This is a genomic window from Streptomyces sp. NPDC059452, from assembly GCF_042750035.1.
Taxonomy (GTDB): Bacteria; Actinomycetota; Actinomycetes; order Streptomycetales; family Streptomycetaceae; genus Streptomyces.
The window spans coordinates 358,653-412,265 of sequence record NZ_JBHYVE010000001.1 but is presented as its reverse complement, the minus strand read 5'-3'; the positions used below and the strand labels follow the sequence as shown (position 1 = coordinate 412,265).

51 protein-coding genes and 3 tRNA genes (1 of these 54 cut by a window edge) are annotated in these 53,613 nt (G+C 70.4%); 31 read left to right on the top strand and 23 right to left on the bottom strand.

The genetic code is table 11. The annotated features are described in order from the left end of the window. The first annotated feature begins 561 nt into the window (after positions 1-561). A complete protein-coding gene (locus tag ACFW9Z_RS01885; protein ID WP_384632777.1) occupies positions 562-1,599 on the top strand; it encodes an ArsR/SmtB family transcription factor in 1,038 nt (345 codons plus the stop codon). 155 nt (positions 1,600-1,754) lie between these two features. Continuing rightward, positions 1,755-2,165 carry a VOC family protein gene (locus ACFW9Z_RS01880; protein ID WP_084745845.1) on the top strand — a complete coding sequence of 137 codons (411 nt, stop codon included), beginning with the start codon at positions 1,755-1,757 and terminating at the stop codon, positions 2,163-2,165. Positions 2,166-2,256: 91 nt separating this feature from the next. On the opposite strand, the gene ACFW9Z_RS01875 is transcribed toward ACFW9Z_RS01880, so the two are convergent. The 4 genes from ACFW9Z_RS01875 to ACFW9Z_RS01860 form a co-directional block, all read right to left on the bottom strand. Further along, positions 2,257-3,423, bottom strand: a complete 1,167-nt coding sequence (locus ACFW9Z_RS01875) for an alkaline phosphatase PhoX (RefSeq protein WP_384632774.1) — start codon at positions 3,421-3,423, stop codon at positions 2,257-2,259. Positions 3,424-3,557: 134 nt separating this feature from the next. Continuing rightward, entirely contained in the window at positions 3,558-3,914 is a 357-nt protein-coding gene (gene nirD, locus ACFW9Z_RS01870) for a nitrite reductase small subunit NirD (RefSeq protein ID WP_384632771.1), read from the bottom strand. After that, positions 3,914-6,484, bottom strand: a complete 2,571-nt coding sequence (gene nirB, locus ACFW9Z_RS01865; protein WP_384632768.1) for a nitrite reductase large subunit NirB — start codon at positions 6,482-6,484, stop codon at positions 3,914-3,916. Before nirB ends, nirD begins: the two co-directional genes overlap by 1 nt. A 1-nt stretch (position 6,485) precedes the next feature. Beyond that, on the bottom strand, positions 6,486-7,832 hold the full coding sequence (locus ACFW9Z_RS01860; protein WP_384632765.1) for an NAD(P)/FAD-dependent oxidoreductase: 1,347 nt from the start codon (positions 7,830-7,832) through the stop codon (positions 6,486-6,488). 129 nt (positions 7,833-7,961) lie between these two features. On the opposite strand from ACFW9Z_RS01860, the gene ACFW9Z_RS01855 reads away from it, so the two are divergent. Further along, positions 7,962-8,753, top strand: a complete 792-nt coding sequence (locus ACFW9Z_RS01855; RefSeq protein ID WP_384632762.1) for a TSUP family transporter — start codon at positions 7,962-7,964, stop codon at positions 8,751-8,753. 15 nt (positions 8,754-8,768) lie between these two features. On the opposite strand, the gene ACFW9Z_RS01850 is transcribed toward ACFW9Z_RS01855, so the two are convergent. The 5 genes from ACFW9Z_RS01850 to ACFW9Z_RS01830 form a co-directional block, all read right to left on the bottom strand. Continuing rightward, positions 8,769-9,401, bottom strand: coding sequence for a class F sortase (locus tag ACFW9Z_RS01850; protein WP_384632759.1), 633 nt, complete (start codon positions 9,399-9,401; stop codon positions 8,769-8,771). 99 nt (positions 9,402-9,500) lie between these two features. Further along, on the bottom strand, positions 9,501-10,043 hold the full coding sequence (locus ACFW9Z_RS01845; protein WP_384632756.1) for a hypothetical protein: 543 nt from the start codon (positions 10,041-10,043) through the stop codon (positions 9,501-9,503). A 365-nt stretch (positions 10,044-10,408) separates the two neighbouring features. Then, positions 10,409-10,873, bottom strand: a complete 465-nt coding sequence (locus ACFW9Z_RS01840) for a DUF5990 family protein (protein ID WP_384632753.1) — start codon at positions 10,871-10,873, stop codon at positions 10,409-10,411. Positions 10,874-11,050: 177 nt separating this feature from the next. Further along, positions 11,051-11,875 (bottom strand): aminotransferase class IV, encoded by an 825-nt coding sequence (locus ACFW9Z_RS01835; protein WP_384632750.1) that lies wholly within the window; start codon positions 11,873-11,875, stop codon positions 11,051-11,053. A gap of 105 nt (positions 11,876-11,980) precedes the next feature. Beyond that, positions 11,981-12,802, bottom strand: a complete 822-nt coding sequence (locus ACFW9Z_RS01830) for an AraC family transcriptional regulator (protein WP_384632748.1) — start codon at positions 12,800-12,802, stop codon at positions 11,981-11,983. Between the two features lie 102 nt (positions 12,803-12,904). Between ACFW9Z_RS01830 and ACFW9Z_RS01825 the strand changes: the two genes are divergently transcribed. The 4 genes from ACFW9Z_RS01825 to ACFW9Z_RS01810 all read left to right on the top strand — a co-directional run bounded on the left by ACFW9Z_RS01825 (position 12,905) and on the right by ACFW9Z_RS01810 (position 14,826). Beyond that, positions 12,905-13,294 carry a cupin domain-containing protein gene (locus ACFW9Z_RS01825; RefSeq protein WP_384632746.1) on the top strand — a complete coding sequence of 130 codons (390 nt, stop codon included), beginning with the start codon at positions 12,905-12,907 and terminating at the stop codon, positions 13,292-13,294. Positions 13,295-13,328: 34 nt separating this feature from the next. After that, positions 13,329-13,937: an NADPH-dependent FMN reductase gene (locus tag ACFW9Z_RS01820; RefSeq protein WP_384632743.1), complete on the top strand. Its 609-nt coding sequence runs from the start codon at positions 13,329-13,331 to the stop codon at positions 13,935-13,937. Between the two features lie 62 nt (positions 13,938-13,999). After that, positions 14,000-14,344: a divalent-cation tolerance protein CutA gene (gene cutA, locus ACFW9Z_RS01815; RefSeq protein WP_384632741.1), complete on the top strand. Its 345-nt coding sequence runs from the start codon at positions 14,000-14,002 to the stop codon at positions 14,342-14,344. Further along, positions 14,341-14,826 carry a gamma-glutamylcyclotransferase family protein gene (locus ACFW9Z_RS01810; RefSeq protein ID WP_384632738.1) on the top strand — a complete coding sequence of 162 codons (486 nt, stop codon included), beginning with the start codon at positions 14,341-14,343 and terminating at the stop codon, positions 14,824-14,826. The genes cutA and ACFW9Z_RS01810 overlap by 4 nt, the downstream gene beginning before the upstream one ends. Here ACFW9Z_RS01810 and ACFW9Z_RS01805 read toward each other — a convergent pair. Both ACFW9Z_RS01805 and ACFW9Z_RS01800 read right to left on the bottom strand, forming a co-directional pair. Beyond that, entirely contained in the window at positions 14,789-16,867 is a 2,079-nt protein-coding gene (locus ACFW9Z_RS01805; RefSeq protein WP_384632735.1) for a molybdopterin oxidoreductase family protein, read from the bottom strand. The genes ACFW9Z_RS01810 and ACFW9Z_RS01805 overlap by 38 nt on opposite strands. Positions 16,868-17,107: 240 nt before the next feature. Continuing rightward, complete coding sequence (locus tag ACFW9Z_RS01800; RefSeq protein ID WP_384633360.1) at positions 17,108-17,872, bottom strand: vancomycin high temperature exclusion protein; 765 nt, start codon at positions 17,870-17,872, stop codon at positions 17,108-17,110. A gap of 221 nt (positions 17,873-18,093) precedes the next feature. Here ACFW9Z_RS01800 and ACFW9Z_RS01795 point away from each other — a divergent pair, with 221 nt between their 5' ends. From ACFW9Z_RS01795 to ACFW9Z_RS01775, 5 genes are all read left to right on the top strand, one after another. Next, the gene (locus ACFW9Z_RS01795) at positions 18,094-18,918 is read left to right on the top strand and encodes a sirohydrochlorin chelatase (protein WP_384632732.1); all 825 of its coding nucleotides are present in this window, start codon (positions 18,094-18,096) and stop codon (positions 18,916-18,918) included. Between the two features lie 53 nt (positions 18,919-18,971). Beyond that, entirely contained in the window at positions 18,972-20,342 is a 1,371-nt protein-coding gene (locus tag ACFW9Z_RS01790; RefSeq protein ID WP_384632729.1) for a deoxyguanosinetriphosphate triphosphohydrolase, read from the top strand. A gap of 125 nt (positions 20,343-20,467) precedes the next feature. Then, positions 20,468-21,727 carry an NAD(P)/FAD-dependent oxidoreductase gene (locus ACFW9Z_RS01785; RefSeq protein ID WP_384632726.1) on the top strand — a complete coding sequence of 420 codons (1,260 nt, stop codon included), beginning with the start codon at positions 20,468-20,470 and terminating at the stop codon, positions 21,725-21,727. Positions 21,728-21,832: 105 nt separating this feature from the next. Continuing rightward, complete coding sequence (dnaG, locus tag ACFW9Z_RS01780; RefSeq protein WP_384632724.1) at positions 21,833-23,782, top strand: DNA primase; 1,950 nt, start codon at positions 21,833-21,835, stop codon at positions 23,780-23,782. A 161-nt stretch (positions 23,783-23,943) separates the two neighbouring features. Next, positions 23,944-25,095: an RNA polymerase sigma factor gene (locus ACFW9Z_RS01775; protein WP_384632721.1), complete on the top strand. Its 1,152-nt coding sequence runs from the start codon at positions 23,944-23,946 to the stop codon at positions 25,093-25,095. Between the two features lie 15 nt (positions 25,096-25,110). On the opposite strand, the gene ACFW9Z_RS01770 is transcribed toward ACFW9Z_RS01775, so the two are convergent. The 4 genes from ACFW9Z_RS01770 to ACFW9Z_RS01755 form a co-directional block, all read right to left on the bottom strand. Further along, complete coding sequence (locus tag ACFW9Z_RS01770) at positions 25,111-27,039, bottom strand: ABC transporter ATP-binding protein (protein ID WP_384632718.1); 1,929 nt, start codon at positions 27,037-27,039, stop codon at positions 25,111-25,113. After that, positions 27,039-28,772, bottom strand: coding sequence for an ABC transporter ATP-binding protein (locus ACFW9Z_RS01765; protein WP_384632716.1), 1,734 nt, complete (start codon positions 28,770-28,772; stop codon positions 27,039-27,041). Before ACFW9Z_RS01765 ends, ACFW9Z_RS01770 begins: the two co-directional genes overlap by 1 nt. A gap of 136 nt (positions 28,773-28,908) precedes the next feature. After that, positions 28,909-30,354 (bottom strand): FGGY family carbohydrate kinase, encoded by a 1,446-nt coding sequence (locus ACFW9Z_RS01760; protein WP_384632713.1) that lies wholly within the window; start codon positions 30,352-30,354, stop codon positions 28,909-28,911. 68 nt (positions 30,355-30,422) lie between these two features. Continuing rightward, positions 30,423-30,731: a YtxH domain-containing protein gene (locus tag ACFW9Z_RS01755; RefSeq protein ID WP_384632711.1), complete on the bottom strand. Its 309-nt coding sequence runs from the start codon at positions 30,729-30,731 to the stop codon at positions 30,423-30,425. Positions 30,732-30,912: 181 nt separating this feature from the next. Between ACFW9Z_RS01755 and ACFW9Z_RS01750 the strand changes: the two genes are divergently transcribed. From ACFW9Z_RS01750 to ACFW9Z_RS01740, 3 genes are all read left to right on the top strand, one after another. Further along, positions 30,913-30,985: transfer RNA gene (locus tag ACFW9Z_RS01750), tRNA-Asn, on the top strand. Positions 30,986-30,990: 5 nt separating this feature from the next. Beyond that, positions 30,991-31,063: transfer RNA gene (locus ACFW9Z_RS01745), tRNA-Asn, on the top strand. Positions 31,064-31,298: 235 nt separating this feature from the next. Next, a tRNA-Ile gene (locus ACFW9Z_RS01740) sits at positions 31,299-31,372 on the top strand. Between the two features lie 151 nt (positions 31,373-31,523). Here the strand turns inward: ACFW9Z_RS01740 and ACFW9Z_RS01735 are convergent. After that, a complete protein-coding gene (locus ACFW9Z_RS01735) occupies positions 31,524-33,410 on the bottom strand; it encodes a tyrosine-type recombinase/integrase (protein ID WP_384632709.1) in 1,887 nt (628 codons plus the stop codon). 542 nt (positions 33,411-33,952) lie between these two features. Between ACFW9Z_RS01735 and ACFW9Z_RS01730 the strand changes: the two genes are divergently transcribed. Further along, positions 33,953-34,891, top strand: a complete 939-nt coding sequence (locus tag ACFW9Z_RS01730) for a zinc ribbon domain-containing protein (protein ID WP_384632706.1) — start codon at positions 33,953-33,955, stop codon at positions 34,889-34,891. Here the strand turns inward: ACFW9Z_RS01730 and ACFW9Z_RS01725 are convergent. Both ACFW9Z_RS01725 and ACFW9Z_RS01720 read right to left on the bottom strand, forming a co-directional pair. Continuing rightward, positions 34,888-35,667: a hypothetical protein gene (locus tag ACFW9Z_RS01725; protein ID WP_384632703.1), complete on the bottom strand. Its 780-nt coding sequence runs from the start codon at positions 35,665-35,667 to the stop codon at positions 34,888-34,890. The two genes, ACFW9Z_RS01730 and ACFW9Z_RS01725, sit on opposite strands and share 4 nt — an antisense overlap. Position 35,668: 1 nt before the next feature. Next, on the bottom strand, positions 35,669-36,211 hold the full coding sequence (locus ACFW9Z_RS01720) for a hypothetical protein (RefSeq protein ID WP_384632700.1): 543 nt from the start codon (positions 36,209-36,211) through the stop codon (positions 35,669-35,671). Positions 36,212-37,046: 835 nt separating this feature from the next. Between ACFW9Z_RS01720 and ACFW9Z_RS01715 the strand changes: the two genes are divergently transcribed. From ACFW9Z_RS01715 to ACFW9Z_RS01685, 7 genes are all read left to right on the top strand, one after another. After that, on the top strand, positions 37,047-38,201 hold the full coding sequence (locus ACFW9Z_RS01715) for a ParB/RepB/Spo0J family partition protein (RefSeq protein ID WP_384632697.1): 1,155 nt from the start codon (positions 37,047-37,049) through the stop codon (positions 38,199-38,201). Positions 38,202-38,447: 246 nt separating this feature from the next. Then, entirely contained in the window at positions 38,448-38,711 is a 264-nt protein-coding gene (locus tag ACFW9Z_RS01710) for a hypothetical protein (RefSeq protein WP_384632694.1), read from the top strand. A gap of 150 nt (positions 38,712-38,861) precedes the next feature. Then, positions 38,862-39,275 carry a hypothetical protein gene (locus ACFW9Z_RS01705; protein WP_384632691.1) on the top strand — a complete coding sequence of 138 codons (414 nt, stop codon included), beginning with the start codon at positions 38,862-38,864 and terminating at the stop codon, positions 39,273-39,275. 131 nt (positions 39,276-39,406) lie between these two features. Continuing rightward, entirely contained in the window at positions 39,407-40,741 is a 1,335-nt protein-coding gene (locus tag ACFW9Z_RS01700; RefSeq protein ID WP_384632688.1) for a hypothetical protein, read from the top strand. Positions 40,742-40,743: 2 nt separating this feature from the next. After that, positions 40,744-41,646 carry a ParB/Srx family N-terminal domain-containing protein gene (locus tag ACFW9Z_RS01695; RefSeq protein WP_384632685.1) on the top strand — a complete coding sequence of 301 codons (903 nt, stop codon included), beginning with the start codon at positions 40,744-40,746 and terminating at the stop codon, positions 41,644-41,646. Between the two features lie 25 nt (positions 41,647-41,671). Further along, positions 41,672-42,205, top strand: coding sequence for a hypothetical protein (locus ACFW9Z_RS01690; protein WP_384632682.1), 534 nt, complete (start codon positions 41,672-41,674; stop codon positions 42,203-42,205). Further along, positions 42,202-43,695 (top strand): terminase large subunit domain-containing protein, encoded by a 1,494-nt coding sequence (locus tag ACFW9Z_RS01685; RefSeq protein ID WP_384632679.1) that lies wholly within the window; start codon positions 42,202-42,204, stop codon positions 43,693-43,695. Before ACFW9Z_RS01690 ends, ACFW9Z_RS01685 begins: the two co-directional genes overlap by 4 nt. 3 nt (positions 43,696-43,698) lie before the next feature. Here the strand turns inward: ACFW9Z_RS01685 and ACFW9Z_RS01680 are convergent, their stop codons facing one another. Then, positions 43,699-44,313, bottom strand: a complete 615-nt coding sequence (locus tag ACFW9Z_RS01680; RefSeq protein WP_384632676.1) for a hypothetical protein — start codon at positions 44,311-44,313, stop codon at positions 43,699-43,701. A gap of 95 nt (positions 44,314-44,408) precedes the next feature. Here ACFW9Z_RS01680 and ACFW9Z_RS01675 point away from each other — a divergent pair, with 95 nt between their 5' ends. After that, positions 44,409-46,166, top strand: coding sequence for a hypothetical protein (locus ACFW9Z_RS01675; protein WP_384632673.1), 1,758 nt, complete (start codon positions 44,409-44,411; stop codon positions 46,164-46,166). Between the two features lie 27 nt (positions 46,167-46,193). Here ACFW9Z_RS01675 and ACFW9Z_RS01670 read toward each other — a convergent pair whose 3' ends face one another. After that, a complete protein-coding gene (locus ACFW9Z_RS01670) occupies positions 46,194-47,246 on the bottom strand; it encodes a nitrilase-related carbon-nitrogen hydrolase (protein ID WP_384632670.1) in 1,053 nt (350 codons plus the stop codon). 367 nt (positions 47,247-47,613) lie between these two features. Further along, positions 47,614-48,234 (bottom strand): hypothetical protein, encoded by a 621-nt coding sequence (locus ACFW9Z_RS01665; RefSeq protein ID WP_384632668.1) that lies wholly within the window; start codon positions 48,232-48,234, stop codon positions 47,614-47,616. 188 nt (positions 48,235-48,422) lie between these two features. Between ACFW9Z_RS01665 and ACFW9Z_RS01660 the strand changes: the two genes are divergently transcribed. From ACFW9Z_RS01660 to ACFW9Z_RS01640, 5 genes are all read left to right on the top strand, one after another. Next, on the top strand, positions 48,423-49,130 hold the full coding sequence (locus tag ACFW9Z_RS01660) for a hypothetical protein (RefSeq protein ID WP_384632665.1): 708 nt from the start codon (positions 48,423-48,425) through the stop codon (positions 49,128-49,130). Positions 49,131-49,233: 103 nt separating this feature from the next. Beyond that, a complete protein-coding gene (locus ACFW9Z_RS01655) occupies positions 49,234-49,650 on the top strand; it encodes a K structural protein (RefSeq protein WP_073741649.1) in 417 nt (138 codons plus the stop codon). A gap of 14 nt (positions 49,651-49,664) precedes the next feature. Further along, complete coding sequence (locus tag ACFW9Z_RS01650; protein ID WP_384632662.1) at positions 49,665-50,714, top strand: major capsid protein; 1,050 nt, start codon at positions 49,665-49,667, stop codon at positions 50,712-50,714. Beyond that, complete coding sequence (locus ACFW9Z_RS01645; protein WP_384632659.1) at positions 50,714-51,007, top strand: hypothetical protein; 294 nt, start codon at positions 50,714-50,716, stop codon at positions 51,005-51,007. The genes ACFW9Z_RS01650 and ACFW9Z_RS01645 overlap by 1 nt, the downstream gene beginning before the upstream one ends. A 68-nt stretch (positions 51,008-51,075) precedes the next feature. After that, positions 51,076-51,411, top strand: coding sequence for a hypothetical protein (locus tag ACFW9Z_RS01640; RefSeq protein WP_384632656.1), 336 nt, complete (start codon positions 51,076-51,078; stop codon positions 51,409-51,411). A gap of 129 nt (positions 51,412-51,540) precedes the next feature. Here ACFW9Z_RS01640 and ACFW9Z_RS01635 read toward each other — a convergent pair whose 3' ends face one another. Then, entirely contained in the window at positions 51,541-51,747 is a 207-nt protein-coding gene (locus ACFW9Z_RS01635; protein ID WP_384633357.1) for a DUF397 domain-containing protein, read from the bottom strand. Between the two features lie 36 nt (positions 51,748-51,783). Beyond that, complete coding sequence (locus tag ACFW9Z_RS01630) at positions 51,784-52,680, bottom strand: helix-turn-helix domain-containing protein (protein WP_384632653.1); 897 nt, start codon at positions 52,678-52,680, stop codon at positions 51,784-51,786. Positions 52,681-52,800: 120 nt separating this feature from the next. Between ACFW9Z_RS01630 and ACFW9Z_RS01625 the strand changes: the two genes are divergently transcribed. After that, positions 52,801-53,445 carry an ATP-binding protein gene (locus ACFW9Z_RS01625; protein WP_384632650.1) on the top strand — a complete coding sequence of 215 codons (645 nt, stop codon included), beginning with the start codon at positions 52,801-52,803 and terminating at the stop codon, positions 53,443-53,445. Then, a protein-coding gene (locus ACFW9Z_RS01620; protein WP_384632647.1) for a hypothetical protein crosses the window boundary here: on the top strand, positions 53,442-53,613 show its start. Its footprint extends 734 nt past the window's final position; 172 of the gene's 906 nt are visible here — the first part of the coding sequence; the start codon lies at positions 53,442-53,444; its stop codon lies beyond the right edge, outside the window. The genes ACFW9Z_RS01625 and ACFW9Z_RS01620 overlap by 4 nt, the downstream gene beginning before the upstream one ends.

The following is a 53,613-nucleotide window of genomic DNA, read 5'->3' as shown; positions in this document are numbered from 1 at the left end:
GGGGGGGGGCCCCCCCCGGCCCCGCCACCTGTGTGAGACCCCGTTACCCCCTACAGGGGGCGGCCCCCTGGGGGGGGGTGCCGCCGCTTCGCCTTGCCTGCGGAATATGTGGAGCCGATCGCTCTCCGGACGGCTTCCTTCGCCCCCGGGTGCGGAATGAGCACTACCGGTTTGTCCTGGTGTACGGAATGCGGGCGGCCGGTGTGTCGTGGCACACATTGCTTCGTTTAATGCGCAAAGAAATTGGGGTGGCGCTCCGGTGGACCGGGGTGCGGACCGGGGTGCGGTCCATGGATCCCCACCCATGGACCGCACCCGGCTTACCCCCGTCGGGTACGGAGCCGCACCGTCGCCCACCGCCGCCGAACACACAAAGCCCCCCACGGCCTTCACGTGCTCATCCGGTGGGCACCGGATGCGTACCCGACGTCGTACAGCTTTTCGGGTGAAGCGGAACGGGGCGAGGCGTTTCACTTCTGGCCGAAACCCCGTGGTGACCTCCTGTGACGGCCCGCATACCCTTCGGTGGGGGCAATTGCGGATGCAACAGGTGGGGGCGTAGTGCTGCGGATCCATGTGTCCAGGCTGGACCTTTCGCGGGTGCGGATGGCCACGAGACCGGACGCGATGTGGGAAACGATTCTCAGTTTTCACCGGCTGAGGGACCGAAGGGCTTCCACGGTCTTCGGGAAATGGCGGACGGAAACGCGAGCCCGGTTGAATGGTGAAGCGCAACTGCTGGCGGCGGTCGTCCCGCCCCGCGGTTATTTCCCGGATTTCCTGACGCCCTCGGAGGAAGGCGCCGAACCCTTCGGGCTGGACGTCGGTATGGAGGCCCTGCGCGACACCCCCGCCGACCGCATCCGCCGCGAGCTGAACCTGATGGAGGCCGGGCGGCGGCGGCAGCGGGGCGGGCGGCCGCCCGCGCGGCCCGACGCCGGCGCCGGGCGGAGCACGGGCGCGCTGCCCGCCGCGCTCTCCGAGGGCCGCGCCGAACCCCTCGCCCGGCTGATCGCCGCCCTGCGCGGCTACCACGACGCCGCCGTCGAGCCGTACTGGCCGCACATCCGGGCCTCCATCGAGGCCGACCGGGCCGTCCGGGGCCGCGCGCTGCTGGACGGCGGGGCGGAAGGGCTGCTGGCGGCCCTGCCGCCGATGATCCGGTGGCGGGCGCCCGTGCTGGAGGCGGACTACCCCGTCGACCGCGATCTGTACCTGGACGGGCGCGGGCTGCTGCTCCAGCCCTCGTTCTTCTGCCGGGGCACCCCCGTCGTCTACCGCGACCCGTCGCTTCCGCCGGTGCTCGTCTACCCGGTGACCCACCCCGGGGCCCCGGAGTTCGCGGAGCCCGGCCCCTGGCTCGGCCGGCTCGTCGGCCACACCCGCTCCGCCGTCCTGCAGTCCATAGGCGACGGCTGCACGACGAGCGAACTGGCCCGCCGGGCCGGGGTCTCCCTCGCCTCGGCGAGCCAGCACGCCTCCGTCCTGCGCGAGGCGGGCCTCGTCCTCACCCTGCGCCACGGCAGCTCGGTGCTCCACACGCTGACCCCGCTGGGCGGCTCCCTGCTCCGGGGAGGGGCACCGATGGCGCTGTCCTGAGCGGGCGCCGGGAAGGCCGTGAGCTGGCCCCGGAGAACCCGTGAAATCCGTTCGCCGTACGCCGATGAGTTCCGGGCGGCCCCGCCGTCTACCCCTTCGACAGCGCCGGACGGACCCACCGAGGCGCACGACGGAACGCGGAAGAGGCAACGACGATGGCTCAGATGATCTTCGTGAACCTGCCGGTGAAGGACCTGGAGGTCTCGAAGGGCTTCTTCGAGAAGCTCGGCTACTCCATCAACCCGCAGTTCACCGACGACAAGGCCGCGTGTGTGGTCATCAGCGACACGATCTTCGCCATGCTGCTCACGGAGCCGCGCTTCAAGGACTTCACCAAGAAGGACATCGCGGACGCGTCGGGGACGACCGAGGTCATCCTCGCCCTGAGCGCCGACAGCCGCGAGAAGGTCGACGAACTCGCCGACGCGGCGCTGGCGGCAGGCGGGTCCCCGGCGAACGAGCCGCAGGACCTGGGCTTCATGTACGGCCGCTCGTTCCAGGACCCCGACCACCACATCTGGGAGGTCATCTGGATGGACCCGGCCGCCACCATGGGCGAGAGCTGATCTGCGGGGTGTGCGCCGGGGCCTCGCGAGGACGGCCCCGGCGCACACGGGTGCGGCACGGCTGCCGCCACCTGCTCCCGTACGCGGGGCGTCAGCTGCGGAACGGTCCCGTCACCTCGTACGTGATGCCGCCGGACGAACTGCCGCTGGTGCCGCGCTGCGAGGAGAAGTAGAGCCGCTTGCCGTCCGGCGAGAACGCGGGCCCGGTGATCTCCGAGCCGGACTGCCCGGTGATCCGCAGGAACGGGGCCACCGTGTCGTTCGGCGTGATGAGGCAGATCTCCATGTTTCCGCCGTCCTCCGCCACGTAGAGGTCGCCGGAGACGGCCCGGGTGACGTTGTCGACGCCGGTCAGCGGGGCCGCCCCGCCCGTCACCAGGTTGTCGTCGTACGTCAGGGAGATCGACGAGGTGGTCGCGTCGTACGCCCACACCCGGTTGTCGCCCTTGGTGGTGAACCAGCAGGTGCCCGCCGCGTAGAAGCAGCCCTCGCCGCCGTTGAAGACCTTGGCGCCGGAGACCTGGTGCCGGGTCTGGGTGGAGGAGGCGGCCGGGTCCGGCACATTGGCCCAGGTCACCGGACCGGAGGTGCCCGTACCCGCGACCAGGACCTGGAGCGTGCCGCTCGACAGGTTGCCCCAGGTGGTGGGCCGGAAGCGGTAGAAGCGGCCGTCGCTCTCGTCCTCGGTGAGGTAGATGTACCCGTGGTCGGGGTCCGCGGCCGCCGCCTCGTGCTTGAACCGGCCGAGCGCGGGCCGCCGCACGGACGCGTTCACGCCCCACGGGTCGGTCTCGTAGACGTACCCCCGGGTGACCTCCTCGCAGGAGAGCCAGGTGTTCCACGGGGTCGAGCCGCCCGCGCAGTTGTTGTTCGTGCCGGACAGGATGCGGTACGCGGACGTCACCGTCCCCGAGGAGTTGAACCGCACCGCGCTGGCCCCGCCGCCGCTGCCGGAGGAGACCTCGGCGTTGGAGACGTAGATCCAGCCCGAGCCGTCGGCGTAGGTCGCCCCGCCGTCGGGGGCGCTGTGCCACCGGTAGGAGGTGCCCGCCACGTTCTGCCCCGAACGGGCGATGATGCGGCTGGTGAAGCCGCTCGGCAGCTGGATGCCGTTGCCGTTGGCCGCCTGGAGCGGGCCGTACGGGCCGGGGGCCGGCTGGGCGGGGCCCGCGAAGGCGGCGCCCCGCCACAGGGTGCCGCCGAAGGCCGCCGCCGAGGTGCCGACCACCGCCGTGCGCAAGAAGGTCCGACGTTCCACGATCACTCCACGGATGAGTGAGGGCCCGCCGCTCCGGACGGACCGGCGGGTCGCGCGTCAGGACTGTAGGAGTACGTGGTTGACGTGCCCTCAACAAGCGGTGAACGGCGGAGGGCCGGGGCGGGGCCGGGCGGTCACTCCACCCGCACCGGATACACCGGCACCGAGACCTCCTCGTCGTCCAGGCAGACCCCCGTCACCAGGTCGAAGCGCTGCTTGAGCAGCGGCGAGGCCACGAACGGCCGCCCGTCCGCCGCCGAGCCGAGCAGCCCGCGTGAGAGGACGTACGCCCCGGTGAACGGGTCCCGGTTGCCGATCGCGTGCACCGCCCCGGACCGGTCCATGAACAGGGCGGCCTGCCCGCCGTCCGGCAGCAGCACCGCGACACCGCGCCCGGGGGTCAGGCGGGCCGGGTCGCAGACCGCGAGCGGGCCGCCCTCGGCGGGGGTGATCCGGACGACGGCCGGGGCGGTGCTCAGGTCGGTGGTCATCAGGACGCGGTCCCTTCGAGGGTGCGGACGGCGAGCACGGGCCCGGCGAGCAGCTCCAGATCGGGCTTGATCTGGTCCCGCTCCGGGACGAACCTCACCGAGGGGTCGGGGGTGTCGGGGGCGTTGACGAAGGTCACGAACCGCCGCAGCCGCTCCGGGTCGTTGATGGTCTCGGCCCACTCGTCGCGGTAGCCGGTCACATGGTCGGCCATCAGCCTCTCCAACTCCTCGCAGAGCCCCAGCGAGTCGTGGACGACGACGTCCCGTACATGCTCCAGGCCGCCGTCGATCCGCTCCAGCCAGGCGGAGGTGCGCTCCAGGCGGTCCGCCGTACGGATGTAGAACATCAGGAACCGGTCGATGAGCCGCACCAGTTCGGCGTCCGAGAGATCCTGGGCCAGCAGGTCGGCGTGGCGCGGGGTGGCCCCGCCGTTGCCGCCTACGTAGAGGTTCCAGCCGCCCGCCGTGGCGATGATCCCGAAGTCCTTGCCCCGGGCCTCCGCGCACTCCCGGGCGCAGCCGGAGACCGCCGACTTCAGCTTGTGCGGGGCGCGCAGCCCCCGGTAGCGCAGCTCCAGGTCGATCGCCATCCGTACGGAGTCCTGCACGCCGTAGCGGCACCAGGTCTGCCCCACACAGGACTTGACCGTACGCAGTGACTTCCCGTACGCGTGCCCGGACTCGAACCCCGCGTCGACCAACCGGGCCCAGATGAGCGGCAGTTGGTCGACGCGGGCGCCGAAGAGGTCGATGCGCTGGCCGCCGGTGATCTTCGTGTAGAGGCCGAAGTCGCGGGCCACCTCGCCGATCACGATGAGCTTGTCCGGGGTGATCTCGCCGCCGGGGATGCGGGGCACGACCGAATAGGAGCCGTTGCGCTGGAGGTTGGCGAGGAAGTGGTCATTGGTGTCCTGGAGGGCGGCCTGCTCCCCGTCCAGCACATAGCCGCTGGCCCCCACGGTCGGGGCGAGCGAGGCGATGACCGAGCCGACCGTCGGCTTGCAGACCTCGCAGCCGTTCCCGCCGCGCGCCTCCTCGCGGCCGTGCGAGTCGAGCAGGGCGGTGAACGAGGTGACGCCCAGGGTCCGGACGATCTCGTACAACTCGCTGCGGCTGTAGGCGAAGCAGCCGCACAGCCCGGTGTCCTGGCTCTGCGGAAGCAGTTGCCCGATCACCTTGACGCAACTGCCGCAGCCCGTCCCCGCCCGGGTGCACTTCTTCACCTCGGGGAGAGTGGTGTGCTCGCAGATCGCGCCCTTGGTCACGTTGTGGCAGGAGCAGATGACGGCATCGTCCGGCAGTGCGGACGGCCCCAGCGTGACCGGCCCGTCCGCCCCGGCCGGGAGTACCAACTGCTCGGGCGCGACCGGCAGTACGGTGCCCGTCATCGGCCGCAGCGTGCCGTAGCTCTCCGCGTCCCCGACCAGCACTCCGCCCAGCAGGGTGCCGTCCACGCCGATCACCAGCTTCTTGTAGACGCCGGAGCGGGAGTCGGCGTACACGACGTCCAGCGCGCCCTCCGCCGTCCCGTGCGCGTCCCCGAACGAGGCCACGTCCACGCCCAGCAGCTTCAGCTTGGTCGACATGTCGGCCCCGGTGAACCCGGCCTGACCGCCGCCGAGCACCTCGGCCACGGTCTCCGCCATCTCGTAGCCGGGCGCCACCAGACCGTAGACCCGCCCGTCGGAGGCGAGCGCGCACTCGCCGATCGCGAACACCGCCGGGTCGGAGGTCCGGCACTCCTCGTCGACGATGATCCCGCCGCGCTCCCCGACCGCGAGCCCGCATTCCCGGGCGAGCTGGTCGCGCGGCCGCACCCCCGCCGAGAAGACGACGAGGTCGACGCCGAGCGAGGACCCGTCCGAGAGGGCCATCCCGTTCACCGCCCCGTCCTCCCCGGCGGTGACCTCCTGCGTACCGACCCCGGTGTGGACGGTCAGACCCATCCCCTCGATCGTCCGCAGCAGCGCGGCGCCCCCGCCCTCGTCCACCTGGACCGGCATCAGCCGGGGCGCGAACTCCACGACATGGGTGCGCAGCCCGAGCCCCTTGAGCGCCCCCGCCGCCTCCAGCCCGAGCAGCCCGCCCCCGACCACGGCCCCGCTCTCCGCCCCCTTGGCGTACTCCTCGATCGCGAGCAGGTCCTCGATGGTCCGGTACACGAAACAGCCCCGGGAATCCTTCCCCGGTACGGGCGGGACGAAGGGATACGAGCCCGTGGCCAGCACCAGCGTGTCGTACGCGAACACCGCCCCGGACCGCGCGGTCACCGTCCGGGCCCTGCGGTCGATGTGCTCGGCCGGGTCGCCGACGTACAGCTCGATGCCGTGCCGCTCCATGAACTCCGGCTCCACGAGCGAGAGTTCATCGGGGGACCGTCCGGCGAAGTACGAGGTGAGCCGGACCCGGTCATAGGCGGGCCGGGGCTCCTCGCAGAGCACGACGACCCGGGCGCGCCCGGCGGCCGGGGTCAGCCCGCGCGCGGCCAGGGACTCCAGGAACCGCTGCCCGACCATGCCGTGCCCGACGAGGACGAAGGTGGGGGTGTTCGGGGTACTGGTTTCCGGCATCTCAATGGCCTCCGTCATCGGTGAGCAGGTGGAGCAGGGACATGGCGGCGGGCAGCGGTTCGTCGTCCTGCCAGGTGCGGGCGAGGCTGGAGACCGCGCCGAGGTCGCCCAGGAGCACCCCTCCGGCCAGCCGCCCGTCCCGGACGACGACCGTGCGGTACGCGCCCCGGGTGGCGTCGGCCAGCCGGATCACGTCGTCGCCGGGGAGCGGGCGGGCCTCTCCGAAGGCGGCGAGGTCGAGGGCTTCGGGACGTTCGGGGCCGCCGGGTCCTTCAGCTCTTCCGGAGCGGAGGGAGAGCCGGGTCAGGGCCCGGGTGCCCTCGTATCGGGCGGGCCGCCCGGCGAGCAACTCGACCAGCACATCGGCCTGTTCCAGCGCCGGTCCGGCCAGCCCGTAGAGCGTGGAGCGGTGCTCGGCGCAGTCGCCGATGGCGTGGATGTACGGGTCGGAGGTGCGGAGCTCGTCGTCGACCACGATCCCCTTGCGGACGTCGAGCCCGGCCGCGCGGGCGAGCCCGGTGCGGGGCCGTACCCCGCAGGCGAGGACGGTGAGGTCGGCGGCGAGCTCGTAACCGTCGGCGAGCTGGACGGCCCGTACGGCTCTGGTGCTGGTGCTGGTGCTGGTGCTGGTGCTGGTGGTGGTGCGCAGCCCCCGTACCCGGCACTCGGTGTGCACCTCCACCCCGAGCGCTTCGAGGTGGCCGCGGAGCAGGGCGGCGGCCTCCGGGTCGAGCTGGCGCTCCATGAGGTGCTCGCCCTGCTGGGCCAGGACCACCTGGGCGCCGCACTCCGCGAGCGCCCGGGCGGCCGACACCCCGAGGAGCCCGCCGCCGATGACGACCGCCCGGACTCCGGGCCGTACGGCGGTGCGCAGGGCGAGGGCGTCGTCGAGCGTACGGAAGGGGTGCACCCCGTCCGGCAGGGTGGGCGCCCCGTGCGGCAGGGAGCGGGTTCCGTGCGGGAGGGAGCGGGCGCTGTCCGGCAGGGAGCGGGCGCGGTGCGGCAGGGTGGTGCCGAGCCCGCGCAGCGGCGGGAGCACCGGGTTCGAGCCGGTGGCCAGGACGAGGCGTCCGTAGCGCAGGACGCTGCCGTCGTCGCAGTGGACGAGCCGGTCGGCCCGGTCGATCCGGACGGCCCGCACTCCGCGCCGTACCTCGGCGGGCGGCAGGGCGATGACGTCCGGCGCGTACCGCCCGGCCAGCACCTCGGCCAGCAGCACCCGGTTGTAGGGGGCGTGCCGCTCCTCGCCGATGACGGTGACCCCGGGCACCCGCGCGGCGAGCCGGGCCCCGGCCATACCGGCACCGATCACCACGACGGGCGCGGAACTCTCCGTCTTCTCTCTCATGAGGAAGAGAGTGGTCGGCGGGTGTTACCCAGCCGCATCCCGCCGGTTTCCCGGACGGAACCGTGCGCTCAGCGCGGACCGGCGCCCCCTGTGAGTTCCCGCGCCGAGGGCCCCCTTAGTGTCGACGCCATGCCCGACATCACCCTCACCACCCTGATCCTCCTCTGCCTGGCCGCGGCCGCCGCGGGCTGGATCGACGCGGTGGTGGGCGGCGGCGGGCTGCTGCTCCTGCCCGCCCTGCTGCTCGGCCTGCCGAACGTACCGGCGGCCCATGTCCTCGGTACCAACAAGGCCGTCGCGATCGTCGGAACCTCGGGGGCCGCGATCACCTATGTACGGAGGGCCCCGGTACGGGTGGGGCTGGCGGTACGGGTGGGGCTGATGGCGCTCGCCGGGTCGATGGCCGGGGCGTTCTTCGCCGCCGGGATCAGCAGCGAGGTGCTGCGCCCGGTGATCATGGTGGCGCTGCTCGGGGTCGCGGCCTTCGTGCTGCTGCGCCCGTCGTTCGGCACGGCGGCGGTGGGGGACACCGACGCCCGGCCGGTGACCAGGGCCCGGATCGTCACGGCGGTCGTGCTGGTGGGCGGCGGGATCGGCTTCTACGACGGCCTCTTCGGCCCCGGTACGGGCACCTTCCTCGTCCTGGCCCTCACCGCCGTGCTCCACCTGGACCTGGTGACGGCGTCCGCCACCGCGAAGATCGTCAACGTGTGTACGAACGCGGGGGCGCTGGCCATGTTCGCGTACCAGGGCACGGTCCTGTGGCAACTGGCCGCCCTGATGGCCGTCTTCAACCTGGCGGGCGCGATGGCCGGGGCCCGGATGGCGCTGAGCCGGGGGAGCGGCTTCGTCCGGGCGGTGCTGCTGACGGTGGTGTTCTCGCTGGTGGCGAAGCTGGGCTACGACCAGTGGACGGGATAGATACGTGTCCCGGGCTCACCGCACATCGGTGAGATGGGCGTAGGCCACCACATTGCCCTGGTAGCCGGTCTCCTTGGAGAACCCGCCGCCGCAGGTGATCAGGCGGAGTGAGGCGTGCGGGGAGTCGCCGTAGACGCGCTGGTCGGGGAAGTCCTTGTTGTCGTACACCTCGATGGCGTCGATCGAGAAGACGGCCGTGCGCCCGTCCTCGCGGACGACCTCCACGCGGGTGCCCTTGGTGAGGGCGCCGAGGGCGTAGAAGACGGAGGGCCCCTCGGCGTTGTCGACGTGCCCGGCGACGATCGCGGTGCCCTTGGCGCCGGGCGGGACCCCGTCGGCGTACCACCCCGCGAGGTTGCGGTCCTCGTCCGGAGGTACGTCGAGGCTGCCGTCGGCCCCGAGGCCCAGCCGCATCATCGGCGCGTCGACGTCGATGCTCGGGATGCGGATGCGTACGGGGTCGGAGGGGCGCAGCGGCTCGGCGACCGGGGAGCCCGGCTGGAGCTGGGGCCCGGCGGCGAAGGCCTGGGCGCTGGAGGGCTGCGGCGGGATCAGCTGCTCGCCGGAGCCGTTCTGGATGAGCCAGATGCCGCACAGGACGGCGATGCCCACCAGCCAGCCCCTGGCCTTCTGCGCGCTCTGGGACACGTCGTCGTCCTCGCAAGCCGTGGGTCGGGGACGGACCGGACGCGCTCGGGGACGCGCCCGGCCCGGTCGGTGCGGGGGAGCGGTGGGGCTTTCCCGGCCTCAGCTGCCGCTCTCGGTGGACTCCGTCCGCCGCCGCAGCAGCCACAGACCGCCGACGGCCGCCACGCCGATCACGCCGACACCGAGGGCGACCTGCGTGGAGTTCGGCTCGACGCTGCCGCCGACCCCGGTCCGGACGTGGCCGGACGGGCGGTCGTAGTCGGGCTTGTGCTTGCCGCCGCCGATCACCTTGAGGTCGCCGACGGCGTCCTTGCCGTTGTCGCAGGAGACGATGATCTCGTAGACGCCGGGCCGGGTGTCGTGCGGCACGGTGAACTGGCCGACCAGCACTTCCTTGTGCGTACCGCGCCGGACCTCGAAGTCGCCGGCGTCCAGGGAGTTCGCGTCACCGACGCCCGAGCCCTTGGGGCCGCAGGCGGTGGTGTTCACGGTGACCTTGGCGCCGGGGGGAGCGGTCGCCGGGGTGATCTCCAGTCGGCCGAAGCTGTCCGCGTACGCGGACGGGGCTGCGGTGAGACCGAGCGCTATGACGGTGACCGCGGCAGTGGCGGTACCGGTCATGAGGCGGGCAGGACTGCGCATGGGGATTCCTCCGGGCAGACGGCGCGAGCGGTTGTGTCCTGCTCCCGACCTAACGGGCGGTCGCCACCGCATGCCTTCTGACGCGAGGTCAGCTTTCACTCGTACGGACCGGCGCGGCACCCTTGTCGCCGAAGATCGCCGCAGGTCACGGCGGTGCGGCTGGTCCGTTCGGTCCGTGCTGCCGGCCCGGGTGCCGATCGGGTGAGGAGCGCGCGGCAAGTGTGACGTACGTCACATGAATGTGCTCCCGGGTCCCGGGCACACGCACTACACCCCCCACGGGACGGATCCCCGCCCCCCACGGCACCCGCCCCCACCCGGCCTACCCCCCCTGGGCCCGGTGGGGGCGGTGTCGGCGCCGGGGATCACTCGCCGCCTGTGGTGGCGCTCCACGAGATCAGCGGCGGCCGCACCCGGGCGCACAGCGGCTGCCCCTTGGCGTCGGTGAGCCCGAGCCGCCCAGTGAGATGCCCCGACCGGGCGGCGGCTTCGAGGACCCCGGCCTCGATATCGCTGAACATCAGCTTGGCGCGCCGGAACATGGAGAAGAGCCCGGCGTCGTCCACCGTCCCCCACGACAAATAGACGAACCGCCCGCCCAGCCGGTTCTGAATGTACGGCCCCGAGATCTCGACCCCGTCCGCCGTGGCTTTTGCGGTGCACTCCAGGGTCCAGGAGGCGGATGGCGCGTCCCCGGGGTGGAGGCCGAGCAGCTCACCGGGCCGGTCCTTGCGCTGGACACCGACGTGGATGTTCTCGAACCCGGGAAAGTCGGAGTCCGGCCCGCAATTGCGGCCGGGGAGCGCTGAGGCCTCGATATGGATCTGCATACTCCCCATGGTCCGCCACGACGGCGGAGCGGGCGTGCCACGGTCGGTTTTCGGCCAGCCCGGCATCGGGGTACGCGGCTGGCCCGGCATCGGGGTACGCGGCCGGCCCGGCTTCGGGGCGCGAGGCCGGACCGGCTCCGGCGGGCACGCGGCCATCCCGGCTTCGGGGCGCGCGGGTCAGACGAGATCCTCCGGCGCACCCCCGTACACACCCTCCAGCCGCCGCACCACCCGCTCCATCTCCTCCTCGCCCCCCACGAACTCCACGTCATCGATCCGCCGAACCGGCGCGATGCCTTGAGAGTTACAGATGAAGGCCCCCCGATAGGCACCCACCCCTTCCAGTGTCACCGCCCGCCGAACCGACGGCTCCCCCTCCTCGGCGAGGCCACGCTCCAGCAGCGCCATCGTCACGCCGAGGAGTGCGGGAGCGTCCGGCCACACCACCGAACTCCCGTTCCAGAAACCGATATTGGTGACAGCCCCCTCGGTCACCACCCCACCCGGCGCGGTCAACAGGGCCTCGTCGAACCCTTCCCGCGCGGCCAGCAACCCGTAATAGGTCTGCCCGAACTCCCCCGGCCGCTTGATGTGCGGCAGGACCCGTGCGTACGGCACCGACATCAGGCTCCGCCCCCCGCCCGCCATCGCGATGCCCTCACGAACGGTGACCATGACCCGCGTACGGCTCTCTCTGGGCGGAAGGAACCCATGCACCCGCACGGAGGCGTCCCGCATCCCGGCCGAGTCCAGCGCATGCCGGATCAACTCCCGTACGTACTCGCCCTCCAGCGGCAACTGGAACAACTCCCGATTCGCCGCATCCAACCGCTCCAGATGCAGCCCGAGCCCCCGTACCCTCCCCTCCCTCACCTGCATGGCGGTGAAGTGCCCGAACCCGAAGAGGGCGGGAACGCGCAGGTCGTCCTCGGTGGCGGGGTGCCCGTCCATCTCGACGTAGGGGAGGGGGAAGGGGGTTGCGGCGGGCGCGGGGTTCGTCATACGGCCACGGTAGACGGGGGAGGCCGGAAGCCTGAGGCCGGTCCTCCGGGGCACCGTGGAGCCGCACCCGGGAATGAGTGCGCGCGGAGCCGAGTCGGCCGGGCGCTAGGTGACCGGACCGGTGAGGCCCCGCACATAGCGTCCGGGGGTGGTGCCCACGTGGCGCGTGAAGTGCCGGTTCAGATGGGCCTGGTCGTGGAATCCGACGGCTGTGGCGACCTGGGCGGGGCGGAGGCCGTCGAGCAGAAGACGGCGTGCCCGGTCGATGCGCTTGCCGGTCAGATAGGCGTGCGGTGGCAGGCCGTAGGTCTGCTTGAAGCACCGGATCAGGTGGGTGGGGTGAGCATGCAGAGTGGCGGCAGCCTCGGACAGCGATATGCCGACGGGTATCCGGGAGTCGAGCAGCTCGCGCAACCTGGCGGCCAGCCGGTTCGCCTCGCCGCTCGGTGCGAGGGGACGAAGCGCGTCGAGGTGGAAGTGGAGCCGCTCACGGATGAAGGAGAGACGGGACTCGGATTCGAACTCGTCTCCGGCATGGCCGAGAGAGACATGCAGCTGGTGGATGCGATGGCGCAGCAGCTCGTCATCGAGAACCGGGCTGTCCACCGCACTGCCCACCAACCGCTGGGGAAGCACGGAGTCATCGAGATAGAGATTGCGTTTGCGGAAGCCTGAGGCCGTCACCGTCCGGCCGTCGTGGGGGACACCGGGGGGCAGCAGGAGCACACTGGCCGCACCGGTCGCCCCATGGAACCGGCGGTCGAGCGCGAAGCCGACCGCACCGTCGTCGAGGATCATCAGATCCCACGTGTCGTGGGTGTGCACCGGATACGCGTGATCGGTGAAGTGCGCGTGGAAGACCTCCGAGATCCCCGTGACCGACGGCCGCCAGGCGTTGACGGAGGTGCGGGGGCGCTCTGCGGTCATGTCAGGAACGTACAAGACCGGCGGAAGCCCGAGGCGGCAGGCTCATGACGTCAGCCAGGCAGCGGGAGGCCGGAGCCTCCGGCCTTGAGGAAGGAACGCCGCATGTCCACGATTCCTGTTCCCGTCAACCTCAGCGACAAGCTCGCGCAGTTCAGCGAGTTGTGGTCGCAGAAGAAGGTGGCGGAGCTCAACGACTACGAGGTCAAGCTGGCCAAGCTGAAGGGGGAATTCGTCTGGCACAGCCACGAGAGCACCGATGAACTGTTCCTGGTCCTCAGCGGTCGGCTCACCATCCAGCTCAGGGACGGCGATGTGGTGCTGGAACCCGGTGAGTTGTTCGTGGTTCCCCGCGGTGTCGAACACTGCCCCGTGGCGGCCGAGGAGACCGCCATCCTGCTGTTCGAACCGGCGGGAACGATGAACACCGGTGACGCGGGAGGTCCGATGACCAAGGCGGCCGAGGACTTCAGCCAGCGCACCTGCCGGGCTTGACCTCAATCAAGGTTGAGGCTCAATGCTCGGAGTCATGGACACCACACCCGTACCCACGCCGTCCCCCGCCCCCCTCAAGGTCGCCGTCATCCTCGGCAGCAACCGGGAAGGCCGCTTCGGGCCGGTTGTCGTCGACTGGTTCCTCAAGCGGGCGGACCGGTATGACGGCATCGAGACCGAGCTCGTCGATGTCGCGACCGCCGACCTGCCCACCGCCCTCTCCTTCAGCCCCGCGCCCGAGGACGCGGCCCGCATCGAGGCGGTCTCGGCGCGGCTGGCGGCGGCCGATGCCTTTGTCGTCGTCACGCCCGAGTACAACCACTCCTTCCCCGCCCCGCTGAAGAACCTCATCGACTGGCACCGCGCCGAGTGGCAGGCCAAACCCGTCGCCTTCGTCTCGTACGGCGGCAGGTCCGGCGGGCTGCGGGCCGTCGAGCAGCTTCGGCAGGTCTTCGCCGAGCTGCACACCGTCTCCGTCCGCGACACCGTCTCCTTCCACAACGCGGGCGGCCTCTTCGACGACGAGGGGGAGCACCGCGATCCGGCGGAGGCCGAGGGGGCGGCGAAGGCGCTCCTGGATCAGCTGGTCTGGTGGGGCAACGCACTGCGCGACGCGCGAAATCGGCATCCGTACAGCGCCTGACCCCCTCGGCGACGACAATCGGTGCACGGGCAGGAGCCCGCCGTATCAGAGGGGACCGAACGATGACAGCGCCGTCGCCGGCATGGCTGACCGTACTGACCACGATCGACAGCGAGGAGCGGGCCCGCGAGCTGGCGCAGGGCGCGGTGGAGGCCCGGCTGGCGGCCTGTGCACAGGTCTCCGCGCCCGTCATCTCCGTCTACCGGTGGCAGAACGCCATCGAGTCCTCGGAGGAGTGGCAGGTGCTGTTCAAGACGGCGGGTGAGCGGTACGAGGAGTTGGAGGCGTATCTCCTGCAGGAGCACGACTACGAGAACCCCGAGATCATCGCCGTCCCCGTCGTCCGGGGCAGCGCCCGCTACCTCGGCTGGGTCACGGCGGAGACGGCCCCCGCAGCCGCCCTGTGACGGCGGCCATGAGCACTCTGGACCCCGGTGCCCCGCCCACCGACGAGCTGCCGTTCTTCGTGTACGGGACGCTGCTCCCCGGCGAACCCAACCACGACCTGTTCCTCCGGGGGCGTACGTCGGGGGAACAGGCGGCCGTCCTGCCCCGGGCCCTGCTGTACGACGGTCCCGGCTACCCGTACGCCATCGACGGCCACGGCCGGGTCCACGGCACCCTGCTCACCGCCGCGCCCGGGGTGTACGGGGAGCTGCTCGGGCTGCTGGACCATCTGGAGGAGTACCTCGGGCCCGGCCACCCGCGCAATCTGTACGAGCGGGTCGTCCGTGAGGTCGAGCTGCCGGGGGAGGAGCCTGCGGTGACCCGCGCCTGGGTCTATCTCGCCGCTGCCGCCGTCACCCGGTCCCTCCGGACCGGCGGCAGCGTCATCGACGGCGGGCGGTGGGTCACCGGGCGGCCTCCAGGCGGACCGCGCACACCTTGAACTCCGGCATCCGCGACACCGGGTCCAGCGCCGGGTTGGTCAGCGTGTTGGCCCTCCCCTCACCCGGCCAGTGGAACGGCATGAACACCGTGTCCGCCCGGATCGCCCCGGTGATCCGGGCCGGAGCCACCGCCCGCCCGCGCCGGGACGTCACGGCGACGAGCTCCCCCTCCGCCACCCCGATCCGCTCCGCGAGGCGCGGGTGCAGCTCCACGAAGGGGCCCGGGGCCGCCGCGTTCAGCTCGTCCACCCGGCGGGTCTGGGCCCCCGACTGGTACTGCGCCACCACCCGACCCGTCGTCAGCACCACCGGATACTCCCGGTCCGTCTCCTCGGCCGCCACCCGGTGCACCACGGGGACGAAGGAGGCCCGGCCGTCCTCGGTCGCGAACCGGTCCAGGAAGAGCCGGGGCGTTCCCGGGTGGTCCGGGTCCGGGCAGGGCCAGAACACCCCGTCCTCGGCCGCGATCCGCTCGTAGGTGATGCCCGCGTAGTCCGCCGCACCGCCCGCCGAGGCCCGCCGCAACTCCTCGAAGACCTCCGCCGGGTCGGCGGGGAACCCCTTGCCGTGGCCCAGCAGTCCGGCCAGGGCGTGCAGCACCTCCAGGTCGCTGCGCACCCCCTCCGGCGGGTCGAGCGCCCGCTGCCGCAGCAGCACCCGGCCCTCCAGGTTGGTGGTGGTCCCGCTCTCCTCCGCCCACTGCGTCACCGGCAGCACCACGTCCGCCAGCGCCGCCGTCTCGGAGAGGACGACATCGGCCACGGCCAGGAAGTCCAGGGAGGCCAGACGGCGTTCGATGTGCGAGGCGTGCGGGGCCGAGACCACCGGGTTGGAGCCCATCACCAGCAGCGCCCGCACGTCCCGGCCGAGCGCGTCCAGCAGCTCGTACGCGCTCCGCCCCGGCCCCGGCAGACCGTCCGGGTCCACGCCCCACACCTCCGCGACATGGCGGCGGGCCGCCGGGTCGGTCAGCTTGCGGTAGCCGGGCAGCTGGTCGGCCTTCTGGCCGTGCTCCCGGCCGCCCTGCCCGTTGCCCTGCCCGGTCAGACAGCCGTACCCGGAGAACGGCCTCCCCGCCCGGCCGGTGGCCAGGCAGAAGTTGATCCAGGCGCCCACCGTGTCGGTCCCCTTGGCCTGCTGCTCGGGCCCGCGTGCCGTCAGCACCATCCCGCTCTCCGCCCCGCAGAACAGCTCCACCGCCTCCCGCAGCCGCGCCACCGGTACCCCGCAGATCCGCTCCACCAGCTCCGGCCAGTGCGCCATCGCCCCGGCCCGCGCCTCCTCCCAGCCCCGGGTGCGGGTCCGTACGAACTCCTCGTCCACCCGCCCTCCCGCCACCACCAGGTGCAACATCCCGAGCGCCAGGGCCAGATCGGTGCCGGGGCGGGGCGCCAGATGCAGATCCGCCTGTTCGGCGGTTCGGGTGCGGCGCGGGTCGATCACGATCAGCCGGCCTCCGTTCGCCTTCAGTTCCGTCAGATAGCGCAGTGCGGGCGGCATCGTCTCGGCCAGGTTCGACCCGACCAGGATCACGCATCCCGAACGCGGGATGTCCTCCAGCGGGAACGGCAGGCCCCGGTCGAGCCCGAACGCCCGCTGGTGGGCAGCGGCCGCCGACGACATGCAGAAGCGGCCGTTGTAGTCGATCTGCGAGGTGGCGAGCACGACCCGGGCGAACTTCCCGAGCGCGTACGCCTTCTCGTTGGTCAGCCCGCCCCCGCCGAACACCCCCACCGCATCCGCCCCGTGGGCCGCCCGCACCCCGCCCAGCCCCTCGGCGATCCGTCCCAGCGCCTCGTCCCAGCCCGCCTCCTCCAGCTCACCGCCGGGCCGCCTCCGTACCAGCGGGGAGGTCAGCCGGACCCCTCGGCGCAGCACGGCGGGGGCGGTCCTCCCCTTGCCGCACAACGCGCCCCGGTTGACCGGGAACCCGGTGCGCTCCACCACCTCGGCCACCTCCGGGCCCGCCACCGGGCGCAGGGACATCCCGCACTGGAGGGCGCAGTAGGGGCAGTGGGTGGGGGTTTCGGTACCGGTCATGGGGCCCAGCCTGCGAGAGCGGTATTACGGGGACGGGGGCACCCGGTTACGCCACCGGAACGCCCACCTCAGCCCACCACCCGCACCCCTGTGAGGTCCCGGGGCGGAGTGCCGGGGCGGAGTGCGGGGACGGGGTGCCGGGGCGGGGTGCCGGGCCCTGCCGCTCGCAGGCGCCGCGAGCCGCTGTCTGCCGGAGCCGAGCCCCGCCGCCCGCAGGCGCCGAGGCCGACTCCCGTCAGGTCAGCGTGTCGCCAAGGCCAGCGCCTCCGCCACGCCCGCCTCCTGGGGGCCCAGGAACGTGGGGTCGGGCCGGAGCACGGCTTCCAGGGCGGCCTTCCCCGATGCGGCCAGCTCCCGGGCTCCGCCGTAGTACCAGGTCGAGTCCCGGGGTTCCTCGACCCCGACCCCGTACGCGTCGATCCCCGCCGAACGGCACAGCGTGGTCGCCCGGTGGATGTGGAAGCCCTGGGTCACCAGCACCGCCCGGTCGACCCCGAATATCTTCTTGGCCCGCACACAGGAGTCCCAGCTGTCGAACCCGGCGTAGTCGCTGACGATGCGGTCGTCCGGCACCCCGCGCTCGGTGAGATACGTGCGCATCGCGTCCGGCTCGTCGTACTCCTCCCGGCTGTTGTCCCCGGTGACCAGGACCACCTTCACCTTCCCGGTCCGGTACAGCTCGGCCGCCGCGTCCAGGCGGTGGGCCAGATACGGGGTCGGCCGCCCCTTCCACAGCCCGGCGCCGAACACCATGGCGACCTCCCGCACCGGGGCGTCCGCCGTGGTCCCCACCCGCGACTCGGCGCCCACCCGCATCCAGGTCGCGGGCAGCAGCGCCAGCACGCAGAGGGCCATCAGCCCCTGTACGGCGAGCCGCTGACCCCGGCGGGAGCGCGGCAGCCGCAGTCGTAGCCGTGGTCTGTGCTTCCTCGCGCCGGTCTCCGCCGCCTCCGCCGACGCCCCTGACGCCACCTGCGTCCCCCGCGCCCGGCCCATCCCTCGCATCCCCCGCACGGGAGCCCCCTTCGTTGTCCGTGTCGTCGTTCGTACCGTCGTTCGGTCCCATCCCACCTGACGAGCGAAACGTCCGAAAGGTTCGCCGATCGGCAGAAACGGGTGCAGGCCCCCGCCCCGCACACCGGCCACCACCCCGCCGTGAGGGGGAGGAAAACCCCCGTGACCCTCGCGCAACGGCCCGGCAACCTCCGCCCGGCACGATCGGGTCCATGCACCGCACCCGGTCCTCCACCGCCCCCCGGCTCCCCACCGCCCCAGCCACCCCGCCCCAGCCCTTTACCGCCGAACGCCCCCCGCCCACCCTCCTCGTCGTCGCCCACGGCAGCCGCGACCCGCAGGCCCTGCGCACCGTCCTCGCGCTCCTGGACCGGGTCCGCGACCTGCGCCCCGGGCTCGATGTCCGCCTCGGGCACATCGAGCTGAACCGGCCGCTGCTCCCGGACACCCTGGACGGCCTGCGCGGGGCCGACGCCGTCCTCGTCCCGCTGCTCCTGGGGCGCGGCCACCACGTCAAGCACGACCTGCCCGCCGCCGCGGCCGCCGCCCCGGACGTACGGGCCCGGATCGCCGCCCCCCTCGGGCCGCACCCCCTGCTGGTGGAGGCGCTGTACGGGCGGCTCCTGGAGGCGGGCTGGGACCGGGCCGACGAGGGGAGCCGCCGGGCCGCCGTGGTCCTCGCCGCCGCCGGGTCCCGCGACCCCGACTCCGCCCAGGACACCCGGCGTACGGCCCGGATGCTCGCCGAGCGGCTCGGCGGGGTGCCCGTCGTCCCCGCGTACGCCTCCGCCGCCACCCCCACCGTCCCCGCCGCGCTGCGCGCGCTGGCCGCCCGGGGACGTCACCGTACGTTCGTCGCCTCGTACTTCACCGCGCCCGGCCGCTTCGCGAGCGCCGCCGCCGGGGCCGCGCCCCGTACCGCCGCCGTTCCGCTCGGCGCCCACCCCACCATGGCCCGCCTCCTCCTGCACCGCTACGACCAGGCACTGTCCGCCACGGCCCCCGCCGAGGCAGTGAGCTTGCTCGCTTCCGCCTGACTTCCGGGCCCGCTCCCGGCACGTTGTCGGTCCCGGTCGCTACTGTCGGAACCATGGACGGCACACAAGGCGTACGCGGGGCAGATCAGACACACGGCACACACGACGCACACAGCACACACGGAGCGCCCAGTGAGCGGGGCGCCGGGAGCGGTTACGGACCGGCCGACACCGAGCGCTTCGACACCGAGGAGGACAAGCGCCCCGGCCGCACCGCCTTCCAGCGCGACCGGGCCCGGGTGCTGCACTCCGCCGCGCTGCGCAGGCTCGCCGGGAAGACCCAGGTGGTGACGCCCGGCACCCGCTCCCTGGTCTGGGACGCCAGCCCCCGCACCCGGCTCACCCACTCCCTGGAGTGCGCGCAGGTCGGCCGCGAGCTGGGCGCGGTCCTCGGCTGCGATCCGGACCTGGTGGAGACGGCCTGCCTCGCCCACGACATGGGCCACCCCCCGTTCGGCCACAACGGCGAGCAGGCGCTCAACGACTTCGCCTCGGACTGCGGCGGCTTCGAGGGCAACGCCCAGTCGCTGCGGCTGCTGACCCGCCTGGAGCCCAAGCGGTTCGTCCGCGACCCGCGCTCCGGCGAGCTGGTCAGCGTCGGCCTCAACCTGACCCGGGCCGCTCTGGACGCCGCCACCAAGTACCCCTGGCCGCGCGGCGCGCACCCCACCGACCCGCACTCGGTGAAGTTCGGGGTGTACGCGGACGACCTGCCGGTCTTCGCGTGGGCCCGCGAGGGCGCGCCCGAGGACCGCACCTGCTTCGAGGCCCAGGTGATGGACTGGTCCGACGACGTGGCGTACTCCGTGCACGACTTCGAGGACGGGCTGCACGCCGGGCACATCGACCCCAACTGCCTCTACGCCGAGCCGGAGCGCGAGGAGATCTTCGCCGTCGCCATCGGCCGGTACGTCCCCGCCGACACCGACCCGCAGGAGCTGTCCGAGGCCCTGGACCGGCTGATCGACCAGGAGTGGTGGCCGCACGGCTACGACGGCTCCGCCGTGGCCCAGGCCCGCCTCAAGGACGCCACCAGTCAACTCATCGGCCGCTTCTGTACGGAGGCCGAGCTCGCCACCCGCGAGGTGTACGGACCCGGCCGCCTCACCCGGTACGGGGCGGAGCTCGTCGTTCCGCGCACGGTCCGTAACGAGTGCGCGGTGCTCAAGGCGGTCGCCGACCGTTACGTGATGCAGCGCGCCGAGCAGGAGACCCTCCGCGCCGACCAGCGCATCGTCATCGCCGAGCTGGCCGCCGCCCTCACCGCCCGCGCCCCCGAGGGACTGGAGCCGCACTTCCGGGCCCTGTTCGACCAGGCGGCCGACGACCACACCCGTAAGCGCGTCCTGGTCGACCAGATCGCCGCCCTCACCGACGCCTCCGCACGATCCCTGCACGCCGCGCTCACCGCCCGCCGCGGCTGAGGGGCAGACTGGAACCTGACCACGGGGGGTGACCTGTCCGGGGCACACCCTCTTCCGTCATCACGCTGCGTGCGGGACGCTCGCAGCTGGGGGCGCCGCGCAGCACAGCACTGAGGAGGCATCAAGTGGTCGACGCACATCGGACGTTCGTCATCGTCGGAGCGGGACTCGCAGGGGCGAAGGCGGCCGAAACACTGCGCGCGGAGGGGTTCACCGGCCGGGTGATCCTCATCGGGGATGAGCGCGACCACCCCTACGAGCGGCCGCCGCTCTCCAAGGGCTACCTCGGCGGCAAGGAGGAACGCGACAGCGTCTTCGTCCACGAGCGCGCCTGGTACGCGGGCGCCGACATCGAGCTGCACCTCGGCCAGCCCGTCACCGTGCTCGACCGGTACGCCAAGACGGTGCAGCTCGGCGACAACACCGTCATCCACTACGACAAGCTACTGCTCGCCACCGGCTCCGAGCCCCGCCGCCTCGACATCCCCGGCACCGAGCTGGCGGGCGTCCACCATCTGCGCCGCCTCGCCCACGCCGACCGGCTGCGCAACGTCCTGGCCGCCCTCGGCCGCGACAACGGCCACCTGGTGATCGCCGGGGGCGGCTGGATCGGCCTGGAGGTCGCCGCCGCCGCCCGGGGGTACGGGGCCGAGGTCACCGTCGTCGAGTCGGAGCCCACCCCGCTGCACCAGGTCGTCGGCCCCGAGCTGGGCCAGATCTTCACCGAGCTGCACCGCTCGCACGGCGTCCGCTTCCACTTCGGCGCCCGCCTCACCGAGATCACCGGCCAGGACGGCATGGTGCTGGCCGCCCGCACCGACGACGGCGAGGAGCACCCCGCCCACGACGTGCTCGCCGCGATCGGCGCCGCCCCGCGCTCCGCCATCGCCGAGGCCGCCGGTCTGGAGATGGCCGAGCGGGCGCACGGCGGCGGCATCGCCGTGGACGCCTCGCTGCGCACCTCCGACCCGCACATCTACGCCGCCGGGGACGTCGCCGCCGTCGCCCACCCGTTGCTCGGCGTCCGGCTGCGCGTCGAGCACTGGGCCAACGCCCTCAACAGCGGACCGGCCGCCGCCCGCGCGATGCTCGGCCAGGAGGTGACGTACGACCGGGTGCCGTACTTCTTCTCCGACCAGTACGACCTGGGCCTGGAGTACTCCGGCTGGGCGCCGCCCGGCTCCTACGACGAGGTGATCATCCGGGGCGACGCGGGGAAGCGGGAGTTCATCGCGTTCTGGCTCAAGGACCGCCGTGTCCTGGCCGGGATGAACGTCAACGTGTGGGATGTCACGGAGACGATCCAGGAGCTGATCCGGGCAGGTCAGCAGCATGATCCGGAGGCGCTCGCCGACCCGTCGGTGGAGCTGGAGTCCCTGCTCTGAGCGGCCCGCCCGGGCTCCCGGGGACGCCGGACGGGGCGTTCGGCCAGGAGCCCGGGGGAGCGGGGGGCGGAGCCGGATGTCCGAGCCCACCCGTAGACTTCACGCGTGGCCGGCAGGATCAACGACGACGACGTGAAGGCGGTACGGGACGCGGTCCCGATCGACTCCGTCGTGTCCGAATACCTCCAACTGCGCAGCGCGGGCGGCGGAAACCTCAAGGGGCTCTGCCCCTTCCACGACGAGAAGTCCCCCTCCTTCCAGGTCAGCCCCGCCAAGGGCCTGTTCCACTGCTTCGGCTGCCAGGAGGGCGGCGACACGATCGCCTTCGTGATGAAGATCGACCACCTCTCCTTCTCGGAGACGGTCGAGCGCCTCGCCGCCAAGGCGGGCATCACCCTGCGGTACGAGGAGGGCGGCTACAACCCCTCCCACCAGCGCGGCGAGCGGATCCGGCTGATCGAGGCCCACCAGGCCGCCGCCGAGTTCTACGTCCGCGCGCTGGAGAGCCCCGAGGCCGAGATCGGCCGCACGTTCCTCGCCGAGCGCGGCTTCGACCAGGACGCCGCCACCCACTTCCGCGTCGGCTACAGCCCGGCCGGCTGGGACCACCTCACCCGCTATCTCCGCGGCAAGGGCTTCACCGACAAGGAGCTCATCACCTCCGGCCTCTCCCAGGACGGCCGGCGCGGCCCCATCGACCGCTTCCGCGGCCGCCTGATGTGGCCGATCAGCGACACCGCCGGGGACATCGTCGGCTTCGGCGCCCGCAAGCTCCGCGACGACGACAACGGCCCGAAGTACCTGAACACCCCCGAGACCCCCGTCTACAAGAAGTCCCAGGTGCTGTACGGCATCGACCTGGCCAAGAAGGACATCGCCAAGGCCAGCCGCGCCGTCGTCGTCGAGGGGTACACCGACGTCATGGCCTGCCATCTCGCCGGGGTCACCACCGCCATCGCCACCTGCGGCACCGCCTTCGGCAACGACCACATCAAGATCCTGCGCCGCCTCCTCATGGACAACGGCAGCGCCCGCGTGATCTTCACCTTCGACGGCGACTCGGCCGGTCAGAAGGCGGCCCTGCGCGCCTTCGAGGACGACCAGAAGTTCGCCGCCGAGACCTACATCGCCATCGCCCCGGACGGTATGGACCCGTGCGACCTGCGGCTGGCCAAGGGCGACGACGCCGTACGCGACCTGGTCGAGCCGCGCACCCCGCTCTTCGAGTTCGCCCTGCGCCAGATCGTCGGCCGGTACGACCTGGAGACCCCGGCGGGCCGCGCCGCCGCGCTCGACGAGGCCGCCACCGTCGTCTCCAAGATCAAGACCAGCAGTGTGCAGCGCGAGGTGGCCGTCCAGCTCGCCGGGCTCGTCGGCATCCTCGACCAGGAGTTCGTCGTCCACCGCGTCGCCCAGCTCGCCCAGTGGGCCCGTAACAAGGGCGGCGACGGCAAGGGGGAGCGCGGCGGCAGGGGCGGCGGACCCCAAGGCTCGCGCGGTGGACCCCAGGGCCCGCGCGGCGGCGCCCCGCAGCAGGGCGCCCCGGCCCCCGCCGGTTTCTCCGGCCCCGCGCTCAACCTCCGCAGCCCCGCCCACCGCACCGAGCGCGAGCTGCTGAAGCTCGCCCTCCAGAAGCCCGCCCTGGTCTCCCCGGCCTTCGACGCGTACGGCGTGGACGAGTTCACCGCCCCGCCCTACGCGGCCGTGCGCCAGTGCATCGAGGAGGCGGGCGGCGCCGAGCGCGGCCTCGGCGACAACCGCGAATATCTGGTCGCCGTCATGGAAGCGGCCCCCAACGACACCGTGCGCAACCTCGTCACGGAGCTCGCCGTCGAGGTCTTCCACGGCAAGACGATCGACGAGACCTACGCCGGAATGCAGCTCGTCCACGTCCGGCTGCGCGCGGTGGACCGCCGCATCGCCGACGTACAGGGCAGCCTCGCCCGCCTCGGCAGCCATGTGGCCCCCGACGATCTGGCCACCGCGCAGAACGAGGTCTGGGTGCTCCAGCAGTACGCGCAGTCCCTGCGGGCGAAGGGCGCCGACGCGCTCTGAGGGCGCCCCGGCCTTTCCGGGACAGATCTCCAGGAACAGTAACCGGCCGGTGACCGACCGGAATCAGAAAGTCCCCGCACGCCCCTCGTGGCAACCCTGTGCCGTACCCCACACTGGGGCTGCCAGAGTCATCCGGCAGCGATCACCTGGAGGTCGCCCCCGTGCAGACCCGGACCGTGACGACCGCGACCGAGCACATGTCGGCGATTCCCGTGCAGAACCGGGCCGTCCACCACCCGGAGAGCCGTCCGGAGAGCCGTCCGGAGAGCCGTCCGGAGAGCCGTCCGGAGAACCCCCCGGAGACCGCGGCCCGCCCGCCCGCGAGCGCAACCGAGGCCGTCATGGAGGAAGCGGAACACGTCCCCGAACCCCGCGAGGCGCGGAGCCGGGCGGAGAACGGCGGCCCCACCTCCGACCTCTTCCGGCAGTATCTGCGGGAGATCGGCCGCATCCCGCTGCTCACCGCCGCCGAGGAGGTCGAGCTGGCCCGCCGCGTGGAGGCCGGGCTCTTCGCGGAGGAGCGGCTCGCCAACACGCCGGACCTGGACTCCCGGCTCGCGGGCGACCTGGACCGGCTCGTGGTCATGGGCCGCACCGCCAAGCGCCGGCTCATCGAGGCCAACCTCCGCCTGGTCGTCTCCGTCGCCAAGCGGTACGTGGGCCGGGGCCTGACCATGCTCGACCTGGTCCAGGAGGGGAACCTCGGGCTGATCCGGGCGGTGGAGAAGTTCGACTACGCCCGGGGCTACAAGTTCTCCACGTACGCCACCTGGTGGATCCGCCAGGCCATGTCCCGCGCCCTGGCCGACCAGGCCCGTACGATCCGCGTCCCCGTCCATGTCGTGGAGCTGATCAACCGCGTGGTCCGCGTCCAGCGCCGACTGCTCCAGGAGCGCGGGTACGAGCCCACCGCCGAAGAGGTCGCCGCCCAGCTCGACCTGACCCCGGAGCGGGTCACCGAAGTCCTGCGCCTGGCCCAGGAGCCGGTCTCCCTGCACGCCCCCGTCGGGGAGGAGGACGACGTCTCCTTCGGTGACCTCATCGAGGACGGCGACGCCGCCTCACCCGTGGAGTCCGCCGCCTTCCTGCTGCTGCGCGAACACCTGGAGGCGGTCCTCTCCACCCTCGGCGAGCGCGAACGCAAGGTCGTCCAGCTCCGCTACGGCCTGGACGACGGGCGGCCCCGCACCCTGGAGGAGATCGGCCGGATCTTCGGCGTGACGCGCGAACGCATCCGCCAGATCGAGTCCAAGACCCTCAGCAGGCTGCGGGACCACGCCTTCGCCGACCAGCTCCGCGGCTACCTGGACTGATCCACCGGACAGGCCCTAGTCCACCTCGGCCAGCGCCTCCGCGAACTGGGCCGCGTACAGCCGGGCATAGGCACCCCCGGCCGCCAACAGCTCCTCGTGCGTGCCCTGTTCCACGATCGACCCGCTCTCCATCACCAGGATCACATCCGCGTCCCGGATCGTGGAGAGCCGGTGCGCGATCACGAACGACGTACGCCCGTGGGCCAGGCGCGCCATCGCCTTCTGGATCAGCACCTCGGTCCGGGTGTCCACCGAGCTGGTGGCCTCGTCCAGGACCAGGATCACCGGGTCGGAGAGGAACGCCCGCGCGATGGTGATCAGCTGCTTCTCGCCCGCGCTGACCCCGGAACCCTCGTCGTCGATCACCGAGTCGTACCCGTCGGGCAGCGTCCGGACGAACCGGTCCGCGTGCGCCGCCCGGGCCGCCTCCTCGATCTCTTCCCGGGTGACCGCGCGCGCAGCGCCGTACGCGATGTTCTCCGCTATGGAACCCCCGAACAGCCAGGTGTCCTGGAGCACCATGCCGATCCGCGAGCGCACATCGTCCCGGCTCATCCGCGCCACATCGACCCCGTCGAGCGCGATCCGCCCGCCGGTCACCTCGTAGAACCGCATCAGCAGATTGACCAGCGTGGTCTTGCCCGCACCCGTCGGACCGACGATCGCGACCGTCTGCCCCGGCTCCACGCTCAGCGACAGATCCTCGATGAGCGGCTTGTCCGGGTCGTAGCGGAAGGAGACCTTCTCCAGCGAGACCCGGCCCAGCAGCTCCTTGGGCACCTCGCCGTCCTCCGGGTCCGCGTCCTGCTCCTCCGCGTCCAGCAGCTCGAAGACCCGCTCGGCCGAAGCCACCCCCGACTGCACCAGGTTCGCCATCGAGGCGACCTGCGTCAGCGGCATCGAGAACTGACGGGAGTACTGGATGAACGCCTGTACGTCACCGATCGACAGGGTGCCCGAAGCGACCCGCAGACCGCCGACGACGGCCACCAGCACATAGTTGATGTTCGAGATGAACATCATCAGCGGCTGCATGAGCCCGCTGGCGAACTGCGCCCTGAACCCGGCCTCGTACAGCGCGTCGTTCTGCTCGGCGAAGTCCTTTGCCGACTCCTGCTGCCGCCCGAAGACCTTCACCAGGCTGTGCCCGGTGTACATCTCCTCGATATGGGCGTTGAGCTTCCCCGTCACCCGCCACTGCTGCACGAACTGCGGCTGCGACCGCTTGCCGACCCGCGTCGCCACGACCACCGAGAGCGGGATCGTCACCAGCGCGACCAGTGCCAGCAGCGGCGAGATCCACACCATCATGATCAGTACGCCGACGATGGTCAGCAGCGAGTTGATGAGCTGCCCCATCGTCTGCTGGAGCGTCTGCGAGATGTTGTCGATGTCGTTGGTCGCCCGGCTGAGCACCTCACCGCGCTTGGCCCGGTCGAAGTACGAGAGCGGGAGCCGCGACAGCTTCGTCTGGAGGTCCTCGCGCAGCTGGAAGACGATCCGGTTGATCACCCGGATCGACAGCCGCGTGGAGACCAGCATCAGCAGCCCGGCGGCGACATAGACCACCAGAGCCAGCAGCAGGACGCCGCCCACCGCGCCGAAGTCGATGCCCTCGCCCGGGGTGAAGCCCACCCCCGAGAGCATGTCGGCCATCGAACCGCTGCCCTCCGCGCGCAGCCCCTCGACGGCCTCCGCTTTCGTGGTGCCCTCCGCCATCTGCCGGCCGACCACCCCCGCGAAGATCAGGTCGGTCGCCTTCCCGAGGATCTTCGGCCCGGCCACCGACAGCGCCACGCTGACCGTCACCGCGCCCAGCATCAGATACAGCGATGCCCTCTCCCGGCCGAACCGCTTCAGCAGCCGCTTGCCCGACCCCTTGAAGTCCATCGAACGATCGGTGGGCGCGGCCCCGGCCATCATCCGTCCGGCAGGACCGGCCATCACGCGGCCTCCGCTTCCGTCAGCTGGGAGAGCACGATCTCCCGGTACGTTTCATTGCCGTCCATCAGCTCGTGATGGGTGCCGCTGCCCACGACCCGCCCCTCGTCCAGGACCAGGATCCGGTCGGCGTCGCGGATGGTGGAGACCCGCTGCGCGACGATCACCACGGTCGCCCCGGCCGTCTCGTGGGCCAGCGCCGCCCGCAGCGCCGCGTCGGTCGCGTAGTCCAGCGCCGAGAACGAGTCGTCGAAGAGGTAGATCTCCGGCCGCTGCACCAGCGTCCGGGCGATGGCGAGCCGCTGCCGCTGACCGCCCGACACATTGGTGCCGCCCTGCGCGATGGGCGCCTCCAGACCGTGTTCCAGCTCCTCCACGAACCCCTTGGCCTGTGCCACCTCCAGCGCGTGCCACAGCTCCTCGTCGGTGGCGTCCGGATTCCCGTACCGCAGGTTCGTCGCGACCGTCCCCGAGAAGAGGTACGGCTTCTGCGGCACCAGGCTCACGGTCTTCGCCAGCAGCACCGGATCGAGCCTCCGCACGTCCTCGCCGTCGACCAGCACCTCGCCGTCCGTCACATCGAACAGCCGGGGTACGAGACCGAGCAGCGTGGACTTCCCGCTGCCGGTCGACCCGATGATCGCGGTGGTCTCCCCGGGCCGCGCCACCAGATCGACCGCCCGCAGGACGGGCTCCTCGGCGCCCGGGTAGCGGAACTCCGCGCCCCGTACCTCCAGATGCCCGTGCCGGCGCAGCTCGGTGACGGGCGCGGTGGGCGGCACGACGCTCGACTCCGTCTCCAGCACCTCCTGGATGCGCTCGGCGCACACCTCGGCGCGCGGCACCATCATGAACATGAAGGTGGCCATCATCACGGCCATCACGATCTGCATCAGATAGGCGAGGAACGCGGTCAGCGCACCGATCTGCATCCCGCCGCTGTCGATGCGGTGCGCGCCGAACCACACCACCGCGATCGACGACAGGTTGACCACCGTCATCACGGTCGGGAACATCAGCGCCATCAGCCGCCCGGTCGCCACCGACACATCGGTCAGCTCGGTGTTGGCCCCCCGGAACCGCTTCTCCTCGTACCCGTCGCGGACGAACGCCCGGATCACCCGGTTACCGGTGATCTGCTCGCGCAGCACCCGGTTCACCGTGTCCAGCCGCTCCTGCATCGTCCGGAACAGCGGCCGCATCTTCGACACGATGATGCTCACGGAGATCCCGAGCACCGGGACCACTGCCAGCAGCACCGCCGAGAGCGGCACGTCCTGCCCGAGCGCCATGATGATGCCGCCGACACACATGATCGGCGCCGACACCATCAGCGTGAACGCCATCAGCACCAGCATCTGGATCTGCTGGACGTCGTTGGTGGTCCGTGTGATCAGCGAGGGCGCCCCGAACCGCCCGAGCTCCCGGGCCGAGAACGACTGCACCCGGTCGAAGACATCGGCCCGCACGTCCCGCCCGAGCGCGGCGGCGGTCCGGGCCCCGTAGAAGACGGCCCCCACGTTGCAGAGCACCTGGAGGACGCTGGCAGCGATCATGAGACCGCCGAACTCCAGGATGTAGCCGGTATCGCCCTTCACGACACCGTTGTCGATGATGTCGGCGTTCAGGCTGGGCAGATACAGGGTGGCGCAGGTCTGGAGCAGCTGGAGGAGGACCAGCAGCGCGATGGGTTTCTTGTACGGGCCCAGATGGGCCCGCAGGAGTTTTATGAGCACACGCGTCTTTCGGAGTCGGCGGAGGGCAGAGGCCGACCCAGTTTCGCGTACGCCGTACTCCGAGAGCGAGCCGTTTTCACCAAACTCAGGTCAAGGCTCGGGCGGGCCCGGCCCTCCTGCCGACCCCCGCCGAAGGCTACTGGCCCCCGCCGAAGGCCCCGGGGTGGATCTGGTCCCGCGTCGCCCCGTACTGCTGACGCACCGCACCGCCGACCGCCAGCTCCTCGCCCGGCTCCAGCACCTGGGCGGCGGCGCCCTGCCAGGCCGGGGGAGTGCGCGGGTCGAGGGTGCCCTGCGACACCCCGAGCGCCCAGGCGGCCTGCCGGGCCGCGCCGATCGCCGCGTACTGGGCGGGCTGCGGTACGACGACCTGCGTACCGAACAGGGCCGGAGCCAGCGCCTGTACGGCGGGGAGCTCGGCGGCGGCCCCCAGCAGGAAGACCCGCCGCACCTCCACGCCCCGCCCGCGCAGTACGTCGAGGGCGTCGGCCAGCGAGCAGAGCATGCCCTCGAACGCGGCCCGCGCCAGATGCTCCGGCTTCATCGACTCGCGCCGCAGCCCGCTGAGGGTTCCGGCGGTGTGCGGGAGCTGCGGGGTGCGCTCGCCCTCCAGGTACGGCAGCAGCACCAGCCCGGAGGCGCCCGGCGTCGACTTCAGGGCCAGCGCCGACAGCTCCTCCAGCCCGTCCAGACCGAGCATCTCGGCGGTCCCGCGCAACGCACGTACGGCATTGGACACATGCACCACCGGCAGGTGCATCCCGGTGGCGTCGGCGAAGGAGGTGATCATCCCGCTCGGATCGGCCAGCGCCTCGTGGTGCACGGCCATCACGGACCCGGAGGCCCCCAGCGACACCACCGCGTCGCCCACCGCGACCCCGAGCCCGAAGGCCGCGGCCATGATCTCGCCGGTCCCGGCGGAGATCAGGAGCCCTTCGGGGGTCATCCCGGCGGAGTCGGCGGGCCCGAGTACCTCGGGCAGCGCGGCGGAGTGGCCGAGCGCGAGCTCCACCAGATCGGGCCGGTAGGCGGCGGACCCGGCCGACCAGTACCCGGTGCCCGAGGCGGCGCCCCGGTCCGTGGTCCGCCGGGCGGGCCGGCCCAGCAACTGCCACACGAGCCAGTCGTGCGGCTGCATCACGGCGGCGACCCGCTGCGCGTTCTCCGGCTCGGTCCGCGCCAGCCACCGCAGCTTCGCCACGGGCTGCGCGGCCTGCGGTACGGCCCCGACCGCCTCGGCCCAGGCCTGCCGCCCGCCCAGCGCGTCGACCAGATCGGCCGCGGCGACCTGCGCCCGCCGGTCGTTGCCGAGCAGCGCCGGGCGTACGAGGTTGCCCTGCCGGTCCAGCGGTACGAGCCCGTGCTGCTGGGCCGAGACACCGATGGCCTGCACCCCTTCGAGCAGCCCGCCGGAGGCCGCCTCACCGAGGGAGAGGAGCCAGGCCTGCGGATCGACCTCGGCGGCCTTGGCCTCGACCGGGTGGGCGGCGTACCCCTCCCGGAGCACGGCGCCCGAGTCCGTGTCGCAGACGACGATGTGAGTGAAGGCGGAAGAACTGTCCAGCCCCGCGACTATGCCCATACGCAGATTCTGCCGCACCGCCGTACTTTCCCGTAACCGCCGCCACTGCCGGGCCTCGGGCGAGGGCCTCAGGTGTTGGTGGTGCCCCAGTCGTCCTCGGCGCCGCCGTTCTGGCTGCTGCGCTCCCGCAGCGACCGGACGCGCTCGGCCACGGAGGCGGGCACCTTGTCCCCGACCTTGTCGCTGACCGAGTGGTACGCCTTGCCGGCGATGTCCCGGCCACTGTGCGCGGCACTCTCGGCGGCGTTCCGTACGGCGGGGTTCTCCGTGAACTGCCGGGCCGACTTCTTCAGCTGCTCGTAACGCTCGCGCCCGGCTCGCGTGCCGAGCACGTAACCGAGGGCCACTCCGGCGATGAACGTGAGCCGGTACCGCATGGCTGCCACCCTTCCTGCGCTTGGTGCGACGTGTGCAGCCCGCCTACCCGCGAGCACCCGAGATCACCCCGGGCGATACCGATTGGCGGAGCACCCCCCTGCTTGCGCTAATGTATGTGTCGCAGCGAACGCGCGCCGCCCGGCAGCCGCCAGGCAGGTACGATTCGAGGCAACGCAGCAATCCCCTGTAGCTCAATTGGCAGAGCAGCCGGCTGTTAACCGGCAGGTTACTGGTTCGAGTCCAGTCGGGGGAGCGCGATCCCCTGTAGCTCAATTGGCAGAGCATTCGGCTGTTAACCGGAGGGTTACTGGTTCGAGTCCAGTCGGGGGAGCGGTACGGAAGAGGGCCCTTCGGGGTCCTCTTTTGTATGCCCGGCCGACGCCGGTCCCGGGGCGCCCCAGGTGCCCCGGAACGACTCTTTCGGGTCTTCCCGATCTCTCCTGCAACCGGGCAGCACGCAGCGCCGTCCTCAAGATCAGGCGAAGTCGGCCATCCGAAGCGAGAGATCGTATGACCGGCTATGCTGCGGCAGACGGTGCGCACACTTGTACGCGCCACGCCGAGTGGGGGCAGTAGCTCAGCCGGTTAGAGCAGCGGACTCATAATCCGTCGGTCGTGGGTTCGAGTCCCACCTGCCCCACCGCAAGGTTCTCCTAGAGAACCGTTTCTACCTGCGGAAACGCGAGAACGGGGGCCACCACTTCAGAGTGGTGGCCCCCGTTCATTCGTTCAGATCAAGATCCAGTGGACACACAGTGGACGCGGGGACAGATCAGTGGACAGCAGCGCCCTCACGCCGCCTTCTGTCGCCTGTTCGGAGTCCGGCGTGCGGTTGTTCGGGTGGCCGCTGGGGGCAGGCCCGTGGGCAGCGTCCATCCCGCCGCATCCGGGGACTCGGTTCGGGCCACGGTGAAGCGCACGAGAGAGAAGTCCGCCCGCTGCTCCTCCGGATACTGGTCGTTGAAGTTCTCCACCCGGACCAGCTCCAGCTCGTTCGCGGTGGAGTGGTCCCGTATCCACCTCACGGCCGCGTTGGCAGCGTCGTCCTGGCCCCGGCCGGCGAGGCTGATCACGCCGAGAACATCTGAATCGGGCTGCGGCTGTGCGCCAACCGCCCAGGTGTCACCTGACTGCCGTGCGCCATGGGCGAAGAAGACCGCGACACCGTTCTGCCAGGCCGATTCGGGGATCGTCAGCGCGGTGCGCTCCTCGAAGGGGATGTCTCGGGGGACGACGGCCATGACCGACTCGGCCTCGGCTCGCATCATCTCGGGCAGCACGCTGGTGTAGGTGTCGGAGGTGATCTGGCGCGAGGAGTGGCCCAGCTTCTCCTGGACCACCTTGATGTCGTGGCCCGCGAGCAGTGCGAGCGTGGCGGCGAGGTGACGCAGGTCGTGCAGGCGGACCGGCGGCAGGCCGGACAGCTCGACCAGGCGGGCGAAGCGTCGCGATATCCAGTCGGGGTGCAGCGCCTCGCCGTTCTCGTGCGTCCACACCCGGCCGCTCTCGACGTAGGCGTCCCCCCACTCCTGCCGCATCCGGTCCTGCTTGGCCCGGACGTTGACGAGGTTGTCGCCGGATTCCAGGCTCAGGGACAGGGTGCGCACACTATCGGCCTTCGGAGCTTCGCCGTACAGCTTGTAGGCGACCTCCACGATCTGCTGGGAGATCCGCAGCCAGAGGGCGTCAGTGCTCACCTCCGTCCACGGCAGAGCGGCCATCTCCCCGCGCCGGGGGCCGAGGAAGATGAAGCTGTGCCACAGCTCGTAGAGCCAGTCGTCCATGACGAAGTCGAGGAATTCGCCGGTGAGCTGAGGCGTCCAGACCATGACCGGGCCGGGCTTCTCGCCCGTGCGCTTCCAGTGCTCGATGCGCTCGGGCGTCCAGACGAGAGGCTTCGGCCGGGTGACCGGCGGCAGCTCCACGAAGTGGGCCCAGTTCTTGGCGAACGCCTGCTCGCGCCTGATCCCCCAGGAGAGCGCCGAGCTGATGGTGTCGTTGATCCGATGCATGGTGGCGGCGGAGGTGACCTTCCGCAGCCCCTTCTTCCCCTCGCGAAGGGCAGCGTTGGCGTCGAGGAAGGCACGGCGGGCAACCCGCCGCTCCTCTGTCTTACCGGCTGCCTTCACCCAGGTCCGGTGTGCGGCGTCCCGGGCCTTCTGGAGCTCATCGACGCGGAGGCGGTGAAGGATGCGCTCAGCGTTGTCCTTCTCTATGGCCTCGAACAGCTTGTCCAGGTGCCGAACCCTGAGTTTGCTGCGCTTGATGTGCCCGAGGTGCGGGAGGAGGTACAGATCGATGTGCTCCTCATAGCCCTTGCGGGTGGTGCGGGCGAGGGACCTCTTCGCCTTGATCCACCGGAGGAAGAAGTCGCCGCACTTCTCGTCGGACAGCACGTCGGTGCCGGCCATGGCGGCGGTGTAGATCTCCTTCGCCTTCTTCTTGGCGTCCTCCAGCAAAGCGAAGCCGCCGCGGCGTACGCGCTGGCGGGTGCCGCCTTCTGCGGCTTCGAGCTCAAAGTAGAAGTTCCAGGTGCCGTGGTTCTTGCCCAGCTTGGGGCACGTTGTGCCGATGGAGCCGATCTTGGGGTTGCCGTCGGCGTCGAGGACTGGCTTGCCCTCCTTGTCCTTGAGCGGCCCCCTGCACTGGCACCGCCGGTAGTAGCTCGGCTCGCTCATCCCGACCCCTGCTGCTCGCTGTCGATTGGTTCACGGCCAGCCCTGGTGTCGTACGTATCCGTACGTGTCTGGCGTGATCTCTTTCGATCTTGCTGGGGCTGTCGGACACTGCTGTAAGGTCAGTTTCTGAGTTGGCGCGGGGGAGACAGGCGACCAACGAGATGACTGCTCAGGAAGTGGGCGGACCGACCGGCCCGATGGCGCTGGAGGAGCTGCTAGCTCAACCAGCAACGGTGAACGTCACAACCGCCGGTCGCGCGTTGGGCATTGGCCGGGACAAGGCGTACGAACTGGTACGACGGGGCACGTTCCCTGTCAGGACGTTGTCCCTTGGTGGCACCGTCCGCGTTCCGACTGCCGAGCTCTGGAGGGTGCTGGGTGTCGAGCCCCGGTCGGAGGTGAGTCCATGATCACGAGAAATGCACGATTCTGAGGTGTTCGTTGGTCTATCAACAGTGTGACCTATCTCGCTGGTAAATTAGTACATGTCGGGGGTCGGGTAGAGGGGTCGGAGAATGCCAAGGCTCTACGGTTTTGAGGACATGGCGTACCAGCGCGTACGCGAGGCGGAGGCCGAAGGAATCAGGGCCGCCGCCTCGCGTCGTCGCGCGAGCCAGCCGTTCGAGGCGATCACGGAGTGGATGGCCGAAGCGGGCTACGTCACCACGCTGGGTAACCTCTTCAAGCCGGATGTGTTGGCCGGTGTGCTCTACCACCCGGCCATCGCCGGGTTGAGGGAGACCGAGGACGGCGAACTCGTTGACAGCGGAGGCCCCCGGATCATCGAGGTCGGCGAGTTCCTGGAGATCCGCGCCATGAGATCGGACAAGGAGCGAGCCGACCAGCGGGAGTATCTGTTGTCCGGGCCCGTCAGCGTGTGCGGCCTATGTGGGACCACGCTGGGCGCGTCGCCGTCGAACGCCGGGGCTCGGGGGCACCGCTGCCCTCCGCCCACCAAGCAGCACCCAGACGGCTGCGGCAAGGTCCGCATCAACGCCGACCTGTACGAGACGTACGTGGCGGAGCAGATCCTGGGCGAGCTGGCCAAGCCGGAGGTCGCGGAGCTGATCGGCGCCGCGCGGGATGAACTGCTCTCCCAGGCGAAGGGTCTGGACCGGGAGGTCGAGTCGGCGCGCAGGCGGCAGAAGAAGCTGGGTGCGGACTACGCCGCGGGGTCGGGTATGTCGCTCGCAGCCTTCAAGTCGGCCGACAGGGAGTTGAGCAAGCTGATCCGGGAGAAGTCCACAAAGGCTCGGCACCTGAGGCAGGTCAAGCACGTCCCCGTGGGCTCCGTCCCGGATCTCGTTCGCTGGTGGAAGCACGCTCCGTTGAAGGCGAAGAAGGGACTGGTCGTCCTGCTCCTGGAGCAGGTCGCCGTGTACCCGGCCGCGTCCAGGGGCTCGCGCACCGTGGACGCGGACCGGGTCGCTTTCACCTGGCGGCAGTGGGGAGTCGCCAAGCAGGAGCCGCGCTCCGCCTAGACGTTGACACTGCGCCGGAACGTTGCGGGTCGGCGGCCGTTGCTGAGAACGGCCATCGATAGCCCGGCCGCGATGCCCACGATGCAAAGCCCCGCCAGCGCGGGGCTGATTACGTTGTCAAGCGTCAGAGGCCATGCGTGGCCGTTCTCGTACGCGATGACGTAGCCTCCCCGGCTCAGCGCGTACAGGACGCCGAAGGTCGCTCCGGCCGCCGCCACGGCCAGGCCGGCACCAGCCGTTCGGCCCTGCTGCCAGACGGCTCTGGCGAGATTGATGGCGCGCATCGCCACCTCGGCCCCGGCTGCCGCGAAGAAGCCGAGGTAGGTCAGCAGGTAGGTGCGGACGTCGTCGAACTGGGCGTACGAGGTGGACAGGTCCAGGTCGAGCCGGGCCGGGTTGGTACGGCGGAACTGCCAGATCAGCAGGCCGGACACCACGACGACGAAGCCGATGCGGCAGGCGATGCTGACATCGTGCGGCAGCTCCCGGTACTCCCAGTCGAGGATCATCACCTGGAGGCTGGCGCAGAAGACCACGGCCGCGATGTCCGAGATGAGCGAGGACAGTTCGGTCATCGTCGCCTGGTCAACGATCTCCGCGACGGCGGGGACCGCGAGCACAGAGCCCAGGAAGCTGCTGGCCAGCGCGATGACATGGGCTCTGCGCGAGACGCGGAAGACGTCGTTCCGTCTGCGCTGCGTGACGGCTCGATAGAGGGCTATGGCTGTGCTCAGCAGGGTGAGCACCGAGCACAGGCCGAAGATCGGGCCGTCCACGTCAGCGTCCTTCCAGGTAGTCCGCTGCCCGCTCAGCGGCCTCGTGCAGGCTCCGGCGGCGTGGACGCCCCTCGCGGGGCTGGTCGACGCCGGGTGGAGGTGTGGGGATCGTCGGGACGTCCTCGGACAGTCCCTTCTGACGACGGATCTCCCGGAGCCTCGAACTGATATCAAGAATGTCCTGCACTTCAAGACCATGCATTAAACGCAGGAGTTCACGTGCTTCCGGTCTCGCCGCGAACACGGTGAGAGCTGTCAGGTCGTCCCACTCGGCCCCCGGCAGGAGGAAGGCGGTGGGAGCGCCCAAGGCGCTGGCCACCGAGCGGAGAGTGCTGGCAGTGGGGTTCCCGCTCGACCCGTTGAGCAGGCTGTTCGCCTGGCTGTGAGACAGGGTGGGGCCGGGCCCGTTGCGGGTGGCCTTGGAGACGTCCCGCGCACTGGGCGTGAAGCCGTCGCCGTCCCGGCGCAGCCTCAATAGGGCGAGGAGTTTCGCTGGAAGGCTCAGTGCCCGCCCGGTTTCGTGGGTGTCTGCCATCTCCGTCATCTCTGGCTGTGTCGTATGCTCCCGGCGGGTGTGACCGACCGGTAACAACCGCGAAAGTCACACTACATCGCAGGTGGCAAGGGTTATAGGGTTTGTCGCACAGTTTCTCGGCGGAGCGATGACCGGTGAGCGGGCACCGGTTGCGCTCCCGTGCGCCCGCTGTCGGCGGGTGTCCCGAGGAGTCGCATCAGGGCGGGCGGAGCGGCGCGCACGCCGTGCACGGGAGGAACCGCAAGCATGTCCGAGTTGGACGAACGCCGGATCGCCGAGATTGCGAAGGAGGCCCCGCGGGTACTGAGAGGCGCACAGAGTGAGGCGGTACGGGCGGATGCTCGCCGGGCGGTCGAGGTGATGGCGCTCATGCGGAAGGGGAAACGAGGCACCGGTGACGGCGGGGGTGAGCCCTAGCGGGCCACCGAGGGCGGCGTGGGGCCCTCACCCATCGAGATAGGTGACATTCTTGATGAGCTGTTGTACGTTCTGTCGTGCCGGGCGGGTACAGCAGCCGCAGGAGCCCGACCGGCGGCGTCGCGCGAGCGGCGCCCTTCCCTACTCCTCGTCGGGTGGCCGACCCCCCCGCGCCCCGCCCGACGAGGAGTCGGCCGCCCGGTGCGGCCGTCGGGGTGCGTGACGGGAGTCAGCCCGTCGTGACCGAATTGGTCGCGGCGGGCTCTCTCGTATTCGCGCGGAATGGAAAGCGGAAAGCGGTAATTCCCTTTATGAATTCCCTTGAATTAAAAGAGTTCTGAACTTGCTTTGGCGGTATTCGCCATTAAGATATAAGTGTAAGAACAAAGGGAAACACCTTAACGGAATTCACGAAGGGCGCGGGAAAATGACCGAGATCACCAACACCAGCAAGATTGAGTTCATCAACCTCAAGGTCAGCGAGATCGCTCCCAACCCGGAGCAGCCGCGCAAGTTCTTCTCGGAAGAGGCGCACATGGAGCTGACCGGCAGCATCACGGAGAACGGACTTCTTCAGCCGGTCGTCGTGCGGCCGGTCGAGGGCGGTAAGGCCCCGTACATGCTGATCGCAGGGGAGCGGCGCTGGAGGGCCTGCCAGGAGGCTGGCCTGGAGGTCATCCCCGCCAAGCTGGTTGAGGGAGCTTCCGAGGAGAAGGCGTACATCCTCAGCATCGCGGAGAACGTCAACCGCGCGGACATGACGATCATGGAGGAGGCCGGTGCGTACGCCGACCTCAAGGCGGCCGGATGGGAGCCGAAGAAGATCGCCAAGCAGTTCGGCAAGACCGAGACGCACATCACCTGGAGGCTCGGCCTCCTGACCCTGCGTCCCGAGGTTTCCGAGATGGTGGACCAGGGGGCCATCAAGTCCAACCTGGCCTGGCACATAGCGCAGCTCAACCCGGCGAACCAGATGGTTGCGGCCATGCGCTACGTGCGCGGTGACTTCGACAGCGAGGCGGACGCGCAGCACTTCGCCAACGGTCTCAAGATGATGGAGAGCCAGACCTCCCTCACCAACGAGAAGGCCCCGACGGCTGAGGAGGCGGAGAAGCAGAAGAAGGCCAAGTCCAAGGCCAACGACCGGCTCAGCAAGGTTGAGGAAGACCTGATCCCGCTGCTGGAGGAGCTGGCCGGCATGAAGCCGGAGGACCTGGCCGTCATTCTCGGCGACGACCTCGCCCGCAACCTGCGGGTTGTCACCCGGCTGTACGCCAAGGTCCAGCTGACGAAGAACCTGCTGAGCAAGGCTCAGGGCATTCAGCGGGCCAAGGCGGAAGCCTTCGCCAAGGCGGCCGTTGAGGTCCAGCAGGAGGCGGCGGCGAAGAAGACCGAGGCGGCGGCCGGGGCTGAGAAGCCGGTCGCGAAGCCCGCGCCCAAGTCGCAGCCGACGGCGAAGAAGGCAGCGGCCAAGCCCGAGGCCGCCAAGCCCGCCGCGAAGCCTGCGGCGAAGACGGCAACGCCCGCCAAGCCCGCCGCCCGCCGGGCGCCCGCCAAGAAGGTCGACGCGGCGGCGAAGTAGGGCAGAGGAGGGGCGCGGCGGAGCCCGCGCCCCTCCTCCCCTTCCCAGAGGACGGGGTGGGCGTAGCTGGAAGCTCCGGCTGCGCCCGCTTTCATGTGAACCCCTTTCCGTATTCCATGTTCATGGAATTGCAATTGCCATAAGATATAAGTACGGAAAAGGGAAGTTCCCTCCGGGATTGGGGATCTGGAAATGGCGGAAAAGGGAACGGTATCTGTGGACCTTTCTCAGGTCAGGCCGGAGTGCGTGGACTGGAAGTCTCACTCGGCCCACCCGGCGATCCGGCAGATCACGGACCACCTCTCCTCCCTCATGGCGGAAGCGCGGGAACTCGTACCCGGCCCTGCGTCGGAAGTGATCGAGGACGTCGAGGAGACCACGGCCTCCTCGTACGCCAACGAGACCAACCGGGTCATCCGGTTCACGGCCAACTGTGAACAGGGCCCGGTGGAGTTCGACCTCATCGTCCAGTTGGCGGCCCGAACCCGCTACGTCTACACGGACGAGTAAACAGACCGGCCCGGGTCCACGGGGACTTCCTCTGTGGGCCCGGCGCCCTCCGGCTCCCCGCTCCCGGACACGGGCGGGGCCGGCAAGCCCCCGGCCGCCAGCATCACGCCATCACGGCCGGGGTGATCAGCAGTAAGGAAGGAAGCAAGAGTGCTCACCCTGTTCACCAACCGGTTCCAGGAGTTCCGGCCCCCGCAAGGGGTGCCGGTGCGCATCACCCTGGGCGGCGTCCGGTTCAAGCTCCCCTACTCCCTCACCCACTCGGTGCGGGAGCTCGCGCCGCGTCGCGACTACCTCCACGCGCCCGAGTCCGAGTTCACGGCGGCGTTCCGCAGTGACCTCGACCAGCTCGGCCCCGAGCGGATCGCGGCGAGGCTCCAGCAGATCGCGGACGCCGAGGGCGACCACCGCCTGGTGCTGCTCTGCTTCGAGGACCTGGCCAAGCCGGGCCTGTGGTGCCACCGCAGGGTGTTCGCGGCGTGGTGGAAGGACCGCACCGGGGACGACGTGCGGGAGCTGTCCCCGATGGAGGACGACCACTACCAGCAGGGAACCTTGATGTGAGCGTCGGAACCACTCTCCTCAGATAGGTGACATGATTCCAAGGGGCTGCGTGCTCCTGATGTAGGTTCCAGCGCAGCGCCCGGCCCGGCACCCCGCCGAGGCCGGGCGCTGTCGTTCGTTGGGAGGCGAAGATGTTCCAGGGCACCATCCCGGGCCCCATGCGCTCGATCGTGCGCGAGACGGCGAGCCTGTGGCCGAGCGGCCCCGTGTACGTCCCGTGCTGCGGGAACTTCACCATCGAACGGTCCCTGGCCGGCATGGGCTTCGGCCTCCACTCCTCCGACGTGTCCATCTACACCAGCGCGGTCGGCCGCTGGCTCACCCGGCAGCCCGTCGGCATCCAGCTCCGCGAAGAGAGCGAGGACGAACTCGGCTGGCTCGCGGACTCCTTGGACGACGGTGTCGGCACCGTGGCCACGCTCATGCTCGGCACGCGGTTCCTCGCCAGCGTCGGGCGCGAAGGGCTGTGGCACGAGCGGGTGGTGCGCTCCTACCGGGAGCAGTGGAAGGCCAAGCACGCGGAGACCGTGGAGCGGCTGTCCGGTTCGGACGTCGAACTGGCCTCGTACGAGGTGGAGGACGTGCGCTCCTGGCTCCAGAAGGTCCCTGGCGACGCCCCGGTGTGCTCCTTCCCTCCCTTCTACGGCGGAGGCTACGAGAAGCTGTACGAGCCGCTGGAAGCCCACTTCACCTGGGACGCACCCCAGTACGAGCCGCTGTCCGACGACGACGTGGTCAGCGTGCTCGGCGCGATCACGGACCGGCCGTACTGGCTGACGGCCTCCAACCACAGCGTGCCCGAGCTCCAGCCGTACCTGCGCGGCGTGATCAAGGCGACGCCGCGCGCCGCTCCCTTCTACGTGTACGCCAGCGAGGCCCGGACGCGGATCGTCGCCCCGCGCCAGCCGATCGACCCGGTGAAGATCCCGCGCCTGCGCGAAGGCGAAGAACTGGTCGGCCCGCTCTCGCTCTCGCTGCTCAAGCCCGGCCAGTTCAACGCGCTGCGCTCCCGGTACCTCAACCCCAAGATCGCGCCGGGCGCGGCGAACCTGGCGGTCGCGGTGCGCGACGGCGGCGGGCGGCTGCTGGGCGTCTTCGCGATGGCCCCGAGCACGTTCACCCCGGACGAGGCGTACGTGCTCTCGGACTTCGCCGTCGCGCCGACCGACTACCCGCGGTTGTCGAAGCTGATCGTGCTCGCGGCGATGAGCGCCGAGACGCAGTTGCTGTGCCAGCGGGCGTTCTCGCGGCGCATCCGGCGGGTGGCGACGACCGCGTTCAGCAACAACCCGGTGTCGATGAAGTACCGCGGGCTACTGCGCCTGAACAAGCGGAGCCCGTCGAACGAGGACGGCTGGAAGTTCCAGCTCCAGTACCAGGGGGCGATGGGCCAGCACACGCTGGCCGAGGCCCTTGAGATGTGGGCGAAGCGGTGGGGCGCTCCGACGACGAAGGATGGAGCCTGACCATGCAGGAGACCACGCAGCTTGCCCCGCCGCAGACGGTGCAGGGCGACCCGCGCACGCTGACGCTGCTCGACATCAACGCGCGCTTCATGCCGCACGAGCAGTTCCGCCAGCTGGTCGCCAACATCAAGGCGGACGGGTGCCTTACCTCGACGCCTCTGGTGTGGAACGACGTGGAGAGCGGACGGCTCATTGTGCTGTCCGGCAACCACCGCACGCTCGCCGCCATCGAAGCCGGCCTGACGTCGATCTGGTGGATGCAGATAGACGAGCCGCTGCCCCGGCAGCGGCAGATCGCGCTCCAGCTCTCGCACAACGCGATTGCAGGTCAGGACGACCCGGCGATCCTCAAGGAGCTGTACGACGAGCTGGAGAACGTGGAGTGGCGGCAGTACACGGGCCTGGACGACAAGACGCTTGACCTGCTGGAGAAAGTGGACGTCGCCTCTATGGGCGAGGCGAACCTGGACTTCGCGTCGGTGCAGTTCATGTTCCTGCCCGCCGAACTGAAGCGGGCCGAGGCCGCGTTCGACGCGGCCCGCTCCACGGCGACGGCGGATGAGCGGTGGGTGGCCGGGCTGGAGCAGTACGAGCCGGTGCTCGATGCGCTGGAGACGTCCCGGGCCGCGTACAAGATCGGCAACAGTGCGACGGCGCTCGGCGTGATCCTCGCCGTGTTCGAGCGGCACCTGGGTGAGCTGGCCGAGGGCTGGTTTGACGCGGAGACCGGGGAGCCGACGAGGGCGGGGACGGCGCCGCTGGAGTCGGTGTTCGGGGTGCGGGGTCTGCCGGTGGAGACGGCGGCCGTCGTACGGGCGGCGATCGACCGGATGGTGCAGGACGGCACCGTGCCCGCCGACGAGCCGTGGCGGGCGCTGGAAGTCCTGGCCGCCCAGAGCAACTAAGGGCCTGTCGGCCAGGAGGTGAGCGGTGGCAGAGGGCACCGTGGAGTCCTGGGAACGACAGAGCGGGGAGTCGCCCCAGGCGTTCGAGGCGTTCGCCGTGTACCGCGATCTCGGCACGACGCGCAGTGTCACGAAGGTGGCACGGGAGTTGGATAAATCCCGCGCGCTGGTGGGCCGGTGGTCGCGGCAGTTCGCATGGGTAATGCGGGCGACCGCGTACGACCGGGAGCAGGACCGGGAATTCCTCGCGGAGCAGGCGCAGGCTCGGCGCGAAATCTCCCGCCGGCACGCGAAGTTGGCCCAGGCCGCACAGAGCAAGGCCGTCGCTCGGTTGCAGACGCTCGACCCGCGGGAGCTGTCACCGTCGGATCTGCTGCGGTACATCCAGGTCGCCACCGAGATCGAGCGGCGCGCGGTGGGCGAGGCACCGGTGACCGGACCAGCCGAGGACCGGGACCAGGGCGTGGACGTGGCCGGGCTGTCGGACGAGGATCGCCGGGCCCGGATGGAGCAGTTGCGCCGTGAGCTGGAGCGGCGGCTGTCGGAGGGCGGTTCGTGAGCCGGGGCCGGGCCAAGCGCGGCTTGGTCGAGGGGTTCGCGGACCCGTCGGTGATGAGCGAGGAGCAGCTTCGGGCCGAAGTCGCCGCGCTGGTGCGGGCCGATGAGGTGTCGGCACGCCGTTGGGCGTGTGAGGTGCCGGACTGCGACGGGCTGCCCCATCCGGGGTGGCTGCATCACCATGCCCGTGCGGCGCAGCGGCGGCCGTTGTGGCTGTGGACGGTGTGGATGCTGCTCACCGGCCGTGGCTGGGGTAAGTCGCGGACGGCGGCGGAGGCGGTACGGGAGTGGGCGCAGACGCCGAGTCAGCAGATCGCGGTGGTGGCGAAGAACGCCACGCTGGTGCGCGACATCTGCTTCGAGTCCCCGAAGTCGGGGCTGTTGTCGGTGTTCCCGCCGGAGGAGATCGTCAAGTACAAGTCCGGCCTGGGCGAGACGACGCTGTGGCTGACCAACGGGACCGTCATCAGGGGGTTCGGTGCGGAGACGCCGGACAACCTGCGTGGGTGGGCGTTCGACAAGGCGTGGCTGGACGAGTACGCGGCCTGGAACCGGATCGTGGCGCAGGCGGTCTACGACATGATCTGGTTCTGCCTGCGCGAGGCGGACGCTCCGCAGGTCGTGATCTCCACGACGCCGAAGCCGCTCCCTCACGTCAAGCGGTTGGTCGAGCGCGGCCGTGCGCAGGAGACGAAGCACCGGGAGGGAGGCACGCCGCCTCGGGTGGTGCTGACCCGCGGGCACATGCGGGAGAACGACGCGAACCTGTCGGCGGCGGCCCGTGAGGAGCTGGAAGAGGAGTACGCCGGCACCCGGCTGGGCCGTCAAGAGCTGTCCGGGGAGCTACTCGAGGACGTGGAGGGCGCGCTGTGGAAGGGCTGGATGCTGGAGGTCGAGGGCTTCCGGCCCCGGCCCGAGCACCTGCCCGACCTCCAGCGGGTCGTGGTGGCCGTGGACCCGGCGACCAAGAGCCACGAGAACGCCGACATGACGGCCTTCACCGTGGCCGGGCGCGGCTTCCCCGTGGAGTCGATGTTCGGGGACGACCGGCCGCGCGGGTATCTGCTGCACGCCGAGCAGGACCGGCACACGCCGACGCAGGCGATGAAGCGGGCCGCGCAGCTGTACCACGAGCACCGCGCGGACTGCGTGGTCATCGAGGCGAACAACGGCGGTGACTACCTGCCCGCGCTGCTGGAGCAGGTGGACCCGACGGTGAACTGGCGAATTGTTCACGCAACGCGGGGGAAGCGGGCGCGGGCGGCTCCGGCTGCCCAGTTGTACGAGCAGGCCCGGGTGTCGCACGTCGGTCCGGCTCGGGTGTTCGCGGAGTTGGAGGAGCAGATGACGACGTTCGTTGGCCAGGGCGAGACGGAGGACTCCCCAGACCTGCTGGACAGCATGGTGTGGGCGCTGTGGGACCTGTTCCTCGACCCGACGATGCCGCCACCGCGTGGTGGAAACGACCAGCGTCTTAGTGGACGGCGGTAGAGGTCAGGAGGTCGTCTGCGGGGTGGTGGGCGCCGGAACCGGAGCTGTGGAGGGCTCGTCAGGGAGGTCTTCGTCGAGGGCCGCTACCGCCCGTTCGAACTGCTCGAAGCTCCGCCCGATCGTGGTGACGTGCCGTCGGGAGATGAAGAAGAGGTTCTGAATCGGGCTGGCAAGGGCTGCGAGCCGTTCGGCCTTCTTCGCGACGGTGCGATCCGAGAGGACCACCGCACGTGCGTGGACTACGAACTGGCCGACGATCGTGCGGAGGCGGTCTGTCGCGTAGCCGAGGGCGAACAGCTCCATGTTGTCGATGAGGTACTGAGTGGCCTCGTCCAACTGGTCGAGCCACCTCTGCCGTTCTGCGTCCAGCCTTGCTGCGAGTTCAGGACGCGCTTCGCTCAGGGCCGGTGGTACGGGGGTCTCTCGCAGCCGTCCGCACGCGGAGAGGATGGTCAGTACGCGTTTGCTGAACTCGGCGCGGGCCTCCCACGCGAGACGCTTCTGGTTGTTCTTCGCCTCGATGCGTGGCTTGCGGGCCTCAAGGCGCGGGTTGACGACGAGACCGATGAAGAGAGTGGTCGCGGCGGCGAGGAGGATGCTGCTGGTCCAGGACGGCATGGCGGAATTGTCGGGCATCAGCAGGCGGGCCGTGCCCGTATGAGAGGCCGATAGGGTAACGATCTGGGCGCGGGGCCGACGTCCTGGAGGGACCTGTGGGCCTGCGCCAACTCGTGATCGATGCGTGGTCGTGGCTGAACTACAAGCCCGTGATGGCCGAGGCGGGCCGCCCCGGTAGCCGGGCCTTCCCTGAGCTGGCCAAGACGTGGGTGCCGCCGCACGAGATGCGGCGGCTGGCCGCGTACAAGGTGCTCGCGTCGTACGACTCCAACCAGGCCGGGCAGCTTACGGCGCTCGGCGGTGATGAGAGCGCGCTGGAGCGTCGGGAGCTGGGCGACGCGGCGAACCTGGTGGACACCGCGCTCGGCTACCTGCTCGGTTCGGAGCAGAAGGTCGCGGTCGAGGGTGCGGAGCACGCCGACGAGGACACGCCGACCCCCGGTGCGGCGGAGGCCGCCGCGGTGCAGAAGCGGCTGAGGGAGTGGGCGGACAAGGAGCTGCTGACGTTCCGGGTCCAGCAGGCGGAGCGGGCAGCGGTCCTCCTCGGCGACAGCGTGATGGTGCTGGCGTGGAACCCGGAGAAGCGGCGGCCGACGCTGAGGGTGTACGACCCGGGGTTCTTCTTCCCGCAGTGGGACGACGACGCGGACGACGACTTCCCGACACGAGTGCATCTGGCGTGGGACCTGCCGGCGGACGACGACGCGGGCCTGAAGGCCCGGGTGCGTCGGGTGACCTACGAGCTGGGCCCCATCTCGGAGGGCGGTGACGAGGCCGAGGAGAGCCCGGCTACGGGGGCCCGGACGTATCCGTGGGAGCCGGGCCGGGCGTCGAATACGACGTGCTACCTCACGGACGCGGAGTGGCTGCTGGAGGACCTGAACGGCGAGCCCTTGGACCGGCTGCCCATGAGCAAGGCGAGCTTCCGGATCGGCGCGGACGGCACGGAGCTGAACCGGCTCGACCTGCTGATCGACTTCGTACCGGTGGTGCACATCGCGAACACCATCCCGGACGGCGGGGAGCACTGGGGCCGGTCCGTGCTCGCGCGAGTTCTGCAGGCGCTCGACGAGCTGGCGGCAACGGACTCGGACAGCTCGGCGGCGTCCGCGACGACGGGCACGCCGATCATCGGACTCGCGGGTGCGCGGCTGCCGGTGGACCGGGCGACGGGCAAGCCGCAGGAGCTTCAGGTGAGGGCCGGGGCGGTGTGGCAGCTCGGGGAGACGGGGCGCATGGATGCCCTGGACACGTCGCCGCAGTTGGCCGAGCTGCGGGCGCGGGTAGATCACCTGCTGGAGCGGATCGCGGCGAACTCGCGGGTGACGGCAGCCGGGCTGGGGACGCTGGACGCCACGGAGGTGCCGTCGGGGTACGCGTTGAAGCTGGCGCTCGGGCCGCTGGACGGGCTGATCGGCATGATGCGGCTGGCCCGTGAGCACAAGTACCGGTTGCTGTTCAAGATGGTGCAGCGGTTGTACCAGGCCGGGCGGGCGGAGGGCTGGACGGCCGGAGAGACGCTGCCGGCGCGGCTGGCGTGGGCGCCGCACACGCCGACCGACCGCGGGGCGGTACTGGAAGAGGTCGTCAAGGCGTACGGGGCCGGGGTGCTGTCGCTGGAGACGGCGGTGACGATGCTGCTGGAGGCCGGATACCCGATCAAGGACGCCTCGCAGGAGGTGGAGCGCATTCGAGCGAAGGCGCAGCAGGAGGCCGAAGTGCGGATGGCGGAGGCGGCTGCGCGGCGTGGGCGCGAGGAGGACGAGGAGGACGACGCCGGTCCGGACGCGGGCGAGGAGCGGAAGACGGTGAGGAGCGAGAGCGAGCGGGAGCCGGTGGGCTCGGGCCGGTGACGCGGACGCCGGGGCGCGTGGACGGCGTCAGCGCCAGACGCCGCGAGCGCGCATCAGCTCGATCTGGGGTTCGGTGACGTGCTCGCGGTACTCGGCGTGGTCGTACGGCGGTCGGTCGGCGTAGAGGTTGGCCGGGTAGATGGGCTGGTCGTAGAGGGTGCGGAACAGCTCGGTGCGCAGGTCCTTGGGCCAGTTCGTCCACGCGGCGGTGGTGCGCTGTCGGCGCAGGGCGGGCAGGTCGATGGTGGCGGTGACGAAGGTGGGCACGCCGCCGTGGTCGAGGTGGCCGACGGTGTGGCCGGTGTGGTCGGTGATGGTGGAGCGGCCCCCGAAGAAGTCGACGCGTTGTCCGTCGGCGCCGGTGTAGGAGGCCGGGTTGGGGGCGAGGACGTACATGAGGTTGTCGAGGGCGCGGGCGCGGTTCTGGATGTCGAAGGCGTCGGAGGCGACGCCGGGGAGCGGGTAGCTGGTGCGGTATGCGATCTCGCATCCGCTGAGGGCGAGGCCGCGGGCGTTCTCCGGGTAGCTGGCCTCGTTGGCCATCATGACGCCGAGGCGGCCGATGGCGGTGTCCGCGACGGGCCAGTACGCGTCGGGGCTGTCGCCGTACAGCTCGGTCCACTGGTCGAGGACGTCGTGCGGGCTGAGGCTGTGTTCCATCGGCGGGAGCGGGGCGAGCTTGTAGTGCCGCAGGACGATCTCGCCGGTCGGGTCGATGACGAAGCCGACGTTGAAGTACCGGTCGGGGAAGGCCGGATGGAGGGCCTTGGCCTGCCCCATGATGTGCACGCCGAACTCGCGCGCCCAGCGGCCGAGTTCTTCGCTCTCCGCGCCGGGGAGGGTGATGGCGCAGGTGCGGGCGTAGGTGGCGTGGTCGAGGTCGTGGATCTCGTCGGTGAACCCCTGGAGCGCGCCTTCGGGCAGAGCGACGAGGCGGACGGGGTGGTCTAGGCCGCCGAGGGCGACGGCGGTACGGGTGAGCGAGTACAGGTGGTCCAGGTTGGTGGCGATGTCGTCGCGGTCCTGGATCTCGGTGATCTCCGGGATGAGCCCGACGGCGGTGTACGGGTTAAGGGTCATGGGGTGGTGCCTCCTTGTCCGGTCGCCATCCTGCGAGGGCGGTCGGACAAGGGGGTGCGGTCACCGGGACGACGCGGACCGCGCCGTCCCGGTGACGGGCTACTGCTGGTCCGGGGGGTCCTGCATGATCCGTTGCAGCCACGTGCGGAGCCACCGGTGAGCTTTGCCCTTTGCCGTGCGGCCAGCCGCCGCTGAGAGGCTGGCCGCCACGCGGATCGGGCGCTGCCACCAGGCGATGATCGGGGGCACGATGATCACCGCCGCCAGCAGCCAGAGCCACCAGGGGGCGGATAGGGGAATGGTCGGGCCGGGAGGTAGCACAGGGGACCTCATGAAGGTGTCGGCCGCCGTAGCCGACCCGGGGAGGTCAGGCTGCCATGGGGCCTTGGATGGACTGGACGTTCTGCGCAGAAGCGGGACGTCCACCGGGTGCGCGCGGAATGACGGAGGCTGCGAGGCGGATCACGCCGCACGGTGACGCCGGGCAGGGATGGCGATCCGCGGATTCGAAGATGTCGCGGTGGGTGGCCTTGACGAGTTCTGCGCGCGCCAAGCGCACCAGCTCGGCCCATGCCTCAGCGGCGGGCTCGTCCTGCTCTGCCGGAGGATCATCGTGCGGGCCGCCCGACGCGAGTCCCGCTCCGCCCAGCGGGGTCGTGATCGAGGGCTGACCGCACATCTCTTCGGCGGAGGCCCGGAGCTCCTGCGCGAAGGCTTCGTCATCCGCGTGGGGTTTAGCTCTCCGACCGTCACCGAAACCACGCAGGGAGCGCATGACGAAGTTCAGCAGCGCCTCGGTTTTGCCTAACCCGGTGGGGAGAGCGACGACCTGTAGGAACCTTGACCGCATCTCATCAGCATCAAGATCCACCACAATGGCCGAGAGGCGGTGGTGACCGTCCAGAAAGCCACGTGATGTGTCGAGAATGATGGTCTTGTCCGTGAAGTCCCACGACCCCGACCTCTGTAGACCCGCGACGGCGGCCACCCAGTCAGGGTCTAGGGGGCGGTCCGTGCTCTCGGTCACATCGGCAGGGTAGCCGAACTTCGTTGCTGGGCGGGCCTCTTGATCAAAGTCTGGCGTGGTTCTGACGGGGCCCGCTGTATGACGAAGATGCTGTCGGTGCAGGTGGCTACACTGATTGGCAGCGCGGGGGCGCGCTCTGGAGGAGATGCATGGTCCGGCCCCTGCCGCCTCGCCGTCCTGTCGGCCACCGCCGTGACGGGCGGCCGATCTACCCCATCCTCGGTGCCTCCTCGGAGGACGAGACGAACGACCAGCTCGATGACGCCCCGGACGACGGTGGCCAGGAACAGCAGGTCACCGTCACTCAGGATCGGCTTGGCAAGATGCTCACCCGGGAGAAGGCTCAGGGGGAACGAGCGGCCGTGAAGCGGCTGTTGGTGCAGCTCGGGTTCGACAACCCGAAGGCGCTGACAGAGTTCGTGACCACGCAGCGGGAGGCCGAGCAGGCTGCGCTGTCGGAGGTCGAGCGTCGTGAACAGGCTGCGGCTGAGCGGGAGTTGCAGGCTGCGCGTCGGGAGGAGCTGGCCGCCGAACGGGAGCGAGCCGCGCTTCGCCGGGCCGCGCTGGTGGCGCTCGGCGCGGAGGGCGATGACCTGGTCGACGCCGAGCGTCTGTTGGCCGTGGACGACGAGGACGCCGACGAAGCACAGATCCAGTCGGCCGCCGAGGCCCTGCGAACCCGCCGCCCCGAGCTGTTCGGGGAGGTCCGCACACCGGTGCCGGCTGCCCCCGCGGGCGCCCCAGCCGGCCGCGGGCCGACCCGTACGACGCCGGTGTCCAAGCCCGGCTCCGCCGGGCTGGAGATGGCCAAGCGCCGGGGCCTGATACCCGAGTTCAGCGACACAGCCGCCCGGTAGTTCCGGGCCGAGATTCAGGGGACCACGCCCCGCAACTTCGTGGACGTCACCGCCTCCGTGGGCGGTGTGCGGAAGTCACCGCAGCGTCCATGGAGACACGCACATGACCATCCAGCCCGTCTCGAAGTCCGAGTACACCACCGCGAACCGTGAGTGGCTGGCTTCCCTGCACGGCACCGACTCTGTCGACACCATCACCCTCGACCTGCCCCTGTTCTGCGAGGGCACGCACTACGTGTGCGGCGACGGCTGCGACCCGTACGGCCGTGTCCTGTCCGGCGTGCCGGTCGGCCGCGTCGCGGAGTCCGGCCTCTACGGCCCGTACGACCCGGAGGCGCACTGCGGCCGCCAGATCCTGCGCGGCTTCGTGATCGCCGAGGCCCCGTTCGCGCCCGGCCAGACCCGTGTCCCGGCTGCCTTGCTGTGGCACGGCGCGGTGAAGGCGTCGAAGGTGCCGGGTGGCATCGACGTGTCCGAGCTGGTGTGGCACCCGCGTGCCGCGCAGATCCGCTTCGTCTGAGCGGGGTCTGAGCTGTGACGATTCAGGACCTCCTCAAGGACGTCTCGGTCATGGACCTGACGACGTTCGCCAGGGCGATCCCTTCCAAGAAGGACTTCCTCCTCACCCAGAGCATCTTCCCGACTGTCGAGATGCGGGCGGTGAAGTGGCGGACGAAGGACTCCGGCCGGTTCGTCAACGTGGCGAAGTACCGGGCTTTCAACGCGTCGGTGCCGTTCGCGACCCGTGAGGCGTGGCAGACCTCCCGTGAGGGCGCGCTGCCGCCGCTGGGGCAGAAGCTCCTCGTCTCCGAGCAGGAGCAGATCCTGCTGGAAGACTCGCACGGATCGGATCAGGACCGGCTGATTGAGCTGCTGTACGACGACGTGGAGCGCCACGTCGAAGCGATCCGGTCCCGGCTGGAGCTGGCGTGCGGCGACGTACTCGTGGACGGCAAGTTCGAACTGCTCCAGGAGAACGGGCTGACGCTTGAAGTCGACTGGAATGTGCCGCTGGAGAACCGGCCGACGGCCCGCATCCCGTGGTCGGACCCGACTTCCGATCCGATCGCGGACGAGCAACGGTGGATTCGGCAGCTCGACGACCTCGGCGCCCCGGCGCCGGAGATGGTGATCACCAGCGCCAAGGCGTACTCCTACCTGGCGGAGAACAACGCCTACAGGGCGGCGTACTACGGGTCGGTGTCCCCGTCGACCACGCCGACGGCGATGCTCAATCCGCAGCAGATCAACGTGGTGCGCGGCAACTACTCGCTGCCGCCGATCACGTTCTACAAGGCGCAGGTCCGCGTCGACGGCAAGTCCCGCAGGGTACTGCCGGAGGACCTGTGGATTCTGGTGCCGCCGGACCGGGAGAAGTGGGCGCAGACCATGTACGGGGTGACGGCTGAGGGCTTGGTCCTCTCGCGCGGCACGAACCCCGAGATCATCCGCGAGGACGCACCGGGCCTGATCATCACCAGGGGTGTCCAGGATGACCCCGTGCAGATCTACACCAAGGGGGCCGCGGTCGGGATGCCGGTCATGCACACCCCGGATGCGCACATCGTGGCGAAGGTCCTGTGATGGCGGGCCGTGGGCGGCTGAAGGCCGCGGTGTACGTACGGGACCCTGTCACGCGGGAGGACCTGATCCTGCTGCCGGGCGAGTGCCCGGACCCGGAGGTGGCCGTGCTGATCACCAACCCGGACGCGTGGGAGGAACAGCCGGAGGACCGCGACGAGCCGGTGTCCGTCGAGAAGACGGAGAAGTCAGCCGACGAGACCGACGGCCAGGAGGCGGCGGCCGGCGGGGGCAGCGCGAAGAAGTCCGCGTCATCGAGGCGGGGCGGAGGCCGGTCGGCGTCCGCATCCTCGTGACGAACTTGAGGCGGCCCGCCGCCGGGGACAGCCCGGCGGCGGGCCGTGCCGTGTGGAAGGAGTAGCGGGTGGATGAGTTCCAGCGGTCGTGGCTGCTTGCGCAGCTCGGGCCGGACACCGACCCGGCCGACCTGGAGCGTCGCTACTTCCGGCTGCGGTCGGTGCGCGCGGTCGCGCTGGAGGTGCTGGGCGAGCGGCGCGCGAAGCTGCTTGCGGACCCGCTGAAGGTCACGGTTGACGGCGTGGTGACTATGGATCTCCAGGAGAACCTTCGCGGGATCGAGCGGCAGATCGAGCAGGTGCGGCAGGCCCCGGCACCGGACGACCTCGACGACGACGGCCAGGGAGATGATCAGCAGCTGATCCAGGTGGCCTGGCTGAGTCCGGTCCGTCTCTACCGGTGAGCGGTGGGGCCGTCCGAGCGCGTCTCCTCCAGAAGAGAGGGTGACTGTCGGACGTGTGCGTCAGGGTGGGACGAGAGCGGTGGTCCCCCGCAATGCTCCTGTGGGGGACTACCGCTCCTATCCAGGTGGTCAGCTGTCGGTGGAGCCGGAGTCGAGGTCGCCCGTGCGCACGGTCTCGATGAAGGCCGAGAACGTAGACGCGGGGAAGGCCAGCGCCGGGCCGTCCTTCTTCTTAGAGTCCCGAACGTAGATCCGGCTGCTCTGGTCGGCGACCTCGATGCAGTTGTTGCCGGTGCCGTCGCTGTACGACGACTTGAACCACGCGCTCTCTGGGATCGGCTCGTTGGCCGAGGTGTCCGTCTTGATGGCCGTTCATCCCTTTGCTAGTTCTTCTAGAAGTTCGATGGTTTCTTCCACCCCTAGGGCTACGCCCACCATCGCGTCGAACCGGCGTGTGAACCGGTCAACCTCTCGGGGCTTGTCCGAAGTCGAGACAGCTCCCCAAGCATTATCCGTCTGGACGCGAGAGGGGAGAGCGCCCAGGTTCAGGATCGTGAAATCGTTGTTCGATCTGTAGCCGCGGCGGAAGGGCATCACCTGCAAGGAGATGTGGTCCTCCCGTGCGAGGCCGGCGATCTCCCGGTACTGCTCCCGCATCACGTCGTCGTCACCGTACGGGATACGTAGGGCGGCCTCTCCGAGGATGATCCGAAGGCGGGCGGGATCGCGATCCTTCGGGCGAAGTACGCGCTCCTTCCGCTCCATGCGCAACTCAAGGTTGCGCTTCACCGACTCCGCGGTGGTGTCCTCGACGGGGCGGTGCGCCTCCAGTAGCGCCTTGGCGTATCGCTCAGTCTGGAGCAGTCCGTACACCAGGGTCGGGTGGTAGGCGGTGATCACTATGGCTTCCGCTTCGAGGCCGATGTGGTGAGGCATTCCCGTGGGCATGAAGCTGCGGTACTGCGTGAGCCAGTCCTCGCCGGGGGCGTCGCGGTTCAGCTCCACGAGCTGCTGGATCAGCTCGTCGTCGGTCACGCCGTACCGCTTCAGCAGGGTCCTCAAGTTCCCGACGTTGCGACGGAAGTTCGCCTCACCGCTCTCGATGCGACCAAGCGTTGCCTCCGACAGACCCTTGAGTCCTCGGACGGCTTCCTTCCGGGTCATGCCCTTGAGCCGGTCCGACTCCGTCGGTGGGCAATTTTCCCGTAGATGTCTCATCTGGATGCCGAGCTCCAGCCGCTGGCCGGTAGCTCCGAGCTTCGCTGCCACCTGTGCACCTTCCTAGCGTCCTTGTGCATGCGAGCCGACCTATGCGCAGGGGCTGATACCCGCTGAGCACGCAGTGCAGTCCCCTGTGCACGTCGCTGCATAGTCCATTTTGAGGACTCGATGATTTTTCATTGGAGACCCGCTTGCGATCCAACGTTGCTTACGGACACCGTAGTTCACACGGAAACCGAGAGGGCCGCATCGCAGGTCACGAGGCATCTACCGCGTCTCGCGGCGGTCGGCTCCCTCCCCGCCGCACTCCCCACGAAGCCGAGGCCAACCATGAGCCAGAGCCCCACCCAACGTAGGCAGCCGGATAGCCTCGCACCTCAACGCGAACGAGTCCGATCGAAGTGCGAGGACTTACCGGTTACGGCCGCCGCCTTCCAGATGGCGTTTCGGCCCGACCCGCGCTGGGTGAGTGAGACGCGCAGAACGACAGCGGCCTTCCTCCGGAGGGCGCCTCTGCCGGAGCCGCTGGTGAGCGACGTCGTGCTGGCTGTATCGGAGTTGGTCACGAACGCCATCGTTCACGGTGGCGGAGACGTCTGCCTCCGCGTTTCCGTAGATAGCCAGGAAGTGCGGGTTTCCGTCTCCGACCAGAGCCCTGAGCGAGCCGTGTTGGTGCATGCTGAGGACGATCGTGAGTCCGGGCGCGGGGTGCTGCTCGTTGCAGCGTTCGCACAGGCGTGGGGCAGTAGCGGCGCGGAGACGTGGTGCTCCTTTCGCCACCCCGATAAGTCCGTTGCTGGGACGGCGGCATGAGCGCCGTCGCCGTACGACTGCCGAAGGCACAGTTCGCGGCCGGAGCAAGGAAGGCGATCGCGTCGCTCAGCGACGCGTTCCTCCGCGACGAGGACCTGGCGAACGACCTTGACCAGATCCTCGGGGCCCCGGCGGGCCCGGTCGGCCTGGCCGGTAGGCGAAGCCGCA

Coding starts and splice junctions, on each gene's coding strand:
- ACFW9Z_RS01880 (WP_084745845.1), top strand. CDS start 1,755: ATGGCTCAGATGATCTTCGTGAACCTGCCGGTGAAGGACCTGGAGGTC.
- nirD (WP_384632771.1), bottom strand. CDS start 3,914: ATGACCACCGACCTGAGCACCGCCCCGGCCGTCGTCCGGATCACCCCC.
- nirB (WP_384632768.1), bottom strand. CDS start 6,484: ATGCCGGAAACCAGTACCCCGAACACCCCCACCTTCGTCCTCGTCGGG.
- ACFW9Z_RS01860 (WP_384632765.1), bottom strand. CDS start 7,832: ATGAGAGAGAAGACGGAGAGTTCCGCGCCCGTCGTGGTGATCGGTGCC.
- ACFW9Z_RS01855 (WP_384632762.1), top strand. CDS start 7,962: ATGCCCGACATCACCCTCACCACCCTGATCCTCCTCTGCCTGGCCGCG.
- ACFW9Z_RS01845 (WP_384632756.1), bottom strand. CDS start 10,043: ATGCGCAGTCCTGCCCGCCTCATGACCGGTACCGCCACTGCCGCGGTC.
- ACFW9Z_RS01840 (WP_384632753.1), bottom strand. CDS start 10,873: ATGCAGATCCATATCGAGGCCTCAGCGCTCCCCGGCCGCAATTGCGGG.
- ACFW9Z_RS01835 (WP_384632750.1), bottom strand. CDS start 11,875: ATGACGAACCCCGCGCCCGCCGCAACCCCCTTCCCCCTCCCCTACGTC.
- ACFW9Z_RS01830 (WP_384632748.1), bottom strand. CDS start 12,802: ATGACCGCAGAGCGCCCCCGCACCTCCGTCAACGCCTGGCGGCCGTCG.
- ACFW9Z_RS01825 (WP_384632746.1), top strand. CDS start 12,905: ATGTCCACGATTCCTGTTCCCGTCAACCTCAGCGACAAGCTCGCGCAG.
- ACFW9Z_RS01820 (WP_384632743.1), top strand. CDS start 13,329: ATGGACACCACACCCGTACCCACGCCGTCCCCCGCCCCCCTCAAGGTC.
- cutA (WP_384632741.1), top strand. CDS start 14,000: ATGACAGCGCCGTCGCCGGCATGGCTGACCGTACTGACCACGATCGAC.
- ACFW9Z_RS01805 (WP_384632735.1), bottom strand. CDS start 16,867: ATGACCGGTACCGAAACCCCCACCCACTGCCCCTACTGCGCCCTCCAG.
- ACFW9Z_RS01800 (WP_384633360.1), bottom strand. CDS start 17,872: ATGCGAGGGATGGGCCGGGCGCGGGGGACGCAGGTGGCGTCAGGGGCG.
- ACFW9Z_RS01795 (WP_384632732.1), top strand. CDS start 18,094: ATGCACCGCACCCGGTCCTCCACCGCCCCCCGGCTCCCCACCGCCCCA.
- ACFW9Z_RS01790 (WP_384632729.1), top strand. CDS start 18,972: ATGGACGGCACACAAGGCGTACGCGGGGCAGATCAGACACACGGCACA.
- ACFW9Z_RS01770 (WP_384632718.1), bottom strand. CDS start 27,039: ATGGCCGGTCCTGCCGGACGGATGATGGCCGGGGCCGCGCCCACCGAT.
- ACFW9Z_RS01760 (WP_384632713.1), bottom strand. CDS start 30,354: ATGGGCATAGTCGCGGGGCTGGACAGTTCTTCCGCCTTCACTCACATC.
- ACFW9Z_RS01755 (WP_384632711.1), bottom strand. CDS start 30,731: ATGCGGTACCGGCTCACGTTCATCGCCGGAGTGGCCCTCGGTTACGTG.
- ACFW9Z_RS01735 (WP_384632709.1), bottom strand. CDS start 33,410: ATGAGCGAGCCGAGCTACTACCGGCGGTGCCAGTGCAGGGGGCCGCTC.
- ACFW9Z_RS01730 (WP_384632706.1), top strand. CDS start 33,953: ATGGCGTACCAGCGCGTACGCGAGGCGGAGGCCGAAGGAATCAGGGCC.
- ACFW9Z_RS01720 (WP_384632700.1), bottom strand. CDS start 36,211: ATGACGGAGATGGCAGACACCCACGAAACCGGGCGGGCACTGAGCCTT.
- ACFW9Z_RS01715 (WP_384632697.1), top strand. CDS start 37,047: ATGACCGAGATCACCAACACCAGCAAGATTGAGTTCATCAACCTCAAG.
- ACFW9Z_RS01700 (WP_384632688.1), top strand. CDS start 39,407: ATGTTCCAGGGCACCATCCCGGGCCCCATGCGCTCGATCGTGCGCGAG.
- ACFW9Z_RS01695 (WP_384632685.1), top strand. CDS start 40,744: ATGCAGGAGACCACGCAGCTTGCCCCGCCGCAGACGGTGCAGGGCGAC.
- ACFW9Z_RS01680 (WP_384632676.1), bottom strand. CDS start 44,313: ATGCCGTCCTGGACCAGCAGCATCCTCCTCGCCGCCGCGACCACTCTC.
- ACFW9Z_RS01670 (WP_384632670.1), bottom strand. CDS start 47,246: ATGACCCTTAACCCGTACACCGCCGTCGGGCTCATCCCGGAGATCACC.
- ACFW9Z_RS01660 (WP_384632665.1), top strand. CDS start 48,423: ATGGTCCGGCCCCTGCCGCCTCGCCGTCCTGTCGGCCACCGCCGTGAC.
- ACFW9Z_RS01655 (WP_073741649.1), top strand. CDS start 49,234: ATGACCATCCAGCCCGTCTCGAAGTCCGAGTACACCACCGCGAACCGT.
- ACFW9Z_RS01645 (WP_384632659.1), top strand. CDS start 50,714: ATGGCGGGCCGTGGGCGGCTGAAGGCCGCGGTGTACGTACGGGACCCT.
- ACFW9Z_RS01625 (WP_384632650.1), top strand. CDS start 52,801: ATGATTTTTCATTGGAGACCCGCTTGCGATCCAACGTTGCTTACGGAC.